The sequence below is a fragment of the Rathayibacter sp. AY1D2 genome (genome assembly GCF_002932695.1).
In the GTDB taxonomy this organism is placed as follows: Bacteria; Actinomycetota; Actinomycetes; order Actinomycetales; family Microbacteriaceae; genus Rathayibacter.
Window position 1 is genome coordinate 1 of record NZ_PSVX01000019.1, and the last position, 54,677, is coordinate 54,677.

Consider the following 54,677-nt stretch of genomic DNA (forward strand, 5'->3'; position numbering starts at 1 on the left):
CAGAGCGTAAGCGACCGTTACCGATTTGTCACCTTCTCGGCGGGAAGAGACCGCTCTCCCGTTCGCCTCCGGTCACCGGATGCGGTAAGGGCCCGTACGGGCCGCTCCCAGGGAGACGCGGGTCAGACGACGAGGAAGATGTGCGCCGCGACCTCGTTCGGCAGCTCGATGCCCGCCTCGGCGCCGTCGATGCGAGCGAGCACGTAGCCGTTGAGGGCCGAGAACTCGCCCTCGGCACCGGGGACGACCCCGGCCTGCTTGAGCTGGAGGAGGAGCTCCGGATCGACCTGCGCCGGCTCGCCGAGGCGCCGGACGACGCCGCGGCGGGGCTCGCTCGACCCCGCGACGAAGCGCGGCAGGCTGATGACGCCGTCGGCGAAGCGGGAGGCGGGGGTGTCGCCGAGCTCGTCCAGGCCCGGGATCGGATTGCCGTAGGGCGACTCCGTCGGGTGGTCGAGCATCTCGAGGAGACGGCGCTCGACCTGCTCGCTCATCACGTGCTCCCAGCGGCAGGCCTCCTCGTGCACGAACTCCCAGTCGAGCTTGATGACGTCGTGGAGGAGCCGCTCGGCGAGGCGGTGCTTGCGCATGACGTGGATCGCCTTGCGGCGGCCGTCGGAGGTGAGCTCGAGGTGGCGGTCGCCCGAGACGACGACGAGGCCGTCGCGCTCCATGCGACCGACGGTCTGCGACACGGTCGGCCCGGAGTGGCTGAGCCGCTCCGAGATGCGCGCGCGCAGCGGGATGATGTTCTCCTCCTCGAGCTCGAGGATGGTGCGCAGGTACATCTCGGTGGTGTCGATCAGATCCGTCATCTCAGCCTTCCCGTCTCGGCGCGCTCCACCCTAGTGGTCGCCACGACGCAGCATCGGCGCTGCGGCGCGACGCAGGCCTCCGTCGCTCGGAGGAGGGGTGCGGGCCGGGAACCCTAGTATTAACGCATGCCGGACCTCACCATTCCTCGCGAGCTTCTCCCCCACGACGGACGGTTCGGCTGCGGCCCGTCCAAGGTGCGGCACGACCAACTCGCCCACCTCGCGACGCAGGGCGCGCACCTCCTCGGGACCTCGCACCGCCAGGCGCCCGTCAAGGATCTCGTCGGGCGCGTGCGCGAGCACCTCGCCACGCTGTTCCGCATCCCCGACGGCTACGAGGTCCTGCTGGGCAACGGCGGCTCGACCGCCTTCTGGGACGCCGCGGCCTTCTCCCTCATCGAGCGCCGCGCCGAGAACCTCACGTTCGGCGAGTTCGGCCAGAAGTTCGCGGCCGCCGCCTCCGCGCCGTTCCTCGAGCCGGCCCACGTCGTCTCCGCCCCCGCGGGGTCCCGGAGCGAGGTCGAGATCGTCGAGGGAATCGACGTGTACGCGTGGCCCCACAACGAGACGAGCACCGGAGTGATGGCCCCGGTCCGCCGGGTCCGCGGCGACGAGGGCGCGCTCACCGTCATCGACGCCACCAGCGCGGCGGGCGGCATCGACGTCGACATCGCCGAGGCCGACGTCTACTACTTCGCCCCGCAGAAGAACTTCGCCTCCGACGGCGGACTCTGGTTCGGCCTCTTCTCCCCCGCCGCGATCGAGCGGATCGAGCGCATCGCGGCGAGCGGCCGCTACATCCCCGAGTTCCTGAGCCTCAAGAACGCCGTCGACAACTCGCGCCTGAACCAGACGCTGAACACTCCGGCGCTCTCGACCCTCCTGCTGATGGAGTCGCAGCTCGAGTGGATGAACGCCTCGGGCGGCCTGGCCTGGGCGTCGGCGCGCACGGCCGAGTCCTCCTCCGCGATCTACGACTGGGCCGAGGCCTCGAGCCTCGCCACCCCGTTCGTCGAGGTGCCCGAGCACCGCTCCCAGGTCGTCGCGACCGTCGACTTCGACGCCTCCGTCGATGCCGCTCTCGTCGCGAAGATCCTCCGCGCGAACGGGATCGTCGACACGGAGCCGTACCGCAAGCTCGGCCGCAACCAGTTGCGCGTGGCGACGTTCGTCGCGATCGAGCCGGACGACGTCCGCTCGCTGCTCGGCTGCATCGACCACGTCCTCGAGCGCCTGGCGGTCTGAGGCACGCCATGCGGCTGTGGCTGCGCGAGGAGGAGCGGCGGCCCGCGCCGCCGCCCTACGCGAGCGACGACGCGACGGCTCTGCTGGTCGGGTGCGTCGTCTGGGCGGTCGCGCTCGTGGCCGTGCTCGTGGCGACGGCCGTCGGAGCCGTCATCGAGCCGGTCGTCCTGTCGACCGTCGTGATCGGACTGGTCCTCGGCACGATCGGGCTGTTCTACAGCCGCAACCGCCGCTAGACCGCGTCGGTCTCCATCCGGAGTCCGGTGCCGTCGGCCTCGGGCTCGAGACGGACGCGCAGGCCGGTGAACTCGCCGAGGCGCTCGACGTGGGTGCCGCCGCACGCGATCGCGGCGTCCCCCGCGGGGAGGGTGCAGCGCCAGGTCCGCCGCGTGCTGAGGAGGTCGTCGTCGCGCTCGATGCGCACCTCCGCGTCCGAGGCGATCCACTCGGCGAGGAGGGCGTTCACCCGCTCCTGCACCTCGAGGATCTCCGCCAGCAGGCGGGCGGTGTCCATCCCGCTGCGTCGGAGGGACTTGCCGAGGCGGTAGACGTCGGTGGAGCCGGACTCGCGGATCCGCGAGGTCTGGATCGCCGCCTGGTCGAAGTCCGGGTTGCCCAGGGCGTCGGTGCGCGCAGGCTTCGACCAGAACGAGGCCAGAGCGGCGTTGAGGGCGAGGGAGGCGAGGTGGCAGGCGGTGTGCCCGCGGGAGAGCTCGTGCCGGTGCTCCGCGTCGACCTCGACGTCGACCTCGTCGTCCACGTGGAGTGAGGAAGCGTCGTCGACGATGTGGACGACGACGAAGCTCCACTCCGGAGTGCCGAGCCGCGCCGGGAGCCGCGCGCCGACGTGCAGCTCGCCGCCCTGCCACGCCCCGATGCGGCAGTCGATGAGGGGATGCCGCTCCCCCGCCACGACCAGCGCGCCGCGGTCGGGCCCCTGGTCGGGCCAGGTCGGGTCGACGGGGTGAGCGGAGGTCGCATCGAGGACGACCGCCCAGCGGCCGTCCTCCAGCCGGCCCACGTGCTGCACGCGCCCGGAGGAGCGCACGGCGCCGTCGGGATAAGCGATGCGGGTGTCGGAGTCGATGCTCATCGGGCGGCGACGGACCGGATCAGCGGCGACGTCGACGGCGACGGGTCGTCGGGGCGGGAGCGGGCTCGGGCTCGACGTCGTCGGAGTCCTCGTCGTCGGAGTCGTCGTCCGGGTCGTCGGAGTCGTCCTCGTCCGAGTCCTCATCGTCCGAGTCGTCATCGTCGGAATCGTCATCCGAGTCGTCGTCGTCATCCGAGTCGTCGTCGTCGCCCGCGTCCTCGTCCTCGTCCTCGTCCTCGTCGGAGTCGTCGTCCGACTCGTCGTCGAGGTCGTCTTCCTCGGCGTCCTCGAGCTCGTCGTCGTCCGCGTCCTCGACCTCCTCGCCGAGCGCGTCCTGCGCGGTCTGGTAGTCGGCGAGACGCACGGACCACGGCACCCAGTCCGGAGCGAGGACCGCGCCCTCGCCCGGCAGCAGCTCGACCTCCAGGACGTTCACGTCCTCGGTCTCGTCGATCCGGGACAGCGTCGCCGTCCACAGCCAACCCGGGTAGCCGCGCATGAGGTTCGCGAACTGCAGCGACACGACGTGCTCGCCCTGCGCCAGAGTCGTGACCAGCTCCCCGATCGTCCCCTCGGGGGCGATCTCGGCGAGCGCGGCGCGAGCGACATCGAGAGACCCCGCGAGCACGGCGTCCGCCTCGTAGACGGGCTCGGGAGCCTCGTCCGCGGCGGCCTCGGCCGCCTCCCCCGTGGAAGCGTCGTCGTCTGCCTCGGATGGTTCGGCGATGACGGGACCGGAGTACTCAGCAGAAGTCGCGTCCTCAGCAAGCGCCGCGGCCCCAGCAGAAGTCGCGTCCTCAGCACGAGCCGAGCCGTCAGCAGGAACCGTGTCCTGAGCAGGAGCCGAGTCCTCAGGTGTTCCCGCGTCCTCGGCCGGAACCGCGTCATCAGCAGGAACCGCAGCGTCAGCAGGAGCCGCGTCCTCAGCAGGAGCCGGCACTGCAGCAGAAGCCGTGCCCGAGCCGGAGACTCCCGCCTCCGCGGCGACGTCGTCGGCCGGAAGAGTCTCCTCCGCAGAGGCGGAGTCCTCGCCAGAAGCCTCGGTCACCGGGAGGGCCGCGTCGCTCTCACCCTCGTCGGAGGGAGCCTCGTCGACAGGAGCCGCCTGGTCAGCGTCAGTCTCCTCGTCGGCTCCGCGCGCGTCCTCAGCGGAGGAGTCAGAATCGGCGGGAGTCGCGTCCGGCTCGGCGCCGGGGTCACCCTCTTCCGAGGACTGCTCCACGCGAGCGTCCTCCGTGGTCGGAGCGGCGACAGCCTCCTCGACCGGGCCCTGCTCGTCGGTCGTGTCGTCGGCGTCAGGCATCCAGCTCGTCCGCAACCCGGCGCAGGAGCGCCGCGATCGTGCGCCCGTGCGCCTTGTCGGGGTAGCGGCCGCGCTTGAGCCCGGCGCCGATCCCGTCGAGCAGCTTGACCGTGTCCTCCACGATCACGGACATGTCGTCCGCGGACTTCCGGTTGAGCTTCACCAGGCTCGGCGGGGCGTCGAGGACGCGCGCCGAGAGCGCCTGCGCCCCGCGCTTGCCGTCGGCGATGCCGAACTCGAGGCGGGTGCCGGCCTTGACCGCGGTCCCGGAGGGCAGCGCGGAAGCGTGCAGGAAGACCTCCTGGCCGTCATCAGTGCTGATGAAGCCGAAGCCCTTCTCCTCGTCGTAGAACTTGACCTTGCCGGTAGGCATGCAGACCCCTCCTGGAAATGAAGCAGCCATCAGTTTAGTCGACCGGGGCCGCCCTATCCTTGACGAGTGAAGCCACAGGAGCCGGCGGGCGTCGGACGCGCGGAGCGCACGCTCGCCTACATGTTCATCGCGATCATCGTCGTGACGGTCCTCGCGTTCCTCGCGATCCTGGTCGCCCCCGCGCTCGGGATCCGCGAGTACGCCGGCCCGTTCTGGCAGTTCGTCTTCGCTGTGCCGCTGGTGGGCCTGCCCATCGCGTTCCTCATGATGATCGCGATGCTCATCGTGGGGGTCCGGCGCCGCCGCGGGCAGTCCTGATCGAACTCGCTCTCCTCCCGCCGCACCGCCTCCGATCCGGCGTTCCCCGCCGCCGAGCCGGCACCGAGCGCCCGGACAACCGACTCCCAGACTCCGTACAGCCGACGGCCAGATACTGTCCTGCATGGACGGACCCCGCATTCTCATCGTCGACGACGAGCCCAACATCAGAGACCTGCTCACCACGAGCCTCCGCTTCGCCGGCTTCGCCGTGCGTGCGGTCGGCAACGGGGCCCAGGCGATCTCGGCGGTCCTCGAGGAGGAGCCGGACCTGATCATCCTCGACGTGATGCTCCCCGACATGAACGGGTTCGGCGTGACCAAGCGCCTCCGCTCGGCCGGGTACACCTCCCCCATTCTCTTCCTCACGGCGAAGGACGACACCGAGGACAAGATCACGGGCCTCACCGTCGGCGGTGACGACTACGTCACGAAGCCGTTCAGCCTCGACGAGATCGTCGCGCGCATCAAGGCGATCCTCCGCCGCACCATGCACGCCGAGGAGGACGCGGTCATCCGGGCCGGCGAGCTGACGATGGACCAGGACACGCACGAGGTCCTCGTCGGCGACGAGCCGGTGGAGCTCAGCCCCACCGAGTTCAAGCTGCTCCGCTACCTGATGCTCAACCCGAACCGGGTGCTCAGCAAGGCGCAGATCCTCGACCACGTCTGGGAGTACGACTTCAACGGCGATGCGGGCATCGTCGAGTCCTACATCTCGTACCTGCGACGTAAGCTCGACACGCATTCGGAGGAATCGCTCATCCAGACCAAGCGAGGATTCGGATACATGCTGAAGGTCGCGAAGGCCTAGCCTCCGCCACCTCGGCGCCACCTCCCGCCGGAGGCGCGGCGCCCGCCGATCCCGAGGGAGTTCCACCGCCATGCACCAGGGTCTGGCCGAGCGGTGGAACTCCATCTCGTTGCGCACGAAGATCACCGCGGTCACGGTCCTCTTGCTCACGCTGGGACTCCTCGTCTCCGGGATCGGGACGATGACGATGCTGAAGCCGCAGCTCGTCGCCCAGCTCGACGCGCAGCTGGCCGACCAGGTCCAGCGGACGGCGAGCGACCTCTCCGTCAACGACCTCGCCGCGATCGACGAGTCCAAGGCCGATTTCGGCGCCGTCTACGACCAGTACGGCACGCTCGACAACACGAACGCGTCCGGCGCGGCCGACCCCGCCTTCCCGCAGACCTTCACCCTCGAGCAGGCGCTGCAGGGCGGCGACAAGCCGATGGAGATCTGGAGCTCCAACGGCAAGGTCGAGTACCACGTCATGTCGACGGTGTTCACGAGGGGCACCGAGTACCAGACGCTCCTGCTCGCGGTGTCGACCCGCAGCGTCGACGTCATCATGACGACGTACCTCACGATCTTCCTGGGCTTCGGAGTCGCGATCGTCGTGATCGGCGCACTCCTCACCCGCCTGCTGGTCACCACCACCTTCGCCCCGCTGCGCGAGGTCGAGCAGACCGCTGCGGCCATCGCGGACGGCGACTTCAGCCAGCGTCTGGACGGCACGACGCCCAACACCGAGGTCGGGCGCCTCAACCGCTCCCTGAACGCGATGCTCGGGCGGATCGACTCCGCCTTCCGCGACCGCGCCCGCACGATCGACCAGATGCGCCGCTTCGTCGGCGACGCCAGCCACGAGCTGCGCACGCCGCTGGTCTCGGTCCGCGGCTACGCCGAGCTGTACCGGATGGGCGCTCTGCAGACGCCCGAGGCCGTCGGCCAGGCGATGGAGCGCATCGAGAAGGAGGCGATCCGGATGGGCGGCCTGGTCGAGGACCTCCTCGAGCTCGCCCGCCTCGACGAGACGAAGCCTCTCGCACTCGCGCCCGTCGATCTGATGCCGCTCGCCCGCGACGCCGCGATGGACGCGATGGCCTCCTGGCCCGACCGCGACTTCGGCGTCGAGACCCGCGACGACACCCCCGTGGAGACGCCCGCGCTCGAGCCCGACGAGGCCGGCGCCTCCGCCACGCAGACCATGGAGCTGACGAACCCCGGGCTCACCGGCCCGATCGCCGCTGCAGGAGCGAGGCTCGCCCGATTCCGCCGGCGTCCGCGACGGGTCAACGCCGAGGAGATCGCCGCCGGCACCGCCACCGCCCCCGAGGAGCCGGGCGTGCCGGCGATGGTGATGGCGGAGGAGAACAAGATCCGCCAGGTCCTGACGAACCTGATCGGCAACGCCGTCCGCTACACGCCCGAGGACACTCCGATCGAGATCGGCGTCGCCGTCGACCGCTCCCGCCGCCTCGCCCTGCTGGAGGTCATCGACCACGGCGAGGGCATCCCGCCGCAGATCCGCGAAAAGATCTTCCAGCGCTTCTGGCGCGCGGACACGTCGCGGACCCGCGAGACCGGCGGCAGCGGCCTCGGGCTGGCGATCGTGTCCTCGATCGTCGCCGCGCACAAGGGCCGCGTGGACGTCGTCGAGACGCCGGGCGGAGGCGCGACCTTCCGCGTCGCGCTGCCGCTGCTCACGGTCGGCCAGAACGGCGAGACCTCCCCCGCCTCGGTCTGATCCGCACCGCGGTCCGTCCTTCCTCGGGGGCCCCTTCGGTCCGGGCTCTCCCGTCGACGTCCGCGAGCGGCACGGATCGATCCGCCCGGGGCGACCGTGACCTCGCCCACCCGGCCCGCACGGCCGCGCACGGCTCACTCTCTCCTCTTGGGGACCAACGGGCGGCGAGCCCGCCCGGACCGCTGGAGATGAGACCCGACGCTCGACGGATGCCGCGTCACCGGATCCTGCGGGATCGCCGTCCGCATCCGTTCGGCCGAAAACTTCTCTGCCTTGACCCGGACGTCGCGACCCGCACCGGCGCACTCCACGCGCTTCTGGTGCCGGTGTCCGCTGAGGAGACCGAGGCGGCGCGGAGGGCGGTGCCACCGCAGGAGAACCGCCGTTGTGGTCGCGGAGCGGATCCAGGACCACCTGCCGGTTCGGTCGCCTGCTGCTCGCTCAGATGCCTCCGGAAACGCCGAAGGCGGCTCCCCCGGAGGGGAACCGCCTTCTGCGTGGTGGGGGCCTGGACTAGAAGTCCATGCCTCCGGTGGGGTCGCCGCCCGCAGCGACCGGGTTCTTCTCGGGCTTGTCGGCGACGACGGCCTCCGTGGTGAGGAAGAGACCGGCGATCGACGCCGCGTTCTGCAGAGCGGAGCGCGTGACCTTGACCGGGTCGATGATGCCCGCGGCGATGAGGTCGACGTACTCGCCGGTCGCGGCGTTGAGGCCGTGTCCGGTGGGCAGCTCGCGGACCTTCGCGGCGACGACGCCGGGCTCCATGCCCGCGTTGAGGGCGATCTGCTTGAGCGGGGCATCGATGGCGACCTTGACGATGTTCGCGCCGGTCGCCTCGTCCCCGACGAGCTCGAGCTTCTCGAAGGCGAGCTTGCCGGCCTGGATGAGGGCGACGCCACCACCGGCGACGATGCCCTCCTCGACGGCGGCCTTCGCGTTGCGGACGGCGTCCTCGATGCGGTGCTTGCGCTCCTTGAGCTCGACCTCGGTCGCCGCTCCGGCCTTGATGACCGCGACGCCGCCGGCGAGCTTCGCGAGGCGCTCCTGGAGCTTCTCGCGGTCGTAGTCGCTGTCGGTGTTCTCGATCTCGCCGCGGATCTGCGCGACGCGGCCGGCGATGGCCTCGGCGTCGCCGGCACCCTCGACGATCGTGGTCTCGTCCTTGGTGATGACGACCTTGCGGGCCGAGCCGAGCAGGTCGAGGGTGACGTTCTCGAGCTTGAGGCCGACCTCCTCGGAGATGACCTGGCCGCCGGTGAGGATCGCGATGTCCTGGAGCTGCGCCTTCCGACGGTCGCCGAAGCCGGGGGCCTTGACGGCGACCGACTTGAAGATGCCGCGGATCTTGTTGACGACCAGGGTCGCCAGCGCCTCGCCGTCGACGTCCTCGGCGATGATCAGCAGCTGCTTGCCCGCCTGGATCACCTTGTCGACGACCGGGAGCAGGTCCTTGATGTTCGAGACCTTGGAGTTGACGATGAGGATGTAGGGGTCCTCGAACACCGCCTCCTGGCGGTCGGGGTCGGTCACGAAGTACTGCGACAGGTAGCCCTTGTCGAAGCGCATGCCCTCGGTGAGCTCGAGCTCGGTGCCGAAGGTGTTCGACTCCTCGACGGTGACGACTCCCTCCTTGCCGACCTTGTCGATCGCCTCGGCGATGATCGCGCCGATCTCGGGGTCCGCGGCGGAGATGGAGGCGGTCGCCGCGATCTCCTCCTTGGTCTCGATCGCCTTCGCGCCGGCGATGAGCTCGGCGGTGACGGCCTTGACGGCCTTCTCGATGCCCTTCTTGAGGCTGATCGGGTCGGCGCCGGCCGCGACGTTGCGCAGGCCCTCGCGGACGAGCGCCTGAGCGAGGACGGTCGCGGTGGTGGTTCCGTCGCCGGCGACGTCGTCGGTCTTCTTGGCGACCTCCTTGACGAGCTCGGCGCCGATCTTCTCGTACGGCTCGTCGAGCTCGATCTCCTTGGCGATGGAGACGCCGTCGTTCGTGATGGTGGGAGCGCCCCACTTCTTCTCGAGGACGACGTTGCGGCCGCGCGGGCCGAGGGTCACCTTGACCGCGTCGGCCAGAGTGTTGAGTCCACGCTCGAGGCCGCGGCGGGCTTCTTCGTCAAAAGCAATGATCTTGGCCATGTGTGTTTCTCGTCCCTCCCGGACGTCGTGAAATGTCTGTGCTGGCACTCGACCGAAGCGAGTGCCAAGATCGATTCTGGCACTCGCGGTGGACGAGTGCAAGCGACCGGCACGTGCTCCGACACGAAGGAGCCGCCGCCCGCACGAGGCGGACGACGGCTCCCGGGAGGCTCGGTGGTCAGGCCGGGCGGACCGATTCGGCCTGGGGGCCCTTCGACCCCGTGCCGACCTCGAACGCGACCTGCTGCCCCTCCTCGAGGACCTTGTACCCCGACATGTCGATCGCGGAGTAGTGGACGAAGACGTCCTGTCCGCCGCCGTCGACCGTGATGAAGCCGTAGCCCTTCTCAGCGTTGAACCACTTGACGGTTCCGTTCGCCATCTCTGTACTCCCCAGTGCTGTGATGCCCGCGGCACGAGCGATGTGCTGGTGCCTGGTCAGGAATACTAATCCGGCTATCGGCCCCGGGAGGGGCTGGAAAGGGCCTCGCGGGGAAGAGTTGCCCGGGATTCAACACGGAGGAAACGTGCCCGTAACAGAGGGCCCCGATCAGCCCTGCTCGGACGCGTAATCGGCCCCCAGGACCACGACGACGGAGCCCGTCTCGACGAAGTCCTGCGAGAGCAGGACGGTCCCCGTTCCGAGCGAGTCGACGAGACCGAGGGCCGCTCCCTCGAGCGCCGGGTCGGTGAAGTAGACGGTCGTGGCGGCGATGTCCTCGGTGTTCGCGTTCGCGACGGTCGGGACGCTCCAGCCGGCCGTCGTCAGGGCGTCGCCGGCGCTGGCGGCGAGTCCGACGGTGGCGGTGCCGTTGAGGACGGCGACGGCGAGCTCGGGATCGAGCGTCGCGGCAGCGGTCGGAGTCGCCTCCGCGGTCGCGGTGGGCGGAGTGAACACGTCCGTGAACTGCACCCGGTCGTCGATGACCAGCAGCCCGATGAAGCCGAGCAGGACGATGACTCCGGTGGCGAGCGCGGCCCAGGCGAGCGCGACGGCGCGGGCGTGAGGGGCCGGCGGCCGGCGGTGGGCGCCGACGCGCGCCTCCGTCGCCGGGACCTCGTCGAAGCGGTCTCTCGGGTGCGTGTTCGACATCGGGGGTACGGCCGGCCTTCCGTTGGTGGACTCGAGCAGCTCGTCTACTCGAGGCGCCCGAGACGTCGCGAGGCGCGGGCGCCGGCGCGCTGGTCGCGGATGCGCTGCAGCCGCGTGACGAGCATCGGGTCGTGCGCGAGGGCGGCCGGAGAGGCGAGCACCGCGCTGAGCACCTGATAGTAGCGGGCGGCCGACAGTCCGAACTGGGAGCGGATCGCGTCGTCCTTGTCCCCGGAGCGGGCCGTCCACTCGCGCTCGAAGGCGAGCACCCGCAGCTCGCGCTCGGACAGACCGGTGCCCGGCCTCGGGTCCGTCGTCCTGCTCATTCCTCCAGGGTAGGCAGGCCCACGGCCGCCGCCGGTGAGGCGCTCCGAACACCTCGTGACCGTGTCGCGGCATGGAGGCGGGGAGTCTCCTCCACAGCCCGCGGAGGCGGAATGGAGCCGTCGCCCCGGGGGTTGGACCAGGTGGAGGGGCGCGACCGCCCCCGTACACTGACGAGGATTCCGAGGGAGACCCATGTCGTCGTATTCCGTGAACAAGTCCGACGCCGAGTGGCGCGAGGAGCTCGACCGCGACCAGTACGCGGTCCTGCGCGAAGCCGCCACCGAGCGCCCGTGGACCGGCGAGCTGCTCGACGAGCACCGCTCCGGCCTCTACACCTGTGCCGCCTGCAGCGCCGAGCTCTTCAAGAGCGGCACCAAGTTCGACTCCGGCTGCGGCTGGCCGAGCTTCTACGAGTCCGTGAACCCGGACGCGGTCCAGCTGATCGAGGACAGCACCCTCGGCATGGTCCGCACCGAGGTCCGCTGCGCGAACTGCGGATCCCACCTGGGACACGTCTTCCCGGACGGCTTCGGCACGCCCACCGGCGACCGCTACTGCATGAACTCGATCGCCCTGAACTTCCAGGCCGAGGGCGAGTGACCGTGTCCTCCTCCCCCGTGCTCGAGGCCGTCCTCGCGCGCCGATCGCGCTCGAAGGTGACGCCGGAGGCTCCGGGGCACGACGAGATCGCGGCGTTCGTCTCGGCGGCGTCGCGTCTCGCCGATCACAGCTCGCTGCGCCCGTGGCGGGTCATCGAGATCCGCGGCGCCGCCCGCGACCGGGTCGGCCGCAGCTTCGCGGTCGCCTCGGGGGCGAAGAAGGACCCGCGGAAGTACATCGAGAAGACGCACCGCGCCTCCCTGCTGCTGGCCGTCGTGGTGAGCGTCAAGAAGTCGAAGGTGCCGGCCTGGGAGCAGGAGGCCGTCGCCTCGGGCGTCGCCCACCTCCTGAGCCTGCTGCTCGACGAGGCGGGCTGGGGTGTCTTCTGGCGCACCGGCTCCTACACGCGCGACAAGGCCGTGCGGAAGGCGCATCGCCTCGAGAAGGGCGAGGAGCTGCTCGGCTGGCTCTACGTCGGCCGTCCCGACGGGAAGATCGGCGGCCCCAAGCGTCCCGCTCCCGCCGAGCGGCACCTCAGCATCCTCGAGCCGTGAGACGCGGCGGGCCCCGATCCGAGCGGATCCGGGGCCCGCGATAGGGTTGCCGGGCACGCGAGCGCACCTGCCGACGTGGCGCAATTGGTAGCGCACCCGACTTGTAATCGGGCGGTTACGGGTTCAAGTCCCGTCGTCGGCTCAGGAGAGAAGAAGGCCCCGACCGCTGCGTGCGGTCGGGGCCTTCTTCATGCGCGGGGCTCCTCCGCGTCCGGGGCTCAGCCCGCGGCGGCCGGAGTGGGCTCGGAGGAGGCCGGAGCCTCGGTGGAGACCGGGGCGTCGCTGGGAGCGGGGGTCTCGGTCGACGCGGGGGTCTCGGTCGACGCGGGGGCCTCGGTGGAGGCGGGCGTGTCACTCGGCGCCGGGGTCTCGGAGGAGGTGGGCGCGGGAGTCGCCGACGAGTAGGAGTCGGCGGCGGCCGAGAGCACGAAGGAGCTGAAGGCGTCCGGGTCGGTCAGCGAGCCCGAGTACGCCTCGCCGTTGACCAGGACGGTCGGGGTGCCCGTGACAGCGGGCACGTCCGTGCCGGGCAGCGGACCCGATGTGGCGCGCTCGGTCGCGGCGCGGACCCAGCTCACGAAGCTCTGGTCGTCGATGCAGGTGTTGACGGCCGCCGTGTCCTCGACGCCCGCCTGCGAGGCGTAGTCCTTCAACTGGTCGTCCGAGAGTCCGTCTGTCCCCTCCGCCGGCTGGTTGGCGAACAGCAGGGAGTTGAAGTCGAAGAAGGAGTCGGGCGAGCGGTCCGCGACGCACGCGGCGGCGTTGGCCGAGCGCTCCGAGTACTTGGTTCCGTTGGAGCGGGTCGTGAGGATGGCGATCGGGTGGATCTCGACCGTCGCGGCACCGCTGGTCACCCACTCCTTGATCTGGTCGCCGTTGGTCTTCTCGAACTGGCCGCAGTAGGGGCAGAGGTAGTCGAGGTAGACCCGGATGTCGACCGTGCCGGCCGAGGTGTCGAGCGCGCTGGGGGTGGGCGTCCCGTCGGCGGCGACGACACCGCTCGTCTGCGCGACCATGTTCTCGCCGATGACGACACCGTCGCTCGCCATGTTCGCCGGGCCCGGGCCCGCGGGGCGGATGCTCGAGGTGACGGCGAAGACCACGATCACGACGACCGCGATCACGACGGCGGCGAGCCCGCCCTGCAGGGCGAAGCGGCTCACGCGGTCGCGGCGCTTCTGCTGCTCACGCAGGCGGCGCGCCTTCTCTCGGGCGGCCTCTCGTCGCTGGTTCTTCGAGAGACGGTCGTTGGCTCCGCCGGTGGTCATGACAAGAACGCTCCGAATGAGAGAGGGGGAAGAAGGGGGTCGCCGGGCGCGACTCGCCGGAATCCTACGCGCGAGCCCTGGGAAACCTCCAAACGACGGATACGCGGTGCCCGACCGACGACTGTCGGCCCCGTGGCATACTGTGACGGTTGGTCGGAGTCGCCCACGCGATGATGACCATCACTTCCATTCACTCGGATCGTCCGGCACGTACCTGCCGGTGAAGGAGCAAGAACAATGGCGTCCGTAACTTTCGACCACGCGTCCCGCGTCTACCCCGGGGCCACTCGCGCCTCCGTCGACAAGCTCAACCTCGAGGTGGGCGACGGCGAGTTCCTCGTCCTCGTCGGCCCCTCCGGCTGCGGCAAGTCCACCTCCCTGCGCATGCTCGCCGGCCTCGAAGAGGTCAACGAGGGCCGCATCCTCATCGGCGACCGCAACGTCACGGACGTGCCGCCGAAGGACCGCGACATCGCGATGGTCTTCCAGAACTACGCGCTGTACCCGCACATGTCGGTCGCCGAGAACATGGGCTTCGCGCTCAAGATCGCCGGCGTCAACAAGGACGAGCGCGCCGCGCGGGTCCTCGAGGCCGCGAAGATGCTCGACCTCGAGCCCTACCTGAACCGCAAGCCGAAGGCGCTCTCCGGTGGCCAGCGCCAGCGCGTCGCGATGGGCCGCGCCATCGTCCGCAAGCCCCAGGTCTTCCTCATGGACGAGCCGCTGTCGAACCTCGACGCCAAGCTCCGCGTGTCCACCCGCACCCAGATCGGCACGCTGCAGCGCCGCCTGGGCATCACCACGGTCTACGTCACCCACGACCAGACCGAGGCGCTCACCATGGGCGACCGCATCGCGGTCCTCAAGGACGGCCTCCTCCAGCAGGTCGGCTCGCCCCGCGACCTGTACGAGAACCCGAACAACGTCTTCGTAGCCGGCTTCATCGGCTCGCCCGCGATGAACCTGTTCCACGCGGACGTCACCGACGGCGGCGTCAAGTTCGGCGACACCGTCCTCCCGATCGCCCGCGAGGCGCTCGCGAAGACGAGCCAGAAGGTCGTCACGCTCGGCGTGCGCCCCGAGGACGTCACCGTCTCGACCCAGCCCGGCGGACTGCCGATCGAGGTCGACCTCATCGAGGAGCTCGGCTCGGACGGCTACCTCTACGGCCACACCGAGGTCGAGGGCCGCCGCACCGACATCGTCGCGCGCGTCGACGGCCGCGTGCACCCGACCGCGGGCGACCGCGTGTACGTGACCGCGAACCACCGCGTGCACATCTTCGACGCGGAGTCGGGCGAGCGCCTCTCCTGAGCCTCCTCCTGCACCGCACGCTGCCGCCGTCCCCTCCAGGGCGGCGGCAGCGTCGTCTGCGGCTCCCCCACCGTCCGACACGCGACACGAACGGCGCACCATGTCCGGCTCCCTGAACATCACCTCGGCCACCGTCGACCCGGCCCTGCTCGACCTGCCGTGGAACCTGCGGCTCGACGACTGGCCCGACGAGTACATCGCCGCCCTGCCGAAGGGCATCTCGCGGCACACGGTCCGCTTCGCCCACCTCTCCGGACACGTCGTCGCCGTCAAGGAGACGACCGCCGAGATGTCGCGGCGCGAGTACGAGATGCTGAAGACGCTGCAGCGCCTCGACGTGCCGTGCGTGGTTCCGGGCGCGGTGATCACGAACCGCACCGACGACGAGGGCGAGGCCCTGCCCGCCGTGCTCGTCACCCGTCACCTCAAGTTCTCGCTCCCCTACCGGGCGCTCTTCTCGCAGACGCTGCGGCCGGACACGGCGACCCGTCTGGTCGACGCGCTGGCGCTCCTCCTGGTCCGCCTGCACGTGATCGGCTTCTTCTGGGGCGACGTCTCGCTCTCGAACACTCTCTTCCGGCGCGATGCCGGCGCCTTCGCCGCCTACCTGGTCGATGCGGAGACCGGGCAGCTCTACTCGGGCGGCCTCTCGAACGGCCAGCGCGAGAACGATCTGGAGATCGCCCGCGTCAACATCGCCGGCGAGCTGCTCGACCTCGAGGCCGGCGGTCGCGTCGACGACGACCTCGACCCGATCACGGTCTCCGACGGCATCGTCGCGGCGTACCGCAGCCTCTGGAAGGAGCTGACCGGTGCCGAGTCGTTCGCGACCTCGGAGCGCTGGCGGATCAACGACCGCGTGAACCGGCTGAACGAGCTGGGCTTCGACATCGAGGAGCTCGCGATCAAGACCGACGAGGCCGGGTCCACGGTGCGGATCCAGCCGAAGGTGGTCGACGCCGGCCACCACCAGCGGCGGCTGCTCCGTCTCACCGGGCTGGACGCGCAGGAGAACCAGGCGCGACGCCTGCTCAACGACCTCGACTCGTACACGGCGACCTACGACAAGCAGGGCCTGGACGAGGAGATGGTGGCGCACGAGTGGCTGGCGCAGGTGTTCGAGCCGGTCATCCGCTCGATCCCCCGCGATCTCAAGGGCCGCCTGGAGCCGGCCGAGATGTTCCACCAGCTGCTCGAGCACCGCTGGTTCATGTCGCAGCAGCAGGCGCGCGACGTCCCCTTGGCGGAGGCGGTCACCGCCTACGTGAACGACATCCTGCGTCACCGCCGCGACGAGGCGACGGTCATCGCTCCTCCCACCGAGGCGCTGACCCTCCCGAACCTCGTCCTCGACGAGTCCGGCGACGCCGAGCTCACCGACGAGGACGCCGACGTCGACTGGACGAAGAACGTCTGACCCCCCCACCACCGCAAGAGGGCCCGCGCTGTCAGCACGGGCCCTCTTCGCATCCCCCCGGCTCGCTCGCCGCAGGCGGCGCACTCGGTCCGCTCGCCGCAGGCGGCGCCCCTGTCCGCTCGCCGAAGGCGGCGCCCCTGACATCCAGACCTGGAGCGCGGGTGCCGGCGCGGTGAGCTGCAAGGCGGAGGAGGAAGCGATACCGGCGGTATCGCGCCCGACGACAACGCCGCAGATCGCCGTGCCGGCGCTCGCGCTGTGAGCTGGAAGGCGGAGGAGGAAGCGATACCGGCGGTATCGCGCCCGACGACAACGCCGCAGATCGCCGTGCCGGCGCCCGCGCTACTCGGAGGCGGAGCGGAGTTTGGAGATCTCGTAGAGCGCGACCGACGCCGCGATCCCGGCGTTGAGGGATTCGGTGGCGGAGCTGATCGGGATGGAGACGACGGCGTCGCACTGCTCGGTGACGAGGCGGGAGAGGCCCTTGCCCTCGCTGCCGACGACGACGAGGAGCGGCCGGTCGGCGAGTTCGAGGCCGGGGAGCATCACGTCGCCGTCGCCGTCGAGTCCGATGACGAAGACGCCTGCGCGCTTGAAGTCCTTGATCATGGCGGTGAGGTTGGACGCCATCGCGACGGGGATGCGTGCGGCGGCTCCGGCGGAGGTCTTCCAGGCGGCGGAGTTGAGGCCCACGGAGCGGCGCTGCGGGACGATGACGCCCTGGCCGCCGAACGCGGCGACGGAGCGGATGATCGCTCCGAGGTTGCGCGGGTCGGTGATGCCGTCGAGGGCGACGAGGAGGGGGACCGCTCCGCGGGAGACGCTGCGCTCGAGCAGGTCGCTCGGGTGGGCGTACTCGTAGGGCGGCACCTTCAGCACGAGGCCCTGGTGCACGGAGTCGGGGCCGGCGAGGCGGTCGAGCTCCGGTCGCATGACCTCGAGCACGGGAAGGCCGCGGGCGGTGGCGATCTTGAGCGCCTCCTTGACCCGGTCGTCCATCTCGATGCGGGTCGCGAGGTAGAGGGTGGTGGCCGGGATGCTGGCGCGCAGCGCCTCGAGGACCGAGTTCCGGCCCGTCACCATCTCGAAGTCGTCGCCGCTCTTGGGCTTGCGCGACGGGGCGGGGCGCCCCTGTCCGCGGGCGGCCGCGGAGAGGGCTCCGCCGGGGCGCCCCTTGCCGCCGGCGGCGACGAAGCGCTCACGCGCCAGCTTCGCCTTGCCTGCGGGGTGGTAGGGCCGGTCCTCGGCCTTGGGCGTGGGCTTCTTGCCCTCGAGGGCCTGACGGCCCTGACCGCCGGAACCGACGGCCTTGCCCTTGCTCTTCTTTCGGACCGCTCCGGGGCGGCCGGGCTTATTCGCCATCGAGACTCCAATGCGCACCCGTCTGGGTGTCTTCGATCGTGATTCCCGCCGCGGCGAGATCGGTTCGGATGCGGTCGGCGCTCGCCCAGTCGCGCTGCTCGCGCGCGGTCTGGCGTTCGGCGACCAGGCGGTCGACCAGCACGCTGAGCGCGCGGTACGAGGGTTCGTCGTCGGAGCGCGCCCACTCGGGCGCCTCCGGGTCGATGCCGAGCACGGCCGCCATCGCGAGCACCTGGGTGCGCAGGGCCGAGACGGAGCCGAGGTCCTCGGCGTCGAGGGCGGCGTTGCCGGCGCGCACGGTCTCGTGCAGGACGCCGATGGCCTGCGGGACGGACAGGTCGTCGTCCATCGCCTCGGCGAACTCCTCCGGAACCACCGGCTCGCCGAGCGCGGCGAACCGCGTGCCGTCGAGGCGGCGGCGGGAGCGCACGAGGAAGCCCTCGATCCGCTCCAGCGCCGCTTCGGCCTCCTCGAGGGCCCCGTCGTGGAACTCGAGGGTGGAGCGGTAGTGGGCCGAGCCGAGGTAGTAGCGGACGACGAGCGGGCGGGCCGCCTCGAGCAGCTCGGAGGCGAACACCGAGTTGCCGAGCGACTTGCTCATCTTCTGGCCGATGACGGACACGAGGCCGTTGTGCAGCCAGTAGCTGGCGAAGGCGTGGCCGGCGGCGCTGGACTGGGCGAGCTCGTTCTCGTGGTGGGGGAAGCGCAGGTCGAGCCCGCCGCCGTGGATGTCGAACTGGGTGCCGAGGTACTTCGTCGACATCGCGGAGCACTCGATGTGCCAGCCGGGGCGCCCGGCGCCCCACGGCGAGGCCCAGGCGGCCGACTCGGGCTCCTCCGGCTTGGCGCCCTTCCAGAGAGCGAAGTCGTGCGGGTCGCGCTTGCCGCGCGGGTCGGCGTCGGTCGCCGCCTCCATGCTCTCGAGGCGCTGGTGGGTGAGCGAGCCGTAGTCCGGCCAGGACCGCGTGTCGAAGTAGACGTCGCCGGAGTCGTCGGGCGCCGGGTAGGCGTGACCGCGCTCGATCAGGGTCTGGATGAGGGTGATCATCTCGGCGATGCTCGCGGTCGCGCGCGGCTCGTAGGTCGGCGGGAGGATGCCGAGGGCCGTGTACGCGGCGGTGAACTCGAGCTCGACGCGGTAGGCGAGCGCCCACCACTGCTCGACCGGCGCACCCTCGGGCACCCGACGCCGCGCGTCCTCGGCGATGGCGAGGATCTTGTCATCGATGTCGGTGACGTTGCGCACCAGGGTGACCTGGAAGCCGCGGTACGCCAGCCAGCGGCGCAGCTGGTCGTAGGCGAGGGCGGAGCGCAGGTGCCCGATGTGGGGCGAGGACTGAACGGTGGGTCCGCAGACGTACATCCCGACCTCGTTCTCGCGGAGGGGGACGAAATCGACGAGGGCCTGGGCCTTCGAGTCATGCAGTCGCAGAGTCACGCGGGCGAGTTTACCGGGCGGACCGCTCCCGGCCGGGTCGGCGGCTCCGCCCGGGGACTACCGGGTGACAGCGGGGGTGGGGAGGACGAGTGCCGTCGCGGTCGCGGCGACCCCCTCGCCCCGGCCGGTGAAGCCCAGCGCGTCCGAGGTGGTGGCGGCGACGCTGACCGGTGCGCCGAGCAGCTCCGAGAGCAGCCTCTGCGCCTCCTCGCGCCGCGGCGAGAACTTCGGGCGGTTGCCGATGAGCTGCACCGAGACGTTGCCGATGGCGAAGCCGGCGGCCTCCACCAGCTCGCGGGTCGCGCGGAGGAAGACCTCGCCGTGGGCGTCCGCGAAGCGCGGGTCGGCCGTGCCGAAGCGGGAGCCGATGTCGCCGAGACCCGCCGCCGCCAGGAGCGCGTCGCAGATCGCGTGGGCGACCGGATCGCCGTCGCTGTGCCCGGACAGGCCCCGCTCCCCCGGCCAGTGCAGCCCGGCGAGCCAGAGCGGCGACGCGTCGTCGAAGGCGTGCACGTCCGTGCCGATGCCGACGCGCGGCACGACGACGACGGGCGGCGGTGCGAGCACCTGCTCGGCGCGGGCCAGGTCCCAGGGGGTGGTGATCTTGAAGGCGAGCGGATCGCCGGCGACGACGGTCGAGGGGCCGCCGCGCGAGGCGAGGAGCGCCGCGTCGTCGGTGAAGTCCTCCTCCGCCGAGGCGTAGGCCTCGTCGAGGAGCGCGCGCGGGAAGCCCTGCGGCGTCTGCACCGCGGCGAGCTCTGAGCGGTCCACCGTGCCGAGGATCCCGCCGTCGGCGCGGATGCGCTTGATCGTGTCGGTGACCGGCAGACCCGGGATCACTCCACCGCGCGTCTCCCGGACCGCCGCGATCACCCGCTCGAACTGGTCGACGGGCGTGAGGGCGCGGGCGGCGTCGTGCACGAGCACCGTCTCCACGGCCGGGCCGAGCGCCCGGAGCCCCCGAGCGACCGACTCCTGGCGGCTGGCGCCTCCGGCGACGACGCTGACGGAGCCGTCCGGGGCGCCGGCGGCGTGCGCGAGAGCGGCCGTCTCCTCGAGGAGGGCGGCGGGAGCCACGACGACGATCTGGACCGGCTCCGCGAGCAGCAGCACCGTGCGCAGGCTGCGCTCGAGGATCGTCCGCCCCGCGCAGTCGACGTAGGCCTTGGGGCGCTCGCGGCCGAGCCTCGTGCCGCTGCCGGCGGCGACGACGACGACGGCCGCGGTCGGCGCGCCGGCCGGACCGTTCAGGATGCGAGGACCTCGTCGAGGAGCACGGAGGCGGCGTCCTCGTCGGTCTTCTCGGCCAGGGCGAGCTCGGAGACGAGGATCTGGCGGGCCTTGGCGAGCATGCTCTTCTCCCCCGCCGAGAGGCCGCGGTCGCGGTCGCGGCGGGTGAGGTCGCGGACGACCTCGGAGACCTTGACGACGTCGCCGGACCCGAGCTTCTCGAGGTTGGCCTTGTAGCGGCGCGACCAGTTGGTCGGCTCCTCGACGACCTCGGCGCGCAGAACCTCGAACACGCGCTCGACGCCCTCGCGGCCGATGACGTCGCGGACGCCGACCAGGTCGACGTTGTCGGCGGGCACCTCGATGACGAGGTCGCCCTGCGCGACGCGGAGCTTCAGGTACGTCTTCTCCTGGCCCTTGATCGTCCGGGTCTTCACCTCGGCGATCGTGGCGGCTCCGTGATGGGGGTAGACGACCGTCTCTCCGACCTCGAACTGCATGCGACGTCCTTTCAGCGGCGGACAGATTACCATGCGCGCCGAGCGGGACGGGAGTCCGGACGGGCGGAGCCGCGGTGCTCGCTACGCTAGCCTGGTGTCGGCTCGTGCACAGTGAAGTCGCCCTGTCCGGGGCGAGCGGGGCCGACGATCTGGAGGTTCCTGTGAAGGCGCGTATCGCTGCATCCGTCGTTCTCGCGGTCGGCGTCGCCCTCGCTACCGCCGGCTGCAACCTCGTCGCCCCGCAGGCGACGCGCAAGATCTACGACCCGAGCGACGGAGTCGGCGCGACGATCGGCGATCTCGCCATCCGCAACGCGATGATCGTCTCGGACGACGGCGAGGCCGGCACCCTGATCGTGACGCTCGTGAACTCCACCGATGAGGCGCTGAGCGTCGAGGTGCAGTACGAGGGCTCCGCGGGCCGCACCAGCGACACCGTCGACGCCGTCCCCGGCCGTACCGAGGTCCGCCCCGACAGCACCGAGGCCGTCCAGATGGACGACATCGACACCATTCCCGGCGGCCTCCTCCCCGTCTACTTCCAGTACGGCTCCGAGCAGGGCAAGGAGCTCCTCGTCCCCGTCCTGACGAACGCCCTCGAGGCCTACTCGACGCTGACTCCCGCTCCCTCCGCGACGCCGACCGTCACCCCGACGGCCGACCCCGCCCGGACCGCGCTCCCCACTCCCACCGCCGAGCCCGGCGTCGACGCTCCCACCGCCGAGCCCGGCGTCGACGCTCCCACCGCGGAGTAGCCCCCTCCGCCCTCGAGGGCCGTCCACCCCGGTGGGCGGCCCTTCGTCGTCCCCGCAGGTCACGATCCGCCGACTCCGTCGGCCACTCACCACCAGGCGGGCGGCGTCCGGCTGCGCGGGTCTCGATACGCCGACCACTCGAGCACCACGCCCTGAGCGACGCCCCCGCCCGGCTCGTCGCGAAGCGACGGCCCCACCCTCGACGGCTCGTCGCGCAGCGACGGCCCCACCCCCTCGGCTCGTCCCACAGCGACGGCCCTACCCCATCCGGCTCGTCGCGCAGCGACGGCCCCGCCCCTCACCCCTCCAGCACAGGGTTGATCGCGGGTCCTGGCGGGGTGAGCTGCAAGGCGGAGGAGGGCGCGATACCAGCGGTATCGCAACCGACGACAACGCCGCAGATCGCCCCGCCAGGGCCCGCGATCAAGCGTCGAAGCGGTAGCCGAGGCCGCGGACAGTAACCAGGAGCACCGGTTCCTTCGGCGTCTTCTCGATCTTGGAGCGGATGCGCTTGACGTGGACGTCGAGGGTCTTCGTGTCGCCGAAGTAGTCGCTGCCCCAGACGCGGTCGATGAGCTGGCCGCGGGTGAGGACACGGCCCGCGTTGCGGAGGAGCATCTCGAGGAGCTCGAACTCCTTGAGGGGCATCGGGGTCTCGACGCCGTCGACTTCGACCGTGTGGCGTTCGATGTCCATGCGGACGGGGCCGGCGACGACGATCCGCTCCTCGCCGGGCTCCTCGGTGCGGCGCCGGAGGACGGCGCGGATGCGGGCGAGCAGTTCGCGGGTGGAGTAGGGCTTGGTGACGTAGTCGTCCGCGCCGAGCTCCAGGCCGACGACGATGTCCACTTCGGAGTCCTTGGCGGTGACCATGATGATCGGGACGGAGGAGCGGGTGCGGATCTCGCGGCAGACCTCCGTGCCGGGCATGCCGGGCAGCATGAGGTCGAGGAGGATCAGGTCGTAGTCGCCCTCGTCGAAGGCGGCGACGGCGCGGTTGCCGTCCTCGGCGACGGTGACGTCGTAGCCCTCGCGTTCGAGCAGGTAGCTGAGGGGCTCGCTGAGGGCGCTCTCGTCCTCGACGAGCAGGATGCTGGTCACGCGTGTTCTCCTATCGGGGCGGTCGCCGCGAAGGGCGTCCGGGCGGGGTCGGCTTCGGGGAGCCGGATGGTGAAGGTGGAGCCGCGGCCGGGCTTGGACCAGACGCGGACGTCGCCGCCGTGGTTCTGCACGGCGTGCTTGACGATGCTGAGGCCGAGGCCGGTGCCGCCGGTGTGGCGGGAGCGGGCCTGGTCGACGCGGTAGAAGCGCTCGAACACCCGGTCGAGGTCCTCCTCCGGGATGCCGATGCCCTGGTCGGTGACGGCGATCTCGACGACGCCGCCGGTGGAGCGGACGCCGATGCCCACGCGGGAGCCGGCGGGCGAGTACTGGATGGCGTTGGCGAGGAGGTTGTGCAGCGCCGAGACGAGCATCTTCTCCTGCCCCACGACGTAGGCCTTCTTCATCCCGCCCTTGACCAGGGTGACGTCGTGCGACTCCGCCAGGACGTGGGTGGTCTCGAGCGCCGCCGTGACGACGTCGTCGACGCGGATGATCTCGGCGGAGCCGGCGACGTCGGCGGCCTGGAGGCGGGAGAGCTCGATGATCTCGCGGGTGATCTTCGCGAGGCGGTGCGACTCCTGGGTCAGCCGGTGCGCGAAGCGGCGCACCTGCTGGGGGTCGTCGGCGGCGGAGTCGAGGGCCTCGGCGAGCAGGCCGACGGCGCCGATCGGGGTCTTCAGCTCGTGGGAGATGTTGGCGACGAAGTCCCGGCGGACGGCCTCGAGCCGGCGCGCCTCGGTGTGGTCCTCGGCGATGACGAGGACGTAGCGGGAGCCCAGGCGGGTCGCGTGGACGACGAGCGTCACGGCGGCGTCGGAGAGCGGGCTGGTCGCGAGCTCGAGGTCCTGGACGATGTCGTCGCCGAAGCGGCGGACGCGGTCGACGATGGCGGCGAGGTCGGGGTGGAGCAGCGTGTCCTGCGAGACCAGGCCGAGCGCGACGGCGCGGGTGGACGCCTTCAGCACGTTGTGCGACGGGTCGGTCACGAAGGCGGGCGAGCCGACGGCGTCGATGATCGCCTCGATCCCCTCGGGGAGCCCGACCGAGATCACGTCCTGCGCGATGCGGCCCTGGCGGGCGGCGAGCGTGAGCACGGTCGTCAGAAGGATCCCGATCGCGACACCGAGAACGAGTGACAGAACCACGATCAAGCCCGAATCCACGGACCCAGGCTAACCATCCACCGGGCGTCCCCCTACCGGACGCCCGTCGATCCTCCGGGGGTCGAGTACTGTTCAAACGCCCGGCACCGTCCGTTAACCTGCCGTGGTCATCATGACTGCGCCTGCGCCCACGGAGTGCAGTCGCAGCGGCGTGCGAGGTGCTCGCCGCAGATCCGGCGCCGTCGTCCGCGCGCGCCGTAGAGAGGGTCGAACACAGATGCGCGAAGTTTTCCAGCAGGAGCTGGCCGAGGTCCAGGAACGACTCGTCGAGATCTCCGGACTCGTCGAGATCGCCATCGAGAAGGCGACCCAGGCGTTCAACCACTCCGACGTCACCCTCGCGGAGGAGGTCATCGCGAGCGACGCGCGCATCGACGAGCTGGCCATCAGCCTCGACGAGCTCGCGATCGACATCCTCGCCCGGCAGAACCCGGTCGCCCGCGACCTGCGGATCGTCGTCTCGGCGCTGCGCATCAGCGCATCGCTCGAGCGGATGGGCGACATCGCCGAGCACATCGCCCAGCTCTCGCGCTACCGCTTCCCCGACAAGGTGGTCCCCAAGAGCCTGCGTCCGACGTTCGTCGAGATGGGCCGCCTCGACGTGGTCGTCGCGCACAAGCTGACCGACCTGCTCCGCTCGCAGGACCCGCGCATCGCCGAGGAGATCCGCGACGAGGACGACAAGATCGACGAGCTGCACGTCAGCGTCTTCGACAAGGTGCTCAGCGAGGCGTGGAAGGGCCAGGCCGCCGACACCGTCGACGCGACCCTCGCCAGCCGCTACCACGAGCGCTTCGCCGACCACGCCGTGTCGATCGCCAAGAAGGTCCAGTACCTGATCTCGGGCGACTACTCCTAGTCGACACCTCGGGCTCCAGCCCGTCTCACCGTCCGGCCCGCAGGAACGAGCGTCTCCTGCGGGCCGGACGTGTCCGTGCGCTCCGCCTCCGGGGCTACGGGAACGGCCCGCCGGAGTCGAGGACTCGGGCGGGCCGTTCGCGCGTTCGGGGCGGTGCTACTTCTTGGCGCCCTGGGCGGCGACGGCGGCGGCACCGGCGGCCGCGGCCTCGGGGTCGAGGTAGCGCGCCTCGCCGATGGGCTCGAAGTCCTCGTTCAGCTCGTAGACGAGCGGGATCCCGGTCGGGATGTTGAGCTCCGCGATGTCCGAGTCCGAGATGCCGTCGAGCGTCTTCACCAGCGCGCGGAGGGAGTTGCCGTGCGCGGTGATCATGACGGTCTTGCCCGAGGCGAGGTCCGGCTTGATGTCGGACTCCCAGTACGGAAGCATCCGCTCGATCACGAGCTTCAGCGACTCGGTGCGGGGCAGTGCGTCGCCGAGGTCGGCGTAGCGCTCGTCGTGCGCCTGCGAGTACTGGTCGTCGTCGTCGAGCGGGGGCGGCGGCACGTCGAAGGAGCGGCGCCAGGTCTGGAACTGCTCGGGGCCGTACTCGGCGAGGGTCTGCGCCTTGTCCTTGCCCTGCAGGGCGCCGTAGTGGCGCTCGTTGAGGCGCCAGGAGCGCTTGACGTCGATCCACAGGCGGTCGGCGACCTCGAGGGCGATGTTGGCGGTCTGGATCGCACGCGTCTGGCGCGACGTGTAGACGATGTCGGGGTGCAGGCCCGCCTCGGTCAGCAGCTCGCCGGCACGGGTGGCCTCCGCGACTCCCTGCTCGGTCAGGCGCACGTCGACCCAGCCGGTGAACAGGTTCTTCTGGTTCCACTCGCTGTTGCCGTGGCGCACGAGGATGAGGGTGTAGGTCTCGGACATGCGTCCAGCTTAGAGGCGGCCCCCTCACCCGCGGATACGCTGGAGAGCATGCCCATCGGAGCCGTCACCCGCGGAACGACGGGCACGAACCGCCTCCGCCGGGTCGACCGCCGGCTCGCCGAGCTGCCCGTCCTGCGCAGCACCGCCTCCCCGCTCGTCGTCGATCTCGGCTTCGGGGCGAGCGCGGTCACCACGCTCGAGCTGCACCGCCGGCTCGTCCGGGCCGCGCCCGACGTCGAGGTGCTCGGCCTCGAGATCGAGCCCGCACGGGTCGACACCGCTCGGCGCCAGCTCGCGCGGGTGAGGGAGGGCGGCACGCCGTTCCCTGCGGACGCGCGCGTGCGCTTCGAGCGCGGCGGCTTCGAGGTGCCCCTGCCCGCGGGGCGGCGGGCAGGCGTCATCCGCGCCTTCAACGTGCTCCGCCAGTACGACGAGGACGCGGTTCATAGAGCCTGGGCGACGATGACGGACCGTCTGCAGCCCGACGGCGTCCTGGTCGAGGGCACCTGCGACGAGATCGGCCGCATCTGCACCTGGATCGAGGTCGGCCGGGAGGGCCCGCGCTCGCTGACCCTCTCGCTCCGGCTCGCGGCGATCCCCTCGCCGATGACGGCGGCCGAGCGCCTGCCGAAGGCCCTCATCCACCGCAACGTGCCCGGCGAGGGCGTGCACGCCTTCCTCTCCGCCCTCGAGCGGGCGTGGACGCTGAACGCCCCTCTCGCCGTCTACAGTCCGGGTCAGCGGTGGATCGCGACGGTCCGGGACCTCCGGCCGGAGTGGCCGGTCCTCGGCGGGCCGCGGCGCTGGCGCCTGGGCGAGGTGACGGTCGCGTGGGAGGCGGTCGCCCCCTCCTGCTGAGCGCCGGGCCTGAGCACCGGACCTCCTGAGCCCTAGGCGAGCGGGGGCAGAGCGGCCCGAGCCTCGGCGGGAGCGGCGCCGGTCGCCGTGAGCAGGTCGACGACGAGCGGGCGGAGCAGGACGAGCACCGTCTTCTCGGCGAGGCGCGCCTCCGGGATCAGCCGCTGGGGGTCGAGCGTGGTCGCGAGCAGCACGAGGTCCTGACGCGCCAGGGCGAGCACCGACGGATCGGCGACCGCGCGGCCGAGCAGCGCGATGCCCGGGCCGAGGGCGGCGACCGCTCCGGCGAGCGCCGGCCGCGGGGCGCCGTCCCCGACGAGGAAGTCGGTGCGGCGCGCGACGATGCGCAGATCACGGGTCGCGAGGTCCAGCGCGGACAGCATCACGGCCTGGCGGGAGAGCTCGCCGCGGTGCCGGCGGACGAACGGCGAGATCCGGGCGACGCCGGTAGCGGAGTCGAGCGCCGCGGTCCAGCCGTCGATGACCGGCTGCGTCCCGCGGATCCGCTCGAGGGCCGCGGTGGACGCCGAGGAGTCGCCCCGGCGGAGCGCCTCGGCCAGCTCCTCCACGGTCCGGCTGAGCGCGGTGAGGAGCCGGTGCGCCTCGGCCCGCGCTGTGCGCAGCGGCGGGCGGGGCACGATCGCCGTGCAGAGCAGCGCCGCGAGCCCGCCGATCAGGCCGTCGACGCTCCGGGTGAAGACGCCTCCGTCCGGCGCAGGGAGGACCATCACCAGCATCGCCTGGGTCCCGGCGGCCACGGCGAACCCCGGCGAGGGCGAGAGGGCCCGGCCGAGCGTGAAGACGATCGCGAGGACGACGGCGAGCTGCCAGACGCCGCTCCCCCACAGCAGGAGCAGGACCTCGCTGGCCGTGATACCGATGAGCATCCCCGTCGCTGTCTCGGCCACCTGCTTGGGACGGGTGTCGCGCGCGATGCCGAGGCTCGAGATCGTGGCCGTCAGCGCCAGCACCGGCGCGGGGTGCCCGAGGAGGAAGTGCGCGACGGAGTAGGCGAGGGTCGCCGCGAGCACGATCTGCAGCACTGCGGGGAGCGACGCCCCCGCGCGGGCGAGGGCGCGCGCGGGACTCAGCTCGGGGGCCCGGACGAGACCGCGCAGCCGCTCGGCCGCCCGGCCCCGCTCGGCGGGACGTGCGGCCACCACGGCGTGGCCTACCTGGTCGTCGCCCCGAGGCGGGGCAGGCGGGGCACTCCCGCCTCCGCTCCGGCTCCGGGCGGGACCACGACCTCCTGGGCCGCGGCCACGCGCGAGTCGTCGGCCAGCACGGTCAGCTCGAGGTCCACCGGGACGCTCCGCTTGACGACCGCGAGAGCGACCGGTCCGTCCTCGTAGTGCCAGGCGCTCGAGGTGACCGTGCCGACCTCGACCGGCTCGCCGCCCTTGAGCGCCGTGACGACGTCGCCGTGGGCGGGGAGGACCGAGTCGGAGCCGTCGAGCTGCAGCAGGACCAGGCGCCGCGGCGGGTGCCCGAGGTTGTGCACCTTCGCCACCGTCTCCTGGCCCCGGTAGCAGCCCTTGGCGAGATGCACGCTCGAGCGGAGGAGGTCGAGCTCGTGCGGGATGGACCGCTCGTCGACCTCCGTCGCGTGGCGCGGGCGCCAGGCGGCGATGCGCAGGGCCTCGAGGGCATCGACCCCGGCGAGGGCCACTCCCACCCCGACGGCCGTCTCCGCGAGGGCCTCGAGGGCCGCTCGCGGGACCAGGACCTCGCGGAGCTCCCAGGAGGCCCCGGGGTGCTCTGTGGTCAGCGCGTACTGCCAGCCGCCCGGCTGGACCTGCGACCACGGGTCGCTCCAGACGACGGGCTCCTCGGCCAGGGACAGGGCGAGCGTCAGGGCCGGCCCGTCGCCGAGGGCGGCGAGGGTCGCGAAGTCGTCGGTGCGGTCGGCGACCTCGACGCGGAGCATGAAGCGCATCCGGTCGAGCCAGGCGGCCAGGCCGGCCGTCTCGTCGCGGTCGAGCAGGAGCCAGGCGGTCTCGCCGTCGTCGACGAGGCGGATGACGTGCTCGATCCGGCCGGTCGGGTCGAGCAGGAGCGTCTCGGCCGACGCGCCGGGAGCGAGGCGCGAGACGGCCTGGCTGGTGAGCGAGTCGATCCAGGTGAGGCGGTCCGGCCCCGTGACGGTCACGACGCCCCGGCCGGAGAGGTCGACGAGCGCGGTGCCCGCGGCGAGAGCGCGCTGCTCGCGGAAGGGCTCGCCGTAGTGAGCGGCGACGCCGGGCTCGGCGGCGCTCGTCGTGGCGACGGCGCCCGGGGCGGCCAGGAGCGGGGAGAGCGCGTCAGTCGACACGGGCGAGCCGTCCGGAGGAGTGGGTCCGCAGGCCCTGGCCGAGCGCGGCGATGTCCCACGCCCACAGCAGGTGGTCGTCGACCAGGCCGTAGAGGCGGGTGGCGGCGGCGTAGTCCTTCGCCGCGGCGGTGCGCATCACCGCGTCGGTCGCGAGGTCGATCCGCGGCCCCTTGACCTGGCCGAGGTAGAGCTCGCTGACCCCGTCCGGGTGCACGAGCGAGACCTCGATGTCGAAGCCGCCGGCGGCGTTGCGCAGCGTCTCGACGGACTCCGCGTCGGGGAAGGCGGGTGCGCCGCGGCCGGGCAGCATTCCCGGGCCGGCGTCGGAGTCGGTCAGAGCGCGGCTGAGGCGCCAGTAGCCGGTCTCGGTGACCAGCGGCCGGGGCGCCTCCTCGGCGCCCTCCTCGATCAGCCACGTGTAGGAGTTGTAGTTGAGGTACGGGAGGCCGTCGTAGCTGAAGCTGATGCGATGGCCGAACTCGGCCTGGACGGAGTCGTCGCCGATCGTGTAGTCGATGACGCCCGAGCCCTCCCAGACGCCGAGCAGCCAGGACAGGGGGACGAGCTCGGGCGGCAGGCCCGACGGAAGCGAGATCACTCGGGCTCCGGCGGCGGCTAGCGCTGGCCGCGGTAGAGCTTGTAGACGACCACGCCGGAGACCCACGCGATGGCGAGGGAGGCGAGCCCGAGCAGACCGAGGTAGAAGAGTTCCAGGGCGAGAAGCATGCGCTCATCCTACCCGCCGCCTCCGACGCCGGGGCGGGGCGGACGCGGCCGCTCAGGCGGTGCGGATCCGGGTGCTCGGGACAGGACGGCGCGACCGCTCAGGCGGGGAGGAGGAGGGCGATCCCGCTCGCGACCGCGACCACGGCCATCGCTCCGACGATGCTCGTCATCGCGCGGAGGAGGTACCCCTCGGCGCGGGCCACGGCGAGCTGCACCGCGAAGGTCGCGAGCACGCAGCCGCCGAACGTCAGCGCGAGCCAGAGCTGCCGGGACTCCGGAGCGGCGATCGCCAGAGTCAGCACGGAGCCCGCGAGTGCGAGCGCCCAGACGACTCCGATGCCCACCCGATCCCTGCCCATCCGACAATTGTGCCCCAGGCGGACGCCCCTCCCGGCCCGCCGCTAGTATTGCGGGCAGACCAGTTCTGGAGGATCCGTGGCGCAGTTGTTGATACTGACCTCGGCGGGAGGCGCCGAGGTGCTCCCCGCACTGGGGCTCCTCAGCCACCGGACCCGGCAGATCCCCGCGGAGCCCGCCCAGCTCGTGAACGCCCCGAGCTGCGATCTGATCCTGGTCGATGCGCGGCAGGACCTCGCCAGCGCCAAGTCGCTCTGCAAGATCCTCACGACCACGGGCATCAACGTCCCCCTCATCCTGATCCTCACGGAGGGCGGGCTCACGGCCGTCTCGGCCGACTGGGGCGTCAACGACGTCATCCTCGACTCGGCCGGCCCCGCCGAGGTCGACGCCCGCATCCGCCTGGTGATCGGCCGGCTGGCGCAGGAGCAGTCGACCTCGCGCATCCAGGCCTCGGGCGTCGTGATCGACGAGGCAAGCTACTCCGCCAAGGTCCACGGGCGCCCGCTCGACCTCACCTTCAAGGAGTTCGAGCTCCTCCGCTTCTTCGCTACGCACCCCTCGCGCGTCTTCACCCGCGAGCAGCTGCTGAGCGAGGTGTGGGGCTACGACTACTTCGGCGGCACCCGCACGGTCGACGTGCACGTGCGGCGCCTCCGCGCGAAGCTCGGCGACCTGGAGTCGCTGATCGGCACGGTCCGCAACGTCGGATACCGCTTCAACGTGTACGAAGAGGACAATGAGCGAGTCGCTCAACCTGTCCGTTGAGGATCTGGCCGATCCCGCGGTGGCGGCCGGCCTCGAGCACCTGATCGGGCGCGCCGCCTGGTTCGACCACCAGCCCCCCTTCAGCGATCAGACCCTCGTCGACGCCCGGGCCGGCTCGCGCACCCTCCTCGTGGGGCTGCGCGCCGACGTGGTCGTGGCGGCGGCGATCCTCGGGCAGGGCGAGCTGGAGTTCGTCGTCGATCCGGAGTGGCGCGGGGTCGGCTTCGGCACCGCGACCCTGGAGCAGGTCCTCGCGAGCGGCCGGACGGGCCTGCTCGCCTGGGCGCACGGCGACCACCCCGCCGCCCGGGCCCTCGCGGCCTCCCACGGCTTCGCACCGGTTCGCACCCTCCTGCACCTCGAGCTCGAGCCGCTCGCCGCCCCCGAGGTCCGCGTCCCCGAGGGCGTCGTCCTCTCGGACGCCCGCGACCTCGCTCCGGCCGAGTGGATCGCCCTGAACGCGCGGATCTTCGCCGCGCACCCCGAGCAGGGGCGGATGACGGAGGAGGACCTGGCGGCCCGCCGCGCCGAGCCGTGGTTCGACGAGGGCGACTTCCTCCTGCTCCGCGACGTCGACGGCACGCTCCTCGGATACGACTGGCTCAAGATCGAGCCCGGATCGACGACCGGCGAGATCTACGTCCTCGGGGTCGCCCCCGAGGCGGCCGGACGGGGACTCGGCCGCACCCTGCTGAACGCCGGGCTCGCGCGGATGCTCGAGCGCGGCTGCACCGCGGCCGACCTCTACGTCGAGGCCGAGAACCGGTCGGCGGTGGCGCTCTACCGCTCGCTCGGGTTCACGGACGCCTCCGTCGACGTGCAGTACCTGCAGCGCGCCGCGCCGCTGCGCTGAGCCGGCACTCCTCCACAGGGCCTCCCCCGGCCCCGTTCATCCGGCATTCACGAGCGGCGGCGCGGAGCGGACGGACGCGGTGCCAGGATGGTCGCATGGACGGCGACAACCTGCTTCTCGAAGACGGTCTCAGCGATGACCTCGACGACGACTTCGACGACGAGGAGGAGCACTCGGACCCGCTCCTCCCCGACAACCGCTACCTCGACCGGGAGCTGAGCTGGCTCGCGTTCAACCAGCGCGTGCTCGAGCTCGCGGAGGATCCGCTGGTTCCGGCGCTCGAGCGGGCGAACTTCCTGGCGATCTTCTCGTCCAACCTCGACGAGTTCTTCATGGTCCGGGTCGCCGGCCTCAAGCGCCGCATCCTCACGGGGCTCGCCCTGCCGACGAACATCGGCCGCGTGCCGGTCGACGTGCTGACCGACATCTCGGAGAAGGCGCACCTGCTGCAGCAGCGCCACTCCCGAGCGTTCAAGGAGCTCGTCGAGCCCGCCCTGCGCGCCGGCGGCATCGACCTCGTCCGCTGGGACGAGCTGAGCGACGCCGAGCGCACCGTGCTGGACGACTACTTCTCGGCCCAGGTGTTCCCTGTTCTGATGCCGCTCGCGGTCGACCCGGCGCACCCGTTCCCCTACATCTCCGGCCTCTCGCTCAACCTCTCGGTGCGGGTGCGGAACCCGAAGACGCAGAAGGTCGAGTTCGCGCGCCTCAAGGTGCCGCAGATGCTCCCCCGCTTCGTGCGGATCGCCGGAGTCGCGGCGCCGGGCGAGCCGATGCGGTTCATCTCGCTCGAGGACCTGATCGCCAACCAGCTGGACGACCTGTTCCCCGGCATGGAGATCCTCGACCACCACGTGTTCCGGGTGACGCGCAACGAGGACGTCGAGGTCGACGAGGACGAGACCGAGAACCTGATCAAGGCCCTCGAGAAGGAGCTGCTGCGCCGCCGGTTCGGCCCGCCCATCCGCCTCGAGGTCACCGATGACATGGACGACGAGACGCTGGGCCTGCTGGTCCGCGAGCTCGACATCACGACGCAGGAGGTCTACAAGCTCCCGGCCCCGCTCGACCTCAGCGGGCTCTTCAGCCTGCAGAAGATCGACCGCCCGGACCTGAAGTACCCCAATCACGTCCCGACGACGGCGGTGCAGCTCTCGCCCAGCGAGCCCAACCAGCGGCAGGACGTCTTCAAGGCGGTCTCCCGCGGCGACGTGCTCCTTCACCACCCCTACGAGTCCTTCGCGACGAGCGTGCAGTCGTTCCTCGAGCAGGCGGCGGCCGATCCGGACGTGCTCGCGATCAAGCAGACGCTCTACCGCACCTCGGGCGACTCCCCCATCGTCGAGGCGCTCATCGACGCGGCCGAGTCGGGCAAGCAGGTGCTCGCCCTGGTCGAGATCAAGGCGCGCTTCGACGAGCAGGCGAACATCTCGTGGGCGCGCAAGCTCGAGAAGGCGGGCGTGCACGTGGTCTACGGGCTCGTCGGGCTGAAGACCCACTGCAAGCTCGCGCTCGTCATCCGCCAGGAGAAGGGTGGAGTGCTCCGCCACTACTCCCACATCGGCACCGGCAATTACAACCCGAAGACCTCGCGCATCTACGAGGACCTCGGACTCCTGACGGCCGACCCCGAGGTCGGCAAGGACCTCACGCGCCTGTTCAACGAGCTCTCGGGCTACGCGATCGAGAAGAAGTTCAAGCGCCTGCTCGTCGCGCCGCGCCACCTCCGGAAGGGCCTGCTCAAGCGGATCGCCGCCGAGACCGAGAACGCCCGCGCGGGGCGGCCCTCGGGCATCCGGATCAAGGTCAACTCGATCGTCGACGAGTCCGTGATCGACGCGCTCTACCGCGCCAGCCAGGCCGGCGTGCCGGTCGACGTCTGGGTGCGCGGCATCTGCGGGCTGAAGCCCGGCCAGGAGGGGCTCTCCGAGAACATCCGCGTGCGCTCGATCCTCGGCCGCTACCTCGAGCACTCCCGCATCTTCAGCTTCGTCAACGGCGGCGAGCCGGACGTCTTCATCGGCAGCGCCGACATGATGCACCGCAACCTCGACCGCCGCGTCGAGGCTCTGGTGCGGATCGTCGAGCCGGCGCACCTCAGCGAGATCGACGACATGTTCGAGCGGGCGATGGACGAGCGGACCGCCTCCTGGTGGCTCGGCCCGGACGGCGACTGGACGCGGCACCACCTCGATGAGGAGGGCGCTCCGCTCGCCGACCTGCAGAACCAGCTGATGCAGCACATCACCCATCGCAAGCGCGCGGCGACACGGTCCGCCAACCGGGCCTCCAGCCGCTGACGCCCGTGACGGGCACCGTCTACGCAGCAGGAGCGGTGTGCTGGCGGATCATCGAGGGCCGCCCGCACATCCTCGTGATCCACCGGCCGCACCGCCGGGACGTCAGCCTGCCCAAGGGCAAGGTCGACGCGGGCGAGTCCCTCCCGGAGACCGCGGTGCGCGAGATCCGCGAGGAGACCGGGCTCTCGGTGGCGCTCGGGGTGCCGTTGGGGTGCACCGAGTACACGCTGCCGAGCGGGCGCCCGAAGGCCGTCTACTACTGGGCGGCGCAGGTGACCGAGAAGGCCGTCCTGGCGTCCGACTTCCTCCCGAACGACGAGGTCGAGGCGCTCGAGTGGGTGACGCTCAAGCGGGCCCGGAGCTACCTGACCTATCCGCACGACGTGACGATCGTCGACGAGTTCGCCCGGATCGCCGCACGCGGTGCGCTCGAGACCTTCGCGATCGTGGTCCTGCGGCACGCGAAGGCGGTGCCCGCCTCCTCCTGGGACGGCCGCGACTCCACCCGCCGCCTCACCGGGCGCGGCCGGGTCGAGGCCGCGGCCGCCGCTCAGGCCGTGGCCGCCTGGCGCCCGCGCCGCCTCGTCTCGAGCACCGCCAAGCGCTGCCGGTCGACCATCGCCCCGCTGTCCGGTCTGGTCGGGAAGCCGGTCAAGCTGCGCGACGACCTCAGCCAGGAGGCGCACGAGCAGGGCACCGCCGACGTCCGCGCCCTCGTCGGCAAGCGGGTCCGCGCCCGCCGCACCGCCGTCCTCTGCAGTCACCGGCCGGTGATCCCCGAGATCCTGCGCGAGATCGCCCTCGCCACGGCGACTCCTCTCGGCGCCTACCTCGACGAGGCGGCAGCGCTCCCGACCGGGGGCTTCGCCGTGGTGCACCTCTCCACCGGTCACCCCGGCTCCGGCATCGTCGCGATCGAGACGCACACGCCGCTGGCCTGACCCGCCCGGGCGCTGCGCGTCCGGCTCGACGGGTCCCTCCGCACCGGGCCGGTCGCGCAGCCGGGACGCGCCCGACGCACCGCGCCTTCCCCGCCGCCCCGTCGCTCCGCAATCCCCGAGGCGGACCCGTTCACCGCGCGTTCACCGAGCGGTCGGTGCCAGGACACGACCCCTCCGTACTCTCGCTCGCGGGCTGCACCAGGCCCTGTTCTGTTTTCCACGCTTTCCTACCCGAAAGGGATACTTGTGAGATTCTCGCGTCTCGGCCAGGCGGCCGTCGTCGCCGCCGTCGCAGCGATCACGCTGACCTCCTGCGCTGCCAACGAGGCACCGGCCGCAGGCGGCAGCTCCGGCTCCGCCACCACCTCCACGCTCTCCGGCACCATCACCGGGATCGGCTCGTCCGCTCAGGGCACCGCGCAGACCACCTGGGCCGCCGCGTTCCAGACCGCGAACCCCGAGGTCACGGTCAACTACGACCCGCAGGGCTCCGGCGCCGGCCGCACCAACTTCATCGACGGCGCCGCCGACTACGCCGGCTCCGACTCCGCGCTCAAGGACGAGGAGCTCGCGGGCACCTTCGCCGCCTGCGCCCCCGACACCAAGGCGATCGACCTCCCGGTCTACATCTCGCCGATCGCGGTCATCTTCAACGTGGAGGGCGTCGACGAGCTCAAGCTCGACGCGGCCACCATCGCTGGCATCTTCAAGGGCACCATCACCTCCTGGGACGCCCCGGAGATCAAGGCCCTGAACCCCGACGCGACCCTCCCGTCGGCGAACATCACCTCCGTGCACCGCTCGGACGACTCGGGCACCACGCAGAACTTCACCGACTACCTCGCGGCCACCGCGAGCGACGTCTGGGACGCTCCCGCCGCGCAGACCTTCCCGTACCAGAGCGGTGACGGCGCCAAGGGCACCTCGGGTGTCGTCGACGCGGTCAAGAACGGCACCAACACGATCGGCTACGCCGACGAGTCCGGCGCCCAGGGCATGGACATGGCCCAGCTGAAGGTCGGCGACGCGTTCTCGACCATCTCGGCCGACGGAGCCGCGGCGGTCGTCGCCGCCTCGCCCATCGCCGAGGGCCGCGAGGACAACGACCTCGCGATCAAGATCGACCGTACCGGCACCGAGGCGGACGCCTGGCCGATGGTCCTGGTCAGCTACCTCATCGTGTGCCAGGAGTACGCGGACGCCGACAAGGGCGAGGTCGTCAAGTCCTTCGCCTCCTACGTCGCGAGCGAGGAGGGCCAGGAGGCCGCCGCCGCTCAGGCCGGCTCCGCTCCCCTGAGCTCCGAGCTCGCCTCGACCGTCGCCACCGCGATCGAGTCGATCAAGTAGTCCCACCGGCAGGGCCCGTCTCGCAGCACGATCCGCGGGACGGGCCCCGCCTGTGCCGGGCTCGACCCACCGGACGCCCCCTCCGAGCCCTAGCATCTTCCTGTGCGCCCCGCCGAACCCCCTCGTCTGAAGAGAGTCCCCTGGAATGGCAACTGAGACCGTCGTCCGCCCGAAGGCGAAGGTGCGTGTCGGAGATCGGGTCTTCTCGATCTCGACCGTCGCCGCCGGTTCCCTCATCCTCCTCGTCCTCGCCGCCGTCGCGATCTTCCTGATCGCGCAGTCGATCCCCGCGTTCACCGCGCCGGCCGGCAGCCTCCCCGGCGACGCGACGAGCTTCTGGGCCTACGTCGGCCCCCTGGTCTTCGGCACGGTCTGGTCGGCGGTGATCGCCCTGGTGATCGCCCTGCCGCTCTCGATCGCGATCGCCCTCTTCATCTCGCACTACGCGCCGCGCCGCATCGCGATGGCCCTCGGCTACGTGGTCGACCTCCTCGCCGCCGTCCCCTCGGTGGTCTTCGGCCTCTGGGGCGCGACCGTGCTGGCGCCGATGGTGCAGCCCTTCTACCTCTTCCTCAACGTGAACATCGGCTGGTTCCCGCTCTTCGGCGGCCAGGCGTCGGGCACCGGCAAGACGATCCTCACCGCCTCGGTGGTGCTGGCCGTCATGGTCATCCCGATCATCACCGCGGTCTGCCGCGAGATCTTCCTCCAGGCCCCGCGCCTGCACGAGGAGGCGGCGCTCGCGCTCGGCGCGACCCGCTGGGAGATGATCCGCATGGCCGTCCTGCCCTTCGGCGCCCCGGGCATCGTCTCGGCCGCCATGCTCGGCCTCGGCCGGGCCCTCGGCGAGACGCTCGCCGTCGCGATGGTGCTCTCGCCCGCGACGGTCGTCTCCTTCCTCCTGCTCACCTCGCAGAACTCGAACACCATCGCCGCGAACATCGCGCTGCAGTTCCCGGAGGCGAGCGGAGTCGGCGTGAACGTCCTCGTCGCCTCGGGCCTCATCCTCTTCGTCATCACCCTCGTCGTGAACTCGGTCGCGCGGTTCATCGTCAACCGCCGCAAGGCCTTCTCGGGAGCCAACTGATGTCCGCCGCCACCTCGTCGATGCCCTTCTCGCTGCAGGCGGGCAAGCTGCCCAAGGGCACTCCCTGGATGCTGCTCGTCGGCAGCTGGGTCGTGTTCGCCGCCGTCTTCCTGATCCTCCAGGCGGCCGGCATGATGAACGACTTCAGCCTCGTCGGAGCGATCTTCTGGGGCACCGTCCTCTTCGACGTCGCCATCTACGTGGTCTCGCGCCTGGTCGAGGGCGGCCGCAAGGCTGTCGACCGCCTCGTGACCTCGCTGGTCGCGACCGCGTTCATCATCGCGCTGCTCCCGCTGATCTCCCTGCTCTACACGGTCGTCTCCAACGGAGTCGCGCGGTTCGATCCGCTCTTCTTCTCCTCGTCCATGCGCAACGTCATCGACGCGGGCGGCGGCGCCCTCCACGCGATCATCGGCACGCTCGAGATCACGGCCATGGCCGCGCTGATCTCTGTGCCGATCGGCCTGCTCACCTCGATCTACCTCGTCGAGTACGGCCGCGGCCACCTCGCCCGGGCGATCACCTTCTTCGTCGACGTGATGACGGGCATCCCCTCCATCGTCGCGGGCCTGTTCGCCTACGCGCTCTTCGCGCTGCTCCTCGGCCCCGGCGTCCGGATGGGCTTCGCCGGCTCGATCGCCCTCGCCGTGCTGATGATCCCCGTGGTCGTCCGCTCGTCGGAGGAGATGCTGAAGCTGGTCCCGAACGAGCTGCGCGAGGCGTCCTACGCCCTCGGCGTGCCGAAGTGGCTGACCATCGTCAAGATCGTGCTGCCGACCTCCATCGCCGGCATCACGACGGGCATCACCCTCGCGATCGCCCGCGTCATCGGCGAGACCGCCCCGCTGCTCATCGTCGCCGGCTTCACCGCGTCGATGAACTACGACCTCTTCAGCGAGCGGATGATGACCCTCCCGGTCTTCGTCTACACGCAGTACGCGAACCAGGGTCCCGACGCCGAGGCGTTCCTCAACCGGGCCTGGACCGGCGCGCTGGCCCTCATCCTGATCGTCATGGCGCTGAACCTGGTCGCCCGCCTGATCGCGAAGATCTTCGCCCCCAAGCTCGGCCGCTGACACCCACCACTCGGCTCCGGCCGGAATCCCCGAAGGAAGCAATGTCCAAGCGCATCGAGGTCAACGACCTCAACGTCTACTACAGCCAGTTCCTCGCGGTGGAGGGCGTCTCGCTCGCCATCGAGCCCCGCACGGTCACCGCCTTCATCGGCCCGTCCGGCTGCGGCAAGTCGACCTTCCTCCGCACGCTCAACCGCATGCACGAGGTCATCCCCGGCGCGCACGTCGAGGGCGAGGTCCTGATCGACGGCAACAACCTGTACGGCCCGGGCGTCGACCCGGTGCAGGTCCGCCGGCAGGTGGGCATGGTCTTCCAGCGCCCCAACCCGTTCCCGACGATGTCCATCCGGGACAACGTGCTGGCCGGCGTGAAGCTCAACAACCGCCGCATCTCGAAGTCGGACGCGGACGCGCTCGTCGAGCGCTCGCTCCAGGGCGCGAACCTCTGGAACGAGGTGAAGGACCGCCTCGACAAGCCGGGCTCCGGTCTCTCCGGCGGCCAGCAGCAGCGTCTGTGCATCGCCCGCGCGATCGCCGTCTCCCCCGACGTCCTCCTGATGGACGAGCCCTGCTCCGCCCTCGACCCGATCTCGACCCTCGCGATCGAGGACCTCATCGAGGAGCTCAAGAACGACTACACGATCGTCATCGTGACCCACAACATGCAGCAGGCCTCGCGCGTCTCGGACCGCACCGCGTTCTTCAACATCGCGGGCACCGGCAAGCCGGGCAAGCTCATCGAGTACGACGACACCGCGACGATGTTCTCGCGCCCGTCCGTCCAGGCGACCGAGGACTACGTCTCGGGCCGCTTCGGCTGATCCGCCGCAGACGAGAGCGAGCCGCGTCCCTTCGGGGTCGCGGCTCGCTCTCGTTCCACCGCGTTCCCTCCGGGAACGAGAAGAGCCGCACTCCGTCATGGGAGTGCGGCTCTTCTCGTGTTCGGGCCGTCAGGCGATGTCGATCGCCAGTATCGGATCGGTGGTCGGAGTCGGCGAGCCGCCGGCGTCCTCGACCGTCACGGCGACGACTCCGCCCTCGGTCAGGCTCCCCTCGAGCGGGGCCACGGTGCTGCCCTCTCCCCCGTCGAACGTCCCTGCGGCGACCGGACCGGACGAGCCGATGTACCAGAGCTCGTAGGTCTTGTCCTCCGGCAGCGGCGCCAGGTCGTCCACCACGAGGGCGGAGCGGCCGAGCGAGCTCGACCAGACCAGCGTCGCCTGCTCGCCGGTGGCGACCGTGCCGGTCGTCTCCTGCGCGTCGGCGGCGCTGCGGATCTGCTCCAGAGCCGTCTGCTGCTGCGTCTGGCCGGGGCCGGACGAGAGCAGCGGCGGAAGGGTCACTCCGCCGACCACGATCACCGCGGCGGCCGCGGCAGCCGAGAGGTAGACCGCGGGGCGGGCGAACCAGCGGCTCCGGGCGCGGTTCGCGGCGCTGCCGCCACCGTCCCGGCGAGCCGTCGGACCGCTCCGCTCGCCCTCGGAGGCGACGGGGACCAGACGGGGCGCGGCGGGCGCCTCGCGGTCCTCGTCGGGCTCCTCCAGCGGCAGCTGCGGAGTGGTGGCGATGAGCGCCATCAGGTCGGCCTTGAAGCCCGGCGAGGGCTCCACGGCGGGTGCGTCGGCGACCAGCGCCTCCGCCACCTCGGCGAACGCGTCGGCCTCGCCGCGCGCCTCCGGGTGCTCGGAGAGGAAGCGCTCGTAGCGCTCCTGCTCCTCGGGCGTCAGGATGCCCAGTGCGTGACCCGCCGCGAGATCGCGCGGGTCGTCCATCCCGTCGGGGAGTCGCACATCGTTCACAGGGCCACCCCCATCTCTTCTCGAAGTCTGATCATTCCGTCACGCAGGCGTGTCTTGACGGTTCCCACGGGGCACTGCAGGATCCCCGCGATCTCGCTGTGCGAGTATCCGCCGTAGTAAGCGAGCTGCAGCGCCTGCCGCTGCAGTTCCGTCAGGCGACCCATGGCGGCCGCGACCTTCTCGTGCTCGAGGGACACCTCCGCCTGCTCGGAGACCTGGTCGTAGTCGCGTCCGAGGTCTCGGATTCCGATGCGCATGTCCCGATCACGGCCGGCTTGAGCCGCGCGGACCCTGTCGATGGCCCTGCGGTGTGCCATCGTGAGGATCCAGGTCGTCGCGCTTCCTTTATTCGGAGCGAAACGCCCAGCGGTTTGCCAGATCTCGAGGAAGACCTCCTGGGCCACCTCCTCGGACTGGGAGCGGTCGACGAGGACGCGGATGATCAGGCCGAGGACCCGGCCGGCCATCTGGTCGTAGAGCGCGGCGAACGCGGCCTGCTCTCCCCCGGCGATGCGCTCGAGGAGGACAGCCGCCTCCGCTGTGGTGTCGTCCGTCATCAGCCCCGCCTCGCCCGCGCCCGGGCTGAAAGATTCCGCGTCATCCAGAAGGCTGTCACGGCCAGGCCTGCAACGACGACCGACACCTCGATCGGATGCGTCACGAATCGGACATCCAGCGCCAACGGGCCGATCGGCACGAGCGCGGGGTCGCCCAGCCGGGGGGCCAGCCAGAGCGAGATCACGGCCACCGCCGCAGCGGTGATGCCCGGATAGCTGCGCGGGCGGATGAGGACCCAGAGCCCGGCGAGCACGTCGAGGACCGCGAGGACGCGCATCACCGTGCCCTGCGAGAGCGAGACCCCCGCGGCGAACTGGGCGCCCTCCGCGTCGTCGACGCTCGGCGCGGCGAGGAGGTAGAGGGCGGCGACGACCAGCAGCCCCGCCCCCGCCCAGACGCGCGCGCCGATCCGGAGAGCTCTGCTGTTCTTCATTCCGCTGGCGCCTGTCTGTGGGGACTCGGGCGAGGATCGACTCCTCCTGGGCCCTCGCCTCGCGCACCGTGGCGGCGATGCGAGCAGAGAAGGGGCCGGACCGCAGGAACGCCTCTCGGCGCGAGGCCGCTCGAAGCGGCTATAAGTGGAGCCCGGGGTTACTGCGATCCGGCTTCCGCCAGTCTACCAAAGGCCTCCGCGGTGGCGGCGAGCGGCGTTCGCAGTGGGTGAACGCGGGTTGCGCGTCACTCCAGGGAGTCGCTCCGCCACAGCCGCGCGCAGCTCACGAGCTCGGCCGCGGTGGTCGAGAGGCGCAGGGCGCGGGTGGTCAGCTCGCTCGCCCGGGCGGGGTTCACCGGCTCCACGTCGTCGGCGACCGAGACGGCTCCGGAGGCGCTCACGCGGCAGAACGCCGCGGCGCGGTCCAGTGCCACCGCGAAGTCGCCGTCGAAGACGCCGCGGAGGATCCGGTCGGCCAGCTCGGTGATCTCGGCCGGCCCCGTGGGAGTGCTGGCTCCGGCGACCACCGGGTCGATCGTGGCGGACAGCTCGACTCCGCGCTGGTAGAGGAAGCTCGTGCTCTCCGGGTCCTGCCGGATGACCAGCCGCAGCAGGTAGATCCGCCAGAGGGCGCCCGGCAGGCTCGCCGCGCTGGAGCGCGCCCAGAGCTCGGCGAGCGCGTCGATGCCGTTGTGGTCGGTGTACTCGACCAGGCGGTCGATGACCACCGGGTCGGGGTCGTTCCGGACACGGCTCAGCAGCGCGATCGCGGTCTCGTGGGCGACGCGGCTGATCTGCGCCGGGTCCTCTCCTCCCTGGAACGCCTCGAAGACGTGGGAGGGGAACTTGGTCGGCTTGTGGAAGCCGTCTGTCATGGGGCCGCCTTCCGCGGTCGTGCGCGCGGACGCTCTCGCGCTCGCGCTCCGTAGGGGGTTCGAGGAGGGTAACGCCCGCGGCTGGGCGGGTATGCCCGCGCGGAGGACGCGGTCCGCTCCGGGATCGTCCGCGCTCCGGGCCGCACCTGCTCCGGGCCGCACCTGCTCCGGGGGCGCCGACGGCCCGCTACCCTGGAGCGCGCGGGCCTCTAGCTCAGTTGGCAGAGCAGCGGACTTTTAATCCGCGGGTCGTCGGTTCGAGCCCGACGGGGCCCACCACACGACCGCCTGGTCGCGCTTTCCGGACAGTGCCAGGGCGCAGCCAGGTCGCAGCACTACCGTGCAGAGGTGCTGACCGTCCTCCGCGTCCTCCTGCGCCGGCCGCGGCTGTGCGAGGCGTGCCGCGTCCGGCCGGCCCGCCGCCGTGACCCGTTCTGCTCGACGGACTGCGCGAAGACGTACTACCTCTACCTCTGACGCCTCGTCCGGGCCGCGGTGCTCCGCGACGGCGTCACTCGTGGCAGAGCGACCACACCTCATCCGGGTAGTCGCGGACCTTCTCGCCGACGAGCAGGCGCCAGCGGCCGTCCTGGTGCTCGAGCAGGCGGCCGGTGACGACCTCCGAGAGCCAGTCGGAGTCGATCCGGTACCAGCGGACGAGGCGGACGGTCGTCGCGGTGTGCGAGACGCGGGTCGTCATCGCGGGAGTCCCTTCTCGAGGAGGGAGCGGGGTGCTGGAACCAGCGGGGCGTTCGACGCGCGAACGGGGGGATGACCCGCGCCGGGACGACTCCGTTGTCGACCGGCCGGGAGACTGCGGCGGGCATCCGGCGGACCGGATGCCAGGAACTCTAGACGACCGCGCGGACAGTGTCTGTCCCGTCGCCGGTCACAGCGGAGCGGCTCCGTTCAGCAGGCTCAGGGGTGGACGGTGCAGCCGGCCGGGCGCGTCTGCCGGAACGCGGCCGCTTCGCGGGTGCGGGAGCGGAGCCTCCTCGCGCGGCGGCGGAGGAGCCGCTCGCTCGGGCCGAAGGCTCCGGATTCGAGGAGCTGGCGGAGGGACAGGGTCACCTGCCGGGCCAGACGGGGATCGATGCGGCCGGGGATCCGGATCGCGTCGATGAGGTCGAGGGCGTTGCGCGTGGTGCGGGAGATCGCCATGACGGAACCCTAGGGACGCCGGGGCGCGGTGTGCGCGCCCCGGACGGGGGCGCCGACGGGGACTGATGCTCAGCCCCGGGGCGCCCCGGCGGGATCAGTCGTGCCCGTTGCTGCCGTCGCCACGGCCCGTGGAGGACTGCAGGCGGTCGATGTGCTCGGAGGCCTGGGCCTTGGTGAGGTCGGCGGGCAGGGTCTCGCCCGCCTCGCGCGCGAGAGTGTCGAGGTAGCTGCGCTGCGGGCCGGTCATCGGCTCGTCGCCGGTGACCCAGTCGGACGGGTCCTTGCTGGCGCTGGTGTCGCTGCCGTCGTCGGCACGGGCGCCGAGGACGTCGCCCTCGGTCTTGACATCGGGATCGGTGGTGTTGTCATCGCTCATGGTGCGACCGTACGCCCGACCACCGACGCCGACGAGGGCTTGCGGAGCGGGCCCGGGCGCCCCGCTTCACGAGCCGAGCAGCGCGTGCGCGACGGTGAAGATGACCAGCCCGGCCAGGGAGCCCACGACGGTGCCGTTGATCCGGATGAACTGGAGGTCCTTCCCGACCTGCAGCTCGAGCTTCTCGGACGTCTCGCGCGGGTCCCAGCGGTGGATGGTGTCGCCGATGATGCTGGCGATGTCGGTGCGGTAGCGGTCGACCAGGTTGGCCGCGACCGATCCGATCCAGGAGTCGACGGTCGCCGCGAGGTCGGCGTCGGTCGAGAGCCGGCGGCCCAGATCGACCACGATCGACTCGATGCTGCCGCGGAGGGGGCTCGACGGGTCGTCCATCGCGCCGAGGAGCGAGGCCTTCGTCGCCTCCCAGGCGTCCCCCGCGAGCTCGCGGACGCGCGGGCTGTCGAAGGCGCGGTTCTTGATCTCCTCGACGCGGGCGATCAGGTCGGGATCGGTACCCAGATCCTGCGCCAGCGTGGCGAGGTAGCCGTCGATCGCGATCCGGAACGGGTGCACCTGGTCCTCGCGCACCGCGGCGACGAAGACGAGAGCCTCGCGGTACAGCCGCTCGTCCACCGCCCGGCTGACCGCGGAGGGCAGCCAGCTCGGCAGGCGGCCGCTGACCATGCGGGTGAAGCTCTGCGGGTTCGCGGTCAGCCACTCCTCCGCCTGCTCGACCAGCGTGTCCACGAGGCGCCGGTGGTGGCCGGCCTCGACCACGGTGCCCACCAGCGAGCCCAGCGGCGGGCCCCACTGCGGGTCGAGGAGGTGGCGCCGCGCCAGCGCCTCGATCACGCGCTGCACATCGGAATCGTCCAGCAGGGCGATCGCCGAGCGGACGGCCGCCGCGCTCTCGCCGCCGACGCGGTGCGCGTTCTCCGGCTCGGCGAGCCAGAGCCCCGCCCGCCGGGCGATCCCGAAGGAGTCGAGCTTCTCGCGCACGATGGCGCCGCGGAGGAAGTTCTCCTCGACGAACTGCGCGAGGCTCGCGCCGATCTCGTCCTTCTTGGTCGGGATGATCGCGGTGTGCGGGATCGGCAGGCCCAGCGGCCGCCGGAACAGCGCGGTCACGGCGAACCAGTCGGCGAGCGCGCCGACCATCCCGCCCTCGCTCGCGGCCCGGACCCACTGCAGCCACGGGTAGCGCTCCTGCAGGGCGAACGACACGGCGAAGACGACGGCCATCACCACGAGCAGGCCCGTGGCGAGCCGCTTCATCCGGACGAGGGCGACGCGCTTGGCCTCGTCGTCGCGCCCGACGGCCGCGAGGGTGGTCATGACGCGGTGGGGAACCCCTCGTGGCGGATGCCCCACGCGACGGTCCACTCCTCGCCCGGCTCGAGCCAGCGCAGGCCCTGCCCGCTGTTGAACGCCTCTGCCGGAGCGGTCATCGGCTCCACGGCGATCGCGGTCTTCACGTCGTCGCCGTCGGGGAAGATCCGGGTGATGAAGACCTGGATGAAGTTGTGCGAGGCGTCGGCCCAGAGGAGCACGCGGCGGCCGTCCGCGGCGCGGAGGCCGTGCACGCTCTCGCCGTCGACCATCCGGACGTCGGCCCAGGCGTCGTCGAGCTCCAGGTCGCCGATGCGGCGGCCGGAGCGGAGGTCCCACTCGGTGCCCTCGACCGGGTTCTGCACGGTGGGGTTGAGGCGCTCGTCGACCTCGATGTGCACCGCCGCGTCGACGGTGATCTCGAGCTCGTCGGTCGGGACGTCGCCGATGGCGAGGAAGGGGTGCGTGCCGATGGCGACGGGCGCCTCGTCGGCTCCGACGTTGACGACGCGGTGGACGACCTTCAGTCCGTCGGCCTGCAGCTCGTAGCGGACCGAGGTCTCGAGGTGGAACGGGTAGCCCGCCTGGGGCACGACCGGCGCGGCCAGCTCGACGAAGGACGGGCCCTGGTCGACGAGGCGGTACGGGGTGCTCACCAGGAGGCCGTGGATGGCGTTGTGGTACTTCGGCTCGGTGATCGCGAGCTGGAGCGTCTCGCCGCGGTGGTGCCAGCGCCCGTCCTTGACGCGGTTGGGCCAGGGCATCAGGACGATGCCCGAGCCGAACGGCGGGACGGTGCTCTCCGGGTAGGAGGCGGTGATCTCCACTCCGTCGACCGAGAGGTGGCGCAGCGCTGCGGCCACCTCCGTCACGACGGCGTGCAGGGTGCGTCCCTCGGCGGTGAGGTCGAGCGGGAACTGGCGCCCGGTGGCGGGAGCGGGGGTGAAGTCGGCCATTCCTCGATCCTACGGACTGACGCGCTCGCCGAGCGTCCGGCAGCGGGTGACCGCGAGCCCCGCCTCCTCCAGAGCGGCGACGAGTCCGTCGGCGGCCCCCGCCCCCGTGAGCAGACGGTCGAACTCGTCGGGAGCGGCGACCCGGCCGAGGTCGACCACTCCGAGCTTCGAGGAGTCCGCGACCACGACCCGGCGGGTCGCCGCCTGCAGCATCCGGCGCTTCAGGGTCGCCTCGGGGAGGTTGACGTTGGTGACGCCGGCCTCGGGGTGCACACCGGTGCAGCCGATGAAGGCGATGTCGGCGCGGATCCGCTCGAGTAGCTCGGACGCCAGCGGCTCGACCAGCGAGTGCTGCAGCGGCCGCAGAGTGCCCCCGGTGACGACGACCGTGAAGCGCGGGATGGCCGGCTCGAGCGCCAGCGCCGTGGAGAGGCCGTTCGTGATCACCGTGACGTCGCGCAGCTCCTCCCGCGCCACGAGCGCGTGCGCGATGGCGAGCGGTGTGGTGCCCACGTCGAGCACGATGCTCTGCCCGGAGGAGACGGAGGCGGCGGCCTCCTCGCCGATCGCGGCCTTCTCGTCGGAGGCGGCGCTCAGGCCCTCCTCGAGCGAGCGCTCGCCGGTGCGTCTCGGCGCCGGGATCGCCCCGCCGCGCACCCGCTGGAGGACGCCCTCGCTCGCGAGCAGGGCGAGATCGGAGCGGACGGTGACGACCGAGACCCCGAGCATGTCGGCCATCGGGGCGACCCCGACGAAGCCCGAGCTCTCGGCGGCCAGACGCAGCCGCAGCCGGCGCTCGATCGCCGACGTGGACTCCTGCTCGCCGTCCGTCCTCATCCGCCCATCGTGCCCGCGGGCCGGTGGACTTGTCAAAGGGAAAACGAGCTTTCCTTTTCGAAGGTGCGGCCCTAGTCTGACTCCTGCCATGAACGAAGCGATCACACTCTCCGCCGGCGTCGTCAAGCGCCGGCACACGCTGGCCGACGGCCGCGAGCTCCTCTACTTCGACGACGCCGACACGACCCTCCCCCCGGAGCGCGCCGCCGACGCACGCCACCTCGACCCCCGCCCCGCCACCGCGCGGATGCGCCAGGACGTGCTGACCGGCGAGTGGGTCTCCATCGCCGCGTCGCGCCAGAACCGCGTGTTCCTGCCGCCGGCCGAGCTCGATCCGCTCGCCCCGGCGTCGCCGACGAACCCGTCGGAGGTGCCCAGCCGCTACGACGTCGCCGTCTTCGAGAACCGCTCCCCCTCCTTCGGCCCGCTCCTCGAGGACGCGGACGCGCCCGCCTCCCTGGAGGACCTGCGCACCCTCGGGCTCGGCCGGACGCTGACCAGCGTCGGCCGCTGCGAGGTCGTCTGCTTCAGCCCCGAGCACGAGGGCTCGTTCGCCACGCTCAGCGCCTCCCGCGCCCGGACCGTGGTCGAGGCCTGGGCCGACCGCGTAGGCGCCCTCTCGGCCCTTCCCGGCGTGCAGCAGGTGTTCCCGTTCGAGAACCGCGGCGAGGCGATCGGCGTCACGCTGCACCACCCCCACGGGCAGATCTACTCCTACCCCTACGTCACGCCGCGCACGACCCGCCTGCTCGCCTCGCTCGACAGCTACGGGCCGTCGATGTTCGCCGACGTCCTCGCCTTCGAGCAGGCCGGCGAGCGCGTCCTCCTCCGCGGCGAGCACTTCACCGCGTTCGTGCCGTTCGCCGCGCGCTGGCCGGTCGAGGTGCACCTCCTGCCGCACCGCCACGTCCCGGACCTGGCGGCGACCACCCCGGAGGAGCGCGACGAGCTGGCTGCGATGTACCAGCGCCTGCTCCGCGGCATCGACGCCCTCTACGACACCCCGACGCCCTACATCGCCGCCTGGCACCAGGCCCCGGTGCACGAGCGCCGCGACGAGGTGCGCCTGATGCTCCAGATCACCTCGCCCCGCCGCGCCGAGACGAAGCTCAAGTACCTCGCGGGGAGCGAGGCCGCGATGGGCGCCTGGATCGGCGACATCGCCCCCGAGACGAGCGCCGCGGCCCTGCGCGCGGCGATCGAGCGGGCCGACGCGGCCGTGCTCGAGGCCGGGATCGCACAGCGCCCCGACGCGGCGCTGCCGGTCGCCGCGCACAGCGACGACTCGCTTCCCGGCGGCGCCGCCACTCCCGCCACCACCGCCGCCGACATCGCCGAGGAGAACCGATGACCGCCGCTCCCGCCTCCCTGACCGCCGTCGCCGAGAGCGCGGCCGCCGCCTTCGAGCGCACCTTCGGCCGCCCTGCCGCGGGCGTCTGGGCCGGCCCCGGCCGCGTGAACCTGATCGGCGAGCACACCGACTACAACGACGGCTTCGTCTTCCCCTTCGCGATCGACCGCGCCACGGCGATGGCCGTCGCTCCGAGGGAGGACCGCCTGATCCGGATCAGCAGCGCCTTCTCCCCCGAGGTGGTCGAGGTCGCTCTCGACGAGCTCGGCCCCGGTGCCGTGACCGGCTGGTCGGCCTACCCGCTCGGCGTGGTCTGGGCGCTCACCGAGTACGGCGTCGACCTGGGCTCCCGCTCGGGCTTCGACGCGTACGTCGACTCCGACGTGCCGGTCGGCGCGGGGCTCTCGAGCTCGGCGGCGCTGATGTGCGCGATGGCCGTCGCCCTCGACGAGCTCTGGCACCTCGGCTTCGACCGCGCGACGATGGCCCGCGTCGGTCGTCGCGCCGAGAACGTCGCGGTCGGCGCCCCCACCGGGATCATGGACGAGTCCGCCTCCCTCTTCGGGAAGCGCGACGCCGCGGTGTTCCTGGACTGCCGCAGCCTCGACACCGAGGTCGTCCCCCTCGGGTTCGAGGAGGCCGGGCTCGTCCTGCTCGTCGTCGACACCCGCGTCGAGCACGCGCACGCCACCGGCGGCTACGCCGAGCGGCGCGCCTCCTGCGAGCTCGGCGCCGCGACCCTCGGCGTGCCGTCGCTCCGCGAGCTGACGGTCGACGACCTGCCGCGCGCCCAGGAGCTCCTCGACGACGTCACCTACCGGCGCGTGAAGCACGTCGTGACCGAGGACGCCCGCGTGCTCGAGACCGTCCGCACCCTGCGCGAGCACGGTCCCCGGGCGATCGGCGATCTGCTCGACGCCGGCCACGTCTCACTCCGCGACGACTTCGAGATCTCGGTGCCCGAGCTCGACACCGCCGTCGAGGCGGCGCGCGGCGCCGGAGCGATCGGCGCCCGGATGACCGGCGGCGGCTTCGGCGGCTCCGCGATCGCCCTCACGCCGGTGGAGAAGGAGGAGGAGGTCCGCGCCGCGGTCCTCGCCGCCTTCGCCGAGAAGGGCTTCGCGACTCCGGAGCTCTTCCTGGTCACGGCCGCCGACGGCGCGGGTCGCGTGCTCTGACCTCTGCTCCCGTCGACGCCCCCCTGCGACCTCGCGTCGCAGGGGGCGTTCCTCGTCCAGCCGCTACGGCGCCGGATCCGGCGGAACGACGGCGCGCGATTCTCCCCCGGTGACCCGGACCAGCTCGGCGAAGCTCGTCGGGTAGACGGTGTGCGCGTGCCCGGCCGCAGCCCAGACCACGTCGTAGGCGGCGAGGGCCGTGTCGACCACGGTGCGCAGCGGCGCGGGATGGCCCACCGGCGCGATCCCGCCGATCGTCTGGCCCGTCGCGGACTTCACCTCCGCGGCCGGCGCCCGGGTGATCGATCCGCCCAGCTGCACGCCCAGCCAGGCGGTGTCGACGCGGTGGCCGCCGCTGGTCAGGACCAGCAGCGGCGCACCGTCGATCAGGAACACGAGCGAGTTGGCGATCTGGCCGACGTCGACGCCCAGCGCCTCGGCCGCCAGTGCCGCCGTCGACGCGGCCGAATCGAGCCAGCGCACGGTCGGGTGCACGCCGTGCCGGTCGAGGTCGGCGAGGACGCGGTCGACGGCCGGGTGGCTCCGTTCGCTCATGCCGCCGAGGCTAGCGCCCCGGCCGCCCTCACTTCTCGAACGTGGAGGCGTCGATCACGAAGCGGTAGCGGACGTCCGAGGCGAGGACGCGCTCGTAGGCCTCGTTGATCTGCGACGCCGAGACGACCTCGACCTCGCTCGCGATGCCCTTCTCGGCGCAGAAGTCGAGCATCTCCTGGGTCTCGCGGATGCCGCCGATGCCCGAGCCCGCGAAGGAGCGACGGGCGCCGAAGAGCGTGAAGACGTGCAGCGGCAGCGCCTCGGCCGGAGCGCCCACGTTCACCATCGTGCCGTTGCGGCGCAGGAGCCCCAGGTAGGCGTCGAGGTCGAGGGGCGCGCTGACCGTGTTGACGATCAGGTCGAAGGTGTTCGCGAGATCGGTGAAGGTCGCCTCGTCGCGCGTCGCGTAGTAGTGGTCGGCGCCCAGACGGAGGCCGTCCTCCTTCTTGCTGAGGGTCTGCGAGAGCACGGTGACCTCGGCGCCCATCGCGTGCGCGAACTTGACTGCCATGTGGCCGAGCCCGCCGAGGCCGACGACGGCCACCCGCTTGCCGGGGCCCGCCTCCCAGTGCGAGAGCGGCGAGTAGGTCGTGATGCCCGCGCACAGCAGCGGAGCAGCGGCCTCGTAGGGGATCGACTCCGGCACGCGGAGCACGAAATCCTCGACGACGACGACGTGCGTGGAGTAGCCGCCCTGGGTGATGGTGCCGTCGCGGTCGACGGAGGCGTAGGTGCCGGTGTTGCCCTTCAGGCAGTACTGCTCCTCGCCCGCGAGGCAGTTCTCGCACTCGCGGCAGGAGTTCACCATGCAGCCGACGCCGACGCGGTCGCCGACGGAGTGCTTGGTGACCTCGGAGCCGACCTCGGCGACGACGCCGACGATCTCGTGGCCGACGGTCAGCGGGTACGCCACCGGACCCCAGTCTCCGCGGACGGTGTGGATGTCGGAGTGGCAGATGCCGGAGTAGGCGATCTCGATGAGCACGTCGTGCGGTCCGACGTCGCGGCGCTCGATGGTGGTGGGGACGAGCGGCTCGGTCGCGGAGGGGGCGGCGTAGGCGGTGACGGTGAGCATGGGTTCTCCTCGTGGGGCGGGGCGCGCTCCGAGGACGTGTCCGACGGGGTGGGGGACGCGAGAGCGCCGGGCCACGCTACCGGCAGGCGACTGGACGTCGCCCCCGAGCGCGGTCCGGCGCGGGTCCTGTGGCGCGGGACCGGTCAGCGCAGGGCGCGCTCGGCCGCCGTCACCACGTTGTGGATGAGCATCGCGCGCGTCATCGGGCCGACGCCGCCGGGCACGGGCGAGAGCCAGCCCGCGACCTCCGCCACCTCCGGTGCGACGTCGCCCGTCAGCTTCGCGCGGCCCGTCTCCGGGTTCTCGACCCGCGTGATGCCCACGTCGAGCACGGCGGCGCCGGGCTTCACCCAGTCGGCGCGGATGAGCCCGGGCACGCCCACGGCGGCCACCACGATGTCGGCGCGGCGCACCTCCGCGGCGAGATCGGCCGTGCGGGAGTGGGTGAGGGTCACGGTGGCGTCGAGGCCCTTCCGCGTGAGCAGGAGCCCGAGCGGACGGCCGACGGTGAGCCCGCGGCCCACGACGACGACATGCCGGCCCGAGGTCGGGATGCCGTGGCGCTGCAGCATCTCGACGATCCCGTTCGGCGTGCAGGGCAGCGGGCTGTCCAGCTCACCCTCGACGCCGAGCACCAGGCGGCCGAGGTTGGTGGGGTGCAGGCCGTCGGCGTCCTTGTCCGGATCCATGAGCTCGAGCATCGCGTTCTCGTCGATGCCCTCCGGCAGCGGGAGCTGGATGATGTACCCGGTCACGGCCTCCGAGTCGTTGAGCTGCCGGATGGCGGCGCGGATGTCGTCCGCCGACGCGGTCGCGGGGAGGTCCACGCGGATCGACTCGATCCCGACCTCCGCGCAGTCGCGGTGCTTGCCCGCGACGTACGAGCGGGAGGCGGGATCGTCCCCCACCAGCAGCGTGCCGAGCCCGGGCACGACGCCCCGCTCGCGTAGAGCGGCGACCCGCTCCGCGATCTCCGTCTTGACCGCCGTCGCCGTCGCGACGCCGTCGAGTACCTGTGCCGTCATCTCGGGCTCCTCGGTCGTGGCGCGGCGGAGGTGGGCGGTGCCCCGTCCTCCGCCGCGCGGGTGGTGCAGCGGATCGACTACAGCCCGGGGTAGAGCGGGAAGTCGTCGGTGAGACGGGCGACACGGCCGCGCAGCGCCTCGAGGTCGGCCGAGGGCTTGAGCGCCTCGGCGATGACGTCGGCGACCTCGGTGAACTCCGCGTCGCCGAAGCCGCGCGTCGCGAGCGCCGGCGTGCCGATGCGCAGGCCCGAGGTGACCATCGGCGGGCGGGGGTCGAACGGCACGGCGTTGCGGTTGACCGTGATGCCGACCTCGTGGAGGCGGTCCTCGGCCTGCTTGCCGTCCAACGGCGAGTCGCGCAGGTCGGCGAGGACGAGGTGGACGTCCGTGCCGCCGGTCAGGACGTCGATGCCCTCGGCCTTCGAGTCGGCCGCCGTGAGGCGCTCGGCGAGGATCTGCGCGCCGCGGATGGTGCGTGCCTGGCGATCGGCGAACTCGGGCTCGCCGGCGAGCTTGAACGCGGTCGCCTTCGCGGCGATCACGTGCATGAGCGGGCCGCCCTGCTGGCCGGGGAAGACGGCCGAGTTCAGCTTCTTGGCGTACTCCTGCTTCGCGAGGATGAGCCCCGAGCGCGGGCCGGCCAGCGTCTTGTGGACGGTGGTGGTCACGACGTCGGCGTAGGGCACCGGCGACGGGTGCAGCCCCGCCGCCACGAGGCCGGCGAAGTGGGCCATGTCGACCCAGAGCTTCGCGCCGACCTCGTCGGCGATGGCGCGGAACGCCTCGAAGTCGAGCTGACGGGGGTAGGCGGACCAGCCGGCGATGAGCACCTGCGGGCGGACCTCGAGGGCCTTCTCGCGGACCGCGTCCATGTCGATGCGGAAGGTCTGCGGGTCGACGCCGTACGCGGTCGCGTTGTAGAGCTTGCCCGAGAAGTTCAGCTTCATGCCGTGGGTCAGGTGGCCGCCGTGCGCGAGCTCGAGGCCGAGGATGGTGTCTCCGGGCTGCACGAGCGCGGCGAGCGCCGCGGCGTTGGCGGAGGCTCCGGAGTGCGGCTGGACGTTGGCGAACTCGGCGCCGAAGAGGGCCTTGGCGCGGTCGATCGCGAGCTGCTCGGCGATGTCGACGTACTCGCAGCCGCCGTAGTAGCGGCGTCCGGGGTAGCCCTCGGCGTACTTGTTGGTCAGGACGGAGCCCTGCGACTCGAGGATCGCGCGCGGCACGAAGTTCTCGCTCGCGATCATCTCGAGGTAGCCGCGCTGGCGGTCGAGCTCCTGCTGGAGCACGGCGGCGATCTCGGGGTCGACCACCGACACGGGCTGGTCGAACGAGGCGGCGACGCCGGGGCTGGCGGGGGAAGAGGACACGGACGCTCCTTGGCTGGGAAACGGAAGGGGCCCGGCAGGTCGCTGCGGCGCGACACGGCTCGTTCGGGCGACCCGATCTACGGTATCCGTTCCAGCCCAGGCGTGCGGCGGGAAAAGTGTCCGGGGCGCTGCCCCGGAGGAGGTGCCGCTCCCTGATGGTCACCCATCCGAACGCCAGTCGCGGCGGGCTCACTCTAGCAAGCGGGCCGGGTGGCGCGGGAGTCGCGCCAGTCGGGGACGGGCACGCGCGATCGTGCGACGATCCCTCGGGCGGTCCCGGCGCGGGACCGGGAGGGAGGGCGTCGCCGTGAGTCCTCGACGCCGCTCCGAGCGCATCGACGGCCGCAGCGACGAGGAGCTCGTCGCGCTGGTCCGGGAGGGCCGCACCGACGCGGTCTCCGAGCTCTGGCGCCGCCACTCCTCGGCCGGGCGCACCGTGGCCCGGGCGTGGGCGAGCAGCTCCGACCCCGACGACCTGGTCTCGGAGGCGTTCCTCCGCGTCCTGCGGGCGATCGAGCGCGGCGGCGGACCCGAGGGCGCCTTCCGCCCCTACTTCTTCACCACCGTCCGCAACGTCGCGGGATCCTGGGCCCGGCGGGACCGGCACGAGCGGCCGTTCGACGAGGCCGACCGCGCCCTCCCCTCTGCCGGCCCCGATCCCGAGGCGCACGCCCTCGCCGCCCTCGAGCGCGACCTGGGCGCGCGCGCGTTCCGGGCGCTGCCGCCGCGCTGGCAGGAGGTGCTCTGGTACACGGAGGTGGAGGGCCTGTCCCCCGCCGCCGCCGCACCGCTGATGGGCCTGCGGCCCAACGCGGTCGCAGCGCTCGGGGTGCGGGCGCGGGAGGGGCTGCGCTCCGCGTGGATCCGGGAGCACGTGGCGGACGCCTCGGCGACGGGCGAGTGCGAGTGGGTGCTCGAGCGGGCGGGGACGTACGCGCGAGGACGAGCCCCCGTCCGGGACAGGCACCGCATCGATCGGCACCTGGACGGGTGCCTCTCCTGCCGGGAGGCGCTGGCGGAGGCCGAGAGCACTGCGCGCCGCCTCGCGTCGGTGCTGCTGCCGCTCTCGGCCGGCGTGAGCGGTGCGGCAGCCTGGGCGGCGGGCGGGGGCTCCGGCGCGGCCTCCGGTCCGCTGCCGAGCGCGGTCCGGGCGTCGAGCGCGGTTCGAGCGTCGAGAGCGGTCCGAGCGTCGAGAGCGGTCCGAGCGTCGAGAGCGGGCAGCGGAACAGGAGTGGTCGTCGCCGCGTCCGCTGCGGCGGCACTCGCGATCGCGGGAGTCGTCGGGGCGGCGGTTCTGCTGTCCGGGAACGGGGGCGGCGCGCTCGTGGCGGCGGAGGACGCCTCCGCGCGGGTGGACGAGCGTGCAACGGCCGAGGCGGCTGCGCCCACATCGAGCGGAGGAGCGGCGGCGAGCGCCGACCGGCCGGAGACGGACCCGGAGGCCGCGGACCGGACGAGTGCAGCG

The 54,677-nt window shown here is 71.8% G+C and carries 58 protein-coding genes and 2 tRNA genes (1 of these 60 running past the window's edge); 26 read left to right on the top strand and 34 right to left on the bottom strand.

The features are described 5' to 3' along the window. Positions 1-122 precede the first annotated feature (122 nt). Positions 123-815, bottom strand: a complete 693-nt coding sequence (locus C5D04_RS06695) for a metal-dependent transcriptional regulator (protein WP_104224606.1) — start codon at positions 813-815, stop codon at positions 123-125. Positions 816-941: 126 nt separating this feature from the next. Between C5D04_RS06695 and serC the strand changes: the two genes are divergently transcribed. Beyond that, entirely contained in the window at positions 942-2,060 is a 1,119-nt protein-coding gene (gene serC / locus C5D04_RS06700; RefSeq protein ID WP_104224605.1) for a phosphoserine transaminase, read from the top strand. Positions 2,061-2,068: 8 nt separating this feature from the next. Next, a complete protein-coding gene (locus C5D04_RS06705; RefSeq protein WP_104224604.1) occupies positions 2,069-2,296 on the top strand; it encodes a DUF2530 domain-containing protein in 228 nt (75 codons plus the stop codon). Here C5D04_RS06705 and C5D04_RS06710 read toward each other — a convergent pair. The 3 genes from C5D04_RS06710 to C5D04_RS06720 are packed head-to-tail and all read right to left on the bottom strand — an operon-like array spanning position 2,293 to position 4,829. After that, a complete protein-coding gene (locus tag C5D04_RS06710) occupies positions 2,293-3,153 on the bottom strand; it encodes a metal-dependent hydrolase (protein ID WP_104347451.1) in 861 nt (286 codons plus the stop codon). The two genes, C5D04_RS06705 and C5D04_RS06710, sit on opposite strands and share 4 nt — an antisense overlap. A gap of 19 nt (positions 3,154-3,172) precedes the next feature. Continuing rightward, positions 3,173-4,456, bottom strand: coding sequence for a DUF3027 domain-containing protein (locus tag C5D04_RS06715; protein WP_104347452.1), 1,284 nt, complete (start codon positions 4,454-4,456; stop codon positions 3,173-3,175). After that, positions 4,449-4,829 carry a cold-shock protein gene (locus C5D04_RS06720; RefSeq protein WP_104224602.1) on the bottom strand — a complete coding sequence of 127 codons (381 nt, stop codon included), beginning with the start codon at positions 4,827-4,829 and terminating at the stop codon, positions 4,449-4,451. The genes C5D04_RS06715 and C5D04_RS06720 overlap by 8 nt, the downstream gene beginning before the upstream one ends. A gap of 66 nt (positions 4,830-4,895) precedes the next feature. On the opposite strand from C5D04_RS06720, the gene C5D04_RS06725 reads away from it, so the two are divergent. From C5D04_RS06725 to C5D04_RS06735, 3 genes are all read left to right on the top strand, one after another. Further along, on the top strand, positions 4,896-5,147 hold the full coding sequence (locus tag C5D04_RS06725) for a hypothetical protein (RefSeq protein ID WP_258068853.1): 252 nt from the start codon (positions 4,896-4,898) through the stop codon (positions 5,145-5,147). Between the two features lie 124 nt (positions 5,148-5,271). Continuing rightward, positions 5,272-5,961 (top strand): response regulator transcription factor, encoded by a 690-nt coding sequence (locus C5D04_RS06730; RefSeq protein WP_055787731.1) that lies wholly within the window; start codon positions 5,272-5,274, stop codon positions 5,959-5,961. A gap of 70 nt (positions 5,962-6,031) precedes the next feature. Continuing rightward, positions 6,032-7,684 (top strand): HAMP domain-containing sensor histidine kinase, encoded by a 1,653-nt coding sequence (locus C5D04_RS06735; RefSeq protein ID WP_104224601.1) that lies wholly within the window; start codon positions 6,032-6,034, stop codon positions 7,682-7,684. Positions 7,685-8,197: 513 nt separating this feature from the next. Here the strand turns inward: C5D04_RS06735 and groL are convergent. From groL to C5D04_RS06755, 4 genes are all read right to left on the bottom strand, one after another. Next, positions 8,198-9,820, bottom strand: a complete 1,623-nt coding sequence (groL, locus tag C5D04_RS06740; protein WP_104224600.1) for a chaperonin GroEL — start codon at positions 9,818-9,820, stop codon at positions 8,198-8,200. A gap of 178 nt (positions 9,821-9,998) precedes the next feature. Next, positions 9,999-10,202: a cold-shock protein gene (locus tag C5D04_RS06745; protein WP_104224599.1), complete on the bottom strand. Its 204-nt coding sequence runs from the start codon at positions 10,200-10,202 to the stop codon at positions 9,999-10,001. A 168-nt stretch (positions 10,203-10,370) separates the two neighbouring features. Next, positions 10,371-10,913, bottom strand: coding sequence for a LytR C-terminal domain-containing protein (locus C5D04_RS06750; RefSeq protein ID WP_104337243.1), 543 nt, complete (start codon positions 10,911-10,913; stop codon positions 10,371-10,373). Positions 10,914-10,957: 44 nt separating this feature from the next. Then, positions 10,958-11,239: a DUF3263 domain-containing protein gene (locus C5D04_RS06755; RefSeq protein ID WP_104224597.1), complete on the bottom strand. Its 282-nt coding sequence runs from the start codon at positions 11,237-11,239 to the stop codon at positions 10,958-10,960. 193 nt (positions 11,240-11,432) lie between these two features. Between C5D04_RS06755 and msrB the strand changes: the two genes are divergently transcribed. The 3 genes from msrB to C5D04_RS06770 all read left to right on the top strand — a co-directional run bounded on the left by msrB (position 11,433) and on the right by C5D04_RS06770 (position 12,536). Continuing rightward, complete coding sequence (msrB, locus tag C5D04_RS06760) at positions 11,433-11,840, top strand: peptide-methionine (R)-S-oxide reductase MsrB (RefSeq protein ID WP_104224596.1); 408 nt, start codon at positions 11,433-11,435, stop codon at positions 11,838-11,840. After that, positions 11,837-12,394, top strand: coding sequence for a nitroreductase family protein (locus C5D04_RS06765; RefSeq protein ID WP_104226480.1), 558 nt, complete (start codon positions 11,837-11,839; stop codon positions 12,392-12,394). Before msrB ends, C5D04_RS06765 begins: the two co-directional genes overlap by 4 nt. A 69-nt stretch (positions 12,395-12,463) precedes the next feature. Next, positions 12,464-12,536: transfer RNA gene (locus C5D04_RS06770), tRNA-Thr, on the top strand. 76 nt (positions 12,537-12,612) lie between these two features. Here C5D04_RS06770 and C5D04_RS06775 read toward each other — a convergent pair. Then, a complete protein-coding gene (locus tag C5D04_RS06775) occupies positions 12,613-13,662 on the bottom strand; it encodes a thioredoxin domain-containing protein (protein ID WP_104347453.1) in 1,050 nt (349 codons plus the stop codon). A 237-nt stretch (positions 13,663-13,899) separates the two neighbouring features. Between C5D04_RS06775 and C5D04_RS06780 the strand changes: the two genes are divergently transcribed. Both C5D04_RS06780 and C5D04_RS06785 read left to right on the top strand, forming a co-directional pair. After that, positions 13,900-14,976, top strand: coding sequence for an ABC transporter ATP-binding protein (locus C5D04_RS06780; RefSeq protein ID WP_104224593.1), 1,077 nt, complete (start codon positions 13,900-13,902; stop codon positions 14,974-14,976). Positions 14,977-15,076: 100 nt separating this feature from the next. Beyond that, entirely contained in the window at positions 15,077-16,393 is a 1,317-nt protein-coding gene (locus C5D04_RS06785) for a DUF4032 domain-containing protein (protein ID WP_104226481.1), read from the top strand. Between the two features lie 342 nt (positions 16,394-16,735). On the opposite strand, the gene rlmB is transcribed toward C5D04_RS06785, so the two are convergent. The 4 genes from rlmB to C5D04_RS06805 are packed head-to-tail and all read right to left on the bottom strand — an operon-like array spanning position 16,736 to position 20,923. Beyond that, a complete protein-coding gene (gene rlmB / locus C5D04_RS06790) occupies positions 16,736-17,755 on the bottom strand; it encodes a 23S rRNA (guanosine(2251)-2'-O)-methyltransferase RlmB (RefSeq protein ID WP_104224591.1) in 1,020 nt (339 codons plus the stop codon). After that, positions 17,745-19,193 carry a cysteine--tRNA ligase gene (cysS, locus tag C5D04_RS06795; RefSeq protein ID WP_104347454.1) on the bottom strand — a complete coding sequence of 483 codons (1,449 nt, stop codon included), beginning with the start codon at positions 19,191-19,193 and terminating at the stop codon, positions 17,745-17,747. Before cysS ends, rlmB begins: the two co-directional genes overlap by 11 nt. Positions 19,194-19,250: 57 nt before the next feature. Then, positions 19,251-20,447 (bottom strand): 2-C-methyl-D-erythritol 4-phosphate cytidylyltransferase, encoded by a 1,197-nt coding sequence (ispD, locus tag C5D04_RS06800; protein ID WP_104347458.1) that lies wholly within the window; start codon positions 20,445-20,447, stop codon positions 19,251-19,253. Further along, the gene (locus tag C5D04_RS06805) at positions 20,441-20,923 is read right to left on the bottom strand and encodes a CarD family transcriptional regulator (RefSeq protein WP_104224589.1); all 483 of its coding nucleotides are present in this window, start codon (positions 20,921-20,923) and stop codon (positions 20,441-20,443) included. The genes ispD and C5D04_RS06805 overlap by 7 nt, the downstream gene beginning before the upstream one ends. 161 nt (positions 20,924-21,084) lie before the next feature. Between C5D04_RS06805 and C5D04_RS06810 the strand changes: the two genes are divergently transcribed. After that, entirely contained in the window at positions 21,085-21,678 is a 594-nt protein-coding gene (locus C5D04_RS06810; RefSeq protein ID WP_104347455.1) for a hypothetical protein, read from the top strand. 423 nt (positions 21,679-22,101) lie between these two features. Here the strand turns inward: C5D04_RS06810 and C5D04_RS06815 are convergent, their stop codons facing one another. Beyond that, positions 22,102-22,779, bottom strand: a complete 678-nt coding sequence (locus C5D04_RS06815; RefSeq protein ID WP_104227263.1) for a response regulator transcription factor — start codon at positions 22,777-22,779, stop codon at positions 22,102-22,104. Beyond that, positions 22,776-23,945 carry a cell wall metabolism sensor histidine kinase WalK gene (locus C5D04_RS06820; RefSeq protein ID WP_104258259.1) on the bottom strand — a complete coding sequence of 390 codons (1,170 nt, stop codon included), beginning with the start codon at positions 23,943-23,945 and terminating at the stop codon, positions 22,776-22,778. The genes C5D04_RS06815 and C5D04_RS06820 overlap by 4 nt, the downstream gene beginning before the upstream one ends. Before the next feature lie 217 nt (positions 23,946-24,162). Here C5D04_RS06820 and phoU point away from each other — a divergent pair, with 217 nt between their 5' ends. Then, positions 24,163-24,804 (top strand): phosphate signaling complex protein PhoU, encoded by a 642-nt coding sequence (gene phoU, locus C5D04_RS06825; protein WP_104224693.1) that lies wholly within the window; start codon positions 24,163-24,165, stop codon positions 24,802-24,804. A 156-nt stretch (positions 24,805-24,960) separates the two neighbouring features. On the opposite strand, the gene C5D04_RS06830 is transcribed toward phoU, so the two are convergent. Further along, a complete protein-coding gene (locus C5D04_RS06830; protein WP_104224694.1) occupies positions 24,961-25,713 on the bottom strand; it encodes a phosphoglyceromutase in 753 nt (250 codons plus the stop codon). Between the two features lie 48 nt (positions 25,714-25,761). On the opposite strand from C5D04_RS06830, the gene C5D04_RS06835 reads away from it, so the two are divergent. Beyond that, entirely contained in the window at positions 25,762-26,571 is an 810-nt protein-coding gene (locus tag C5D04_RS06835) for a class I SAM-dependent methyltransferase (RefSeq protein ID WP_104291656.1), read from the top strand. Positions 26,572-26,603: 32 nt separating this feature from the next. Here C5D04_RS06835 and C5D04_RS06840 read toward each other — a convergent pair whose 3' ends face one another. From C5D04_RS06840 to C5D04_RS06855, 4 genes are all read right to left on the bottom strand, one after another. After that, positions 26,604-27,734, bottom strand: coding sequence for an aromatic acid exporter family protein (locus tag C5D04_RS06840; protein WP_104291657.1), 1,131 nt, complete (start codon positions 27,732-27,734; stop codon positions 26,604-26,606). 8 nt (positions 27,735-27,742) lie between these two features. Then, positions 27,743-28,882, bottom strand: coding sequence for a folate-binding protein YgfZ (locus C5D04_RS06845; protein ID WP_104291658.1), 1,140 nt, complete (start codon positions 28,880-28,882; stop codon positions 27,743-27,745). Beyond that, positions 28,872-29,480, bottom strand: a complete 609-nt coding sequence (locus C5D04_RS06850) for an FABP family protein (protein ID WP_104224698.1) — start codon at positions 29,478-29,480, stop codon at positions 28,872-28,874. Before C5D04_RS06850 ends, C5D04_RS06845 begins: the two co-directional genes overlap by 11 nt. 226 nt (positions 29,481-29,706) lie before the next feature. Then, positions 29,707-29,967 carry a hypothetical protein gene (locus C5D04_RS06855; RefSeq protein ID WP_146076503.1) on the bottom strand — a complete coding sequence of 87 codons (261 nt, stop codon included), beginning with the start codon at positions 29,965-29,967 and terminating at the stop codon, positions 29,707-29,709. 76 nt (positions 29,968-30,043) lie between these two features. On the opposite strand from C5D04_RS06855, the gene C5D04_RS06860 reads away from it, so the two are divergent. The 8 genes from C5D04_RS06860 to pstB all read left to right on the top strand — a co-directional run bounded on the left by C5D04_RS06860 (position 30,044) and on the right by pstB (position 39,158). Next, positions 30,044-30,733 carry a winged helix-turn-helix domain-containing protein gene (locus tag C5D04_RS06860; RefSeq protein ID WP_104224700.1) on the top strand — a complete coding sequence of 230 codons (690 nt, stop codon included), beginning with the start codon at positions 30,044-30,046 and terminating at the stop codon, positions 30,731-30,733. After that, entirely contained in the window at positions 30,705-31,586 is an 882-nt protein-coding gene (gene mshD, locus C5D04_RS06865; protein ID WP_104224701.1) for a mycothiol synthase, read from the top strand. The genes C5D04_RS06860 and mshD overlap by 29 nt, the downstream gene beginning before the upstream one ends. A gap of 95 nt (positions 31,587-31,681) precedes the next feature. Further along, positions 31,682-33,886: an RNA degradosome polyphosphate kinase gene (locus C5D04_RS06870; RefSeq protein ID WP_104291659.1), complete on the top strand. Its 2,205-nt coding sequence runs from the start codon at positions 31,682-31,684 to the stop codon at positions 33,884-33,886. Positions 33,887-33,891: 5 nt separating this feature from the next. Beyond that, positions 33,892-34,827: an NUDIX domain-containing protein gene (locus tag C5D04_RS06875; RefSeq protein WP_104291660.1), complete on the top strand. Its 936-nt coding sequence runs from the start codon at positions 33,892-33,894 to the stop codon at positions 34,825-34,827. Between the two features lie 246 nt (positions 34,828-35,073). Beyond that, entirely contained in the window at positions 35,074-36,174 is a 1,101-nt protein-coding gene (gene pstS, locus C5D04_RS06880; RefSeq protein ID WP_104233897.1) for a phosphate ABC transporter substrate-binding protein PstS, read from the top strand. 145 nt (positions 36,175-36,319) lie between these two features. Continuing rightward, the gene (gene pstC, locus C5D04_RS06885) at positions 36,320-37,261 is read left to right on the top strand and encodes a phosphate ABC transporter permease subunit PstC (protein ID WP_104227270.1); all 942 of its coding nucleotides are present in this window, start codon (positions 36,320-36,322) and stop codon (positions 37,259-37,261) included. Beyond that, the gene (gene pstA, locus C5D04_RS06890) at positions 37,261-38,337 is read left to right on the top strand and encodes a phosphate ABC transporter permease PstA (RefSeq protein ID WP_104224706.1); all 1,077 of its coding nucleotides are present in this window, start codon (positions 37,261-37,263) and stop codon (positions 38,335-38,337) included. Before pstC ends, pstA begins: the two co-directional genes overlap by 1 nt. 41 nt (positions 38,338-38,378) lie before the next feature. After that, positions 38,379-39,158 (top strand): phosphate ABC transporter ATP-binding protein PstB, encoded by a 780-nt coding sequence (pstB, locus tag C5D04_RS06895; protein ID WP_104224707.1) that lies wholly within the window; start codon positions 38,379-38,381, stop codon positions 39,156-39,158. Positions 39,159-39,287: 129 nt separating this feature from the next. Here the strand turns inward: pstB and C5D04_RS06900 are convergent, their stop codons facing one another. The 4 genes from C5D04_RS06900 to C5D04_RS06915 form a co-directional block, all read right to left on the bottom strand. After that, on the bottom strand, positions 39,288-40,136 hold the full coding sequence (locus C5D04_RS06900; RefSeq protein ID WP_146078416.1) for an anti-sigma factor domain-containing protein: 849 nt from the start codon (positions 40,134-40,136) through the stop codon (positions 39,288-39,290). Beyond that, positions 40,133-40,693 carry an ECF RNA polymerase sigma factor SigK gene (gene sigK, locus C5D04_RS06905; RefSeq protein ID WP_104224709.1) on the bottom strand — a complete coding sequence of 187 codons (561 nt, stop codon included), beginning with the start codon at positions 40,691-40,693 and terminating at the stop codon, positions 40,133-40,135. The genes C5D04_RS06900 and sigK overlap by 4 nt, the downstream gene beginning before the upstream one ends. Beyond that, positions 40,693-41,127, bottom strand: coding sequence for a hypothetical protein (locus tag C5D04_RS18160; protein ID WP_104266897.1), 435 nt, complete (start codon positions 41,125-41,127; stop codon positions 40,693-40,695). The genes sigK and C5D04_RS18160 overlap by 1 nt, the downstream gene beginning before the upstream one ends. Before the next feature lie 245 nt (positions 41,128-41,372). Further along, on the bottom strand, positions 41,373-42,002 hold the full coding sequence (locus tag C5D04_RS06915; RefSeq protein WP_104227273.1) for a DNA-directed RNA polymerase subunit beta: 630 nt from the start codon (positions 42,000-42,002) through the stop codon (positions 41,373-41,375). Between the two features lie 203 nt (positions 42,003-42,205). On the opposite strand from C5D04_RS06915, the gene C5D04_RS06920 reads away from it, so the two are divergent. After that, positions 42,206-42,281, top strand: a tRNA-Lys gene (locus tag C5D04_RS06920). Positions 42,282-42,350: 69 nt separating this feature from the next. Beyond that, positions 42,351-42,479 (top strand): hypothetical protein, encoded by a 129-nt coding sequence (locus C5D04_RS18630; protein ID WP_258059535.1) that lies wholly within the window; start codon positions 42,351-42,353, stop codon positions 42,477-42,479. Between the two features lie 34 nt (positions 42,480-42,513). On the opposite strand, the gene C5D04_RS06925 is transcribed toward C5D04_RS18630, so the two are convergent. The 6 genes from C5D04_RS06925 to C5D04_RS06950 all read right to left on the bottom strand — a co-directional run bounded on the left by C5D04_RS06925 (position 42,514) and on the right by C5D04_RS06950 (position 46,661). Then, on the bottom strand, positions 42,514-42,702 hold the full coding sequence (locus C5D04_RS06925; RefSeq protein ID WP_104224712.1) for a hypothetical protein: 189 nt from the start codon (positions 42,700-42,702) through the stop codon (positions 42,514-42,516). 218 nt (positions 42,703-42,920) lie between these two features. After that, a complete protein-coding gene (locus C5D04_RS06930; RefSeq protein ID WP_104273395.1) occupies positions 42,921-43,163 on the bottom strand; it encodes a hypothetical protein in 243 nt (80 codons plus the stop codon). Between the two features lie 94 nt (positions 43,164-43,257). After that, positions 43,258-43,539, bottom strand: a complete 282-nt coding sequence (locus C5D04_RS06935; RefSeq protein ID WP_104224714.1) for a DUF3072 domain-containing protein — start codon at positions 43,537-43,539, stop codon at positions 43,258-43,260. A gap of 66 nt (positions 43,540-43,605) precedes the next feature. After that, on the bottom strand, positions 43,606-44,874 hold the full coding sequence (locus tag C5D04_RS06940) for a DUF445 domain-containing protein (RefSeq protein ID WP_104233899.1): 1,269 nt from the start codon (positions 44,872-44,874) through the stop codon (positions 43,606-43,608). Continuing rightward, on the bottom strand, positions 44,871-45,824 hold the full coding sequence (locus C5D04_RS06945) for an aldose 1-epimerase family protein (protein WP_104233900.1): 954 nt from the start codon (positions 45,822-45,824) through the stop codon (positions 44,871-44,873). Before C5D04_RS06945 ends, C5D04_RS06940 begins: the two co-directional genes overlap by 4 nt. Before the next feature lie 9 nt (positions 45,825-45,833). Continuing rightward, on the bottom strand, positions 45,834-46,661 hold the full coding sequence (locus C5D04_RS06950; RefSeq protein ID WP_104233901.1) for a DeoR/GlpR family DNA-binding transcription regulator: 828 nt from the start codon (positions 46,659-46,661) through the stop codon (positions 45,834-45,836). 88 nt (positions 46,662-46,749) lie between these two features. On the opposite strand from C5D04_RS06950, the gene galT reads away from it, so the two are divergent. Beyond that, positions 46,750-48,012, top strand: coding sequence for a galactose-1-phosphate uridylyltransferase (gene galT / locus C5D04_RS06955; RefSeq protein WP_104347456.1), 1,263 nt, complete (start codon positions 46,750-46,752; stop codon positions 48,010-48,012). Beyond that, positions 48,009-49,190 carry a galactokinase gene (galK, locus tag C5D04_RS06960; RefSeq protein ID WP_104233903.1) on the top strand — a complete coding sequence of 394 codons (1,182 nt, stop codon included), beginning with the start codon at positions 48,009-48,011 and terminating at the stop codon, positions 49,188-49,190. Before galT ends, galK begins: the two co-directional genes overlap by 4 nt. A 63-nt stretch (positions 49,191-49,253) precedes the next feature. Here the strand turns inward: galK and C5D04_RS06965 are convergent, their stop codons facing one another. The 4 genes from C5D04_RS06965 to glyA all read right to left on the bottom strand — a co-directional run bounded on the left by C5D04_RS06965 (position 49,254) and on the right by glyA (position 53,212). After that, on the bottom strand, positions 49,254-49,745 hold the full coding sequence (locus tag C5D04_RS06965) for a YbaK/EbsC family protein (protein ID WP_104233904.1): 492 nt from the start codon (positions 49,743-49,745) through the stop codon (positions 49,254-49,256). A gap of 28 nt (positions 49,746-49,773) precedes the next feature. Further along, entirely contained in the window at positions 49,774-50,820 is a 1,047-nt protein-coding gene (locus C5D04_RS06970) for an NAD(P)-dependent alcohol dehydrogenase (RefSeq protein ID WP_104233905.1), read from the bottom strand. 143 nt (positions 50,821-50,963) lie between these two features. After that, positions 50,964-51,845: a bifunctional methylenetetrahydrofolate dehydrogenase/methenyltetrahydrofolate cyclohydrolase gene (locus C5D04_RS06975; protein WP_104295729.1), complete on the bottom strand. Its 882-nt coding sequence runs from the start codon at positions 51,843-51,845 to the stop codon at positions 50,964-50,966. 77 nt (positions 51,846-51,922) lie between these two features. Further along, entirely contained in the window at positions 51,923-53,212 is a 1,290-nt protein-coding gene (gene glyA, locus C5D04_RS06980) for a serine hydroxymethyltransferase (protein WP_104295728.1), read from the bottom strand. A 307-nt stretch (positions 53,213-53,519) separates the two neighbouring features. Between glyA and C5D04_RS06985 the strand changes: the two genes are divergently transcribed. Beyond that, positions 53,520-54,677, top strand: part of the annotated coding region (locus C5D04_RS06985) for a sigma-70 family RNA polymerase sigma factor (protein ID WP_104347457.1) (this coding region is incomplete at its 3' end). Its footprint extends 325 nt past the window's final position; 1,158 of its 1,483 annotated nt are in view.

Bases quoted from the DNA above. Each gene is read 5' to 3' on its own strand.
- C5D04_RS06730 (WP_055787731.1), top strand. From the start codon at position 5,272: ATGGACGGACCCCGCATTCTCATCGTCGACGACGAGCCCAACATCAGA.
- phoU (WP_104224693.1), top strand. From the start codon at position 24,163: ATGCGCGAAGTTTTCCAGCAGGAGCTGGCCGAGGTCCAGGAACGACTC.
- C5D04_RS06755 (WP_104224597.1), bottom strand. From the start codon at position 11,239: ATGAGCAGGACGACGGACCCGAGGCCGGGCACCGGTCTGTCCGAGCGC.
- C5D04_RS06965 (WP_104233904.1), bottom strand. From the start codon at position 49,745: ATGAGCGAACGGAGCCACCCGGCCGTCGACCGCGTCCTCGCCGACCTC.
- pstC (WP_104227270.1), top strand. From the start codon at position 36,320: ATGGCAACTGAGACCGTCGTCCGCCCGAAGGCGAAGGTGCGTGTCGGA.
- C5D04_RS06835 (WP_104291656.1), top strand. From the start codon at position 25,762: ATGCCCATCGGAGCCGTCACCCGCGGAACGACGGGCACGAACCGCCTC.
- pstB (WP_104224707.1), top strand. From the start codon at position 38,379: ATGTCCAAGCGCATCGAGGTCAACGACCTCAACGTCTACTACAGCCAG.
- C5D04_RS06715 (WP_104347452.1), bottom strand. From the start codon at position 4,456: ATGCCTGACGCCGACGACACGACCGACGAGCAGGGCCCGGTCGAGGAG.
- C5D04_RS06745 (WP_104224599.1), bottom strand. From the start codon at position 10,202: ATGGCGAACGGAACCGTCAAGTGGTTCAACGCTGAGAAGGGCTACGGC.
- galT (WP_104347456.1), top strand. From the start codon at position 46,750: ATGAACGAAGCGATCACACTCTCCGCCGGCGTCGTCAAGCGCCGGCAC.
- C5D04_RS06975 (WP_104295729.1), bottom strand. From the start codon at position 51,845: ATGACGGCACAGGTACTCGACGGCGTCGCGACGGCGACGGCGGTCAAG.
- C5D04_RS06830 (WP_104224694.1), bottom strand. From the start codon at position 25,713: ATGTCCGAGACCTACACCCTCATCCTCGTGCGCCACGGCAACAGCGAG.
- C5D04_RS18160 (WP_104266897.1), bottom strand. From the start codon at position 41,127: ATGAAGAACAGCAGAGCTCTCCGGATCGGCGCGCGCGTCTGGGCGGGG.
- pstA (WP_104224706.1), top strand. From the start codon at position 37,261: ATGTCCGCCGCCACCTCGTCGATGCCCTTCTCGCTGCAGGCGGGCAAG.
- C5D04_RS06720 (WP_104224602.1), bottom strand. From the start codon at position 4,829: ATGCCTACCGGCAAGGTCAAGTTCTACGACGAGGAGAAGGGCTTCGGC.
- C5D04_RS06945 (WP_104233900.1), bottom strand. From the start codon at position 45,824: ATGGCCGACTTCACCCCCGCTCCCGCCACCGGGCGCCAGTTCCCGCTC.
- C5D04_RS06695 (WP_104224606.1), bottom strand. From the start codon at position 815: ATGACGGATCTGATCGACACCACCGAGATGTACCTGCGCACCATCCTC.
- C5D04_RS06935 (WP_104224714.1), bottom strand. From the start codon at position 43,539: ATGAGCGATGACAACACCACCGATCCCGATGTCAAGACCGAGGGCGAC.
- C5D04_RS06805 (WP_104224589.1), bottom strand. From the start codon at position 20,923: ATGCAGTTCGAGGTCGGAGAGACGGTCGTCTACCCCCATCACGGAGCC.
- C5D04_RS06970 (WP_104233905.1), bottom strand. From the start codon at position 50,820: ATGCTCACCGTCACCGCCTACGCCGCCCCCTCCGCGACCGAGCCGCTC.
- C5D04_RS06750 (WP_104337243.1), bottom strand. From the start codon at position 10,913: ATGTCGAACACGCACCCGAGAGACCGCTTCGACGAGGTCCCGGCGACG.
- C5D04_RS06930 (WP_104273395.1), bottom strand. From the start codon at position 43,163: ATGGCGATCTCCCGCACCACGCGCAACGCCCTCGACCTCATCGACGCG.
- C5D04_RS06855 (WP_146076503.1), bottom strand. From the start codon at position 29,967: ATGGGCAGGGATCGGGTGGGCATCGGAGTCGTCTGGGCGCTCGCACTC.
- C5D04_RS06940 (WP_104233899.1), bottom strand. From the start codon at position 44,874: ATGACCACCCTCGCGGCCGTCGGGCGCGACGACGAGGCCAAGCGCGTC.
- C5D04_RS06775 (WP_104347453.1), bottom strand. From the start codon at position 13,662: ATGACCACCGGCGGAGCCAACGACCGTCTCTCGAAGAACCAGCGACGA.
- C5D04_RS06705 (WP_104224604.1), top strand. From the start codon at position 2,069: ATGCGGCTGTGGCTGCGCGAGGAGGAGCGGCGGCCCGCGCCGCCGCCC.
- mshD (WP_104224701.1), top strand. From the start codon at position 30,705: ATGAGCGAGTCGCTCAACCTGTCCGTTGAGGATCTGGCCGATCCCGCG.
- C5D04_RS06870 (WP_104291659.1), top strand. From the start codon at position 31,682: ATGGACGGCGACAACCTGCTTCTCGAAGACGGTCTCAGCGATGACCTC.
- C5D04_RS06710 (WP_104347451.1), bottom strand. From the start codon at position 3,153: ATGAGCATCGACTCCGACACCCGCATCGCTTATCCCGACGGCGCCGTG.
- galK (WP_104233903.1), top strand. From the start codon at position 48,009: ATGACCGCCGCTCCCGCCTCCCTGACCGCCGTCGCCGAGAGCGCGGCC.
- msrB (WP_104224596.1), top strand. From the start codon at position 11,433: ATGTCGTCGTATTCCGTGAACAAGTCCGACGCCGAGTGGCGCGAGGAG.
- C5D04_RS06735 (WP_104224601.1), top strand. From the start codon at position 6,032: ATGCACCAGGGTCTGGCCGAGCGGTGGAACTCCATCTCGTTGCGCACG.
- C5D04_RS06785 (WP_104226481.1), top strand. From the start codon at position 15,077: ATGTCCGGCTCCCTGAACATCACCTCGGCCACCGTCGACCCGGCCCTG.
- rlmB (WP_104224591.1), bottom strand. From the start codon at position 17,755: ATGGCGAATAAGCCCGGCCGCCCCGGAGCGGTCCGAAAGAAGAGCAAG.
- serC (WP_104224605.1), top strand. From the start codon at position 942: ATGCCGGACCTCACCATTCCTCGCGAGCTTCTCCCCCACGACGGACGG.
- C5D04_RS06925 (WP_104224712.1), bottom strand. From the start codon at position 42,702: ATGACGACCCGCGTCTCGCACACCGCGACGACCGTCCGCCTCGTCCGC.
- C5D04_RS06780 (WP_104224593.1), top strand. From the start codon at position 13,900: ATGGCGTCCGTAACTTTCGACCACGCGTCCCGCGTCTACCCCGGGGCC.
- C5D04_RS06950 (WP_104233901.1), bottom strand. From the start codon at position 46,661: ATGAGGACGGACGGCGAGCAGGAGTCCACGTCGGCGATCGAGCGCCGG.
- sigK (WP_104224709.1), bottom strand. From the start codon at position 40,693: ATGACGGACGACACCACAGCGGAGGCGGCTGTCCTCCTCGAGCGCATC.
- groL (WP_104224600.1), bottom strand. From the start codon at position 9,820: ATGGCCAAGATCATTGCTTTTGACGAAGAAGCCCGCCGCGGCCTCGAG.
- C5D04_RS06915 (WP_104227273.1), bottom strand. From the start codon at position 42,002: ATGACAGACGGCTTCCACAAGCCGACCAAGTTCCCCTCCCACGTCTTC.